Annotated in this window: 52 protein-coding genes (2 of these 52 cut by a window edge); 37 read left to right on the forward strand and 15 right to left on the reverse strand. The window is 39.7% G+C overall.

Annotated features, from left to right (window positions below; genetic code table 11):
• On the reverse strand, positions 1–1974 hold the 5' portion of the coding sequence (locus tag ACFSJE_RS10325; protein WP_379830893.1) for a T9SS type B sorting domain-containing protein. The gene continues 288 nt to the left of window position 1, outside the view; 1974 of the gene's 2262 nt are visible here — the first part of the coding sequence; its start codon is at positions 1972–1974; its stop codon lies beyond the left edge, outside the window.
• A 264-nt stretch (positions 1975–2238) separates the two neighbouring features.
• Here ACFSJE_RS10325 and ACFSJE_RS10330 point away from each other — a divergent pair, with 264 nt between their 5' ends.
• Positions 2239–3924, forward strand: coding sequence for a glutamine--tRNA ligase/YqeY domain fusion protein (locus tag ACFSJE_RS10330; protein ID WP_379830894.1), 1686 nt, complete (start codon positions 2239–2241; stop codon positions 3922–3924).
• A gap of 271 nt (positions 3925–4195) precedes the next feature.
• On the opposite strand, the gene ACFSJE_RS10335 is transcribed toward ACFSJE_RS10330, so the two are convergent.
• The gene (locus ACFSJE_RS10335; RefSeq protein ID WP_379830895.1) at positions 4196–5122 is read right to left on the reverse strand and encodes an SPFH domain-containing protein; all 927 of its coding nucleotides are present in this window, start codon (positions 5120–5122) and stop codon (positions 4196–4198) included.
• Between the two features lie 85 nt (positions 5123–5207).
• On the reverse strand, positions 5208–6710 hold the full coding sequence (gene gltX, locus ACFSJE_RS10340) for a glutamate--tRNA ligase (RefSeq protein ID WP_379830896.1): 1503 nt from the start codon (positions 6708–6710) through the stop codon (positions 5208–5210).
• 163 nt (positions 6711–6873) lie between these two features.
• On the opposite strand from gltX, the gene ACFSJE_RS10345 reads away from it, so the two are divergent.
• The 6 genes from ACFSJE_RS10345 to ACFSJE_RS10370 all read left to right on the forward strand — a co-directional run bounded on the left by ACFSJE_RS10345 (position 6874) and on the right by ACFSJE_RS10370 (position 14764).
• The gene (locus tag ACFSJE_RS10345) at positions 6874–10281 is read left to right on the forward strand and encodes a coiled-coil domain-containing protein (RefSeq protein WP_379830897.1); all 3408 of its coding nucleotides are present in this window, start codon (positions 6874–6876) and stop codon (positions 10279–10281) included.
• Positions 10274–10693 (forward strand): rRNA maturation RNase YbeY, encoded by a 420-nt coding sequence (gene ybeY, locus ACFSJE_RS10350; protein WP_379830898.1) that lies wholly within the window; start codon positions 10274–10276, stop codon positions 10691–10693. The genes ACFSJE_RS10345 and ybeY overlap by 8 nt, the downstream gene beginning before the upstream one ends.
• A gap of 2 nt (positions 10694–10695) precedes the next feature.
• Positions 10696–12564, forward strand: a complete 1869-nt coding sequence (gene mnmG, locus ACFSJE_RS10355; protein ID WP_379830899.1) for a tRNA uridine-5-carboxymethylaminomethyl(34) synthesis enzyme MnmG — start codon at positions 10696–10698, stop codon at positions 12562–12564.
• Positions 12565–12783: 219 nt separating this feature from the next.
• The gene (locus tag ACFSJE_RS10360; RefSeq protein WP_379830900.1) at positions 12784–13209 is read left to right on the forward strand and encodes a hypothetical protein; all 426 of its coding nucleotides are present in this window, start codon (positions 12784–12786) and stop codon (positions 13207–13209) included.
• Positions 13187–14017, forward strand: coding sequence for a class I SAM-dependent methyltransferase (locus tag ACFSJE_RS10365; protein WP_379830901.1), 831 nt, complete (start codon positions 13187–13189; stop codon positions 14015–14017). The genes ACFSJE_RS10360 and ACFSJE_RS10365 overlap by 23 nt, the downstream gene beginning before the upstream one ends.
• Before the next feature lie 240 nt (positions 14018–14257).
• Positions 14258–14764: an OmpH/Skp family outer membrane protein gene (locus ACFSJE_RS10370; RefSeq protein ID WP_379830902.1), complete on the forward strand. Its 507-nt coding sequence runs from the start codon at positions 14258–14260 to the stop codon at positions 14762–14764.
• A 61-nt stretch (positions 14765–14825) separates the two neighbouring features.
• Here ACFSJE_RS10370 and ACFSJE_RS10375 read toward each other — a convergent pair whose 3' ends face one another.
• Both ACFSJE_RS10375 and ACFSJE_RS10380 read right to left on the reverse strand, forming a co-directional pair.
• Positions 14826–15221, reverse strand: a complete 396-nt coding sequence (locus tag ACFSJE_RS10375) for a DoxX family protein (protein WP_379830903.1) — start codon at positions 15219–15221, stop codon at positions 14826–14828.
• A gap of 14 nt (positions 15222–15235) precedes the next feature.
• Positions 15236–16387, reverse strand: a complete 1152-nt coding sequence (locus ACFSJE_RS10380; protein WP_379831555.1) for a DNA polymerase III subunit — start codon at positions 16385–16387, stop codon at positions 15236–15238.
• 132 nt (positions 16388–16519) lie between these two features.
• On the opposite strand from ACFSJE_RS10380, the gene ACFSJE_RS10385 reads away from it, so the two are divergent.
• The 3 genes from ACFSJE_RS10385 to ACFSJE_RS10395 all read left to right on the forward strand — a co-directional run bounded on the left by ACFSJE_RS10385 (position 16520) and on the right by ACFSJE_RS10395 (position 20447).
• Positions 16520–17710 carry a phosphoglycerate kinase gene (locus ACFSJE_RS10385; RefSeq protein WP_379830904.1) on the forward strand — a complete coding sequence of 397 codons (1191 nt, stop codon included), beginning with the start codon at positions 16520–16522 and terminating at the stop codon, positions 17708–17710.
• 118 nt (positions 17711–17828) lie between these two features.
• Positions 17829–19436, forward strand: coding sequence for a LysM peptidoglycan-binding domain-containing protein (locus ACFSJE_RS10390; RefSeq protein WP_379830905.1), 1608 nt, complete (start codon positions 17829–17831; stop codon positions 19434–19436).
• A gap of 12 nt (positions 19437–19448) precedes the next feature.
• On the forward strand, positions 19449–20447 hold the full coding sequence (locus ACFSJE_RS10395) for a DUF4837 family protein (RefSeq protein ID WP_379830906.1): 999 nt from the start codon (positions 19449–19451) through the stop codon (positions 20445–20447).
• A gap of 71 nt (positions 20448–20518) precedes the next feature.
• Here the strand turns inward: ACFSJE_RS10395 and ACFSJE_RS10400 are convergent, their stop codons facing one another.
• The 3 genes from ACFSJE_RS10400 to tatA all read right to left on the reverse strand — a co-directional run bounded on the left by ACFSJE_RS10400 (position 20519) and on the right by tatA (position 23421).
• A complete protein-coding gene (locus tag ACFSJE_RS10400; RefSeq protein ID WP_379830907.1) occupies positions 20519–20689 on the reverse strand; it encodes a DUF6747 family protein in 171 nt (56 codons plus the stop codon).
• Between the two features lie 245 nt (positions 20690–20934).
• Positions 20935–22995: an OmpA family protein gene (locus ACFSJE_RS10405; protein ID WP_379830908.1), complete on the reverse strand. Its 2061-nt coding sequence runs from the start codon at positions 22993–22995 to the stop codon at positions 20935–20937.
• 231 nt (positions 22996–23226) lie between these two features.
• Positions 23227–23421, reverse strand: coding sequence for a twin-arginine translocase TatA/TatE family subunit (gene tatA / locus ACFSJE_RS10410; protein WP_379830909.1), 195 nt, complete (start codon positions 23419–23421; stop codon positions 23227–23229).
• Between the two features lie 167 nt (positions 23422–23588).
• On the opposite strand from tatA, the gene ACFSJE_RS10415 reads away from it, so the two are divergent.
• The 17 genes from ACFSJE_RS10415 (at position 23589) to ACFSJE_RS10495 (ending at position 42090) form a co-directional block, all read left to right on the forward strand.
• Entirely contained in the window at positions 23589–24458 is an 870-nt protein-coding gene (locus ACFSJE_RS10415) for a M23 family metallopeptidase (RefSeq protein ID WP_379830910.1), read from the forward strand.
• Positions 24459–25955 (forward strand): GH3 auxin-responsive promoter family protein, encoded by a 1497-nt coding sequence (locus ACFSJE_RS10420; protein WP_379830911.1) that lies wholly within the window; start codon positions 24459–24461, stop codon positions 25953–25955.
• Positions 25956–26008: 53 nt separating this feature from the next.
• Positions 26009–27697 carry a DUF6909 family protein gene (locus ACFSJE_RS10425; RefSeq protein WP_379830912.1) on the forward strand — a complete coding sequence of 563 codons (1689 nt, stop codon included), beginning with the start codon at positions 26009–26011 and terminating at the stop codon, positions 27695–27697.
• A 4-nt stretch (positions 27698–27701) separates the two neighbouring features.
• A complete protein-coding gene (locus ACFSJE_RS10430; protein ID WP_379830913.1) occupies positions 27702–28751 on the forward strand; it encodes a hypothetical protein in 1050 nt (349 codons plus the stop codon).
• A 68-nt stretch (positions 28752–28819) separates the two neighbouring features.
• Positions 28820–29596 carry a dTDP-4-dehydrorhamnose reductase gene (gene rfbD, locus ACFSJE_RS10435; protein ID WP_379830914.1) on the forward strand — a complete coding sequence of 259 codons (777 nt, stop codon included), beginning with the start codon at positions 28820–28822 and terminating at the stop codon, positions 29594–29596.
• A 60-nt stretch (positions 29597–29656) separates the two neighbouring features.
• Positions 29657–30715 carry a dTDP-glucose 4,6-dehydratase gene (gene rfbB, locus ACFSJE_RS10440; protein WP_379830915.1) on the forward strand — a complete coding sequence of 353 codons (1059 nt, stop codon included), beginning with the start codon at positions 29657–29659 and terminating at the stop codon, positions 30713–30715.
• A 3-nt stretch (positions 30716–30718) separates the two neighbouring features.
• Positions 30719–31588: a glucose-1-phosphate thymidylyltransferase RfbA gene (rfbA, locus tag ACFSJE_RS10445; RefSeq protein ID WP_379830916.1), complete on the forward strand. Its 870-nt coding sequence runs from the start codon at positions 30719–30721 to the stop codon at positions 31586–31588.
• Positions 31588–32139 (forward strand): dTDP-4-dehydrorhamnose 3,5-epimerase, encoded by a 552-nt coding sequence (gene rfbC / locus ACFSJE_RS10450; RefSeq protein WP_379831557.1) that lies wholly within the window; start codon positions 31588–31590, stop codon positions 32137–32139. Before rfbA ends, rfbC begins: the two co-directional genes overlap by 1 nt.
• A gap of 13 nt (positions 32140–32152) precedes the next feature.
• Positions 32153–33235, forward strand: coding sequence for a GDP-mannose 4,6-dehydratase (gmd, locus tag ACFSJE_RS10455; protein ID WP_379830917.1), 1083 nt, complete (start codon positions 32153–32155; stop codon positions 33233–33235).
• Positions 33236–33241: 6 nt separating this feature from the next.
• Entirely contained in the window at positions 33242–34408 is a 1167-nt protein-coding gene (locus ACFSJE_RS10460) for a DegT/DnrJ/EryC1/StrS family aminotransferase (RefSeq protein ID WP_379830918.1), read from the forward strand.
• Positions 34398–35324: a GDP-L-fucose synthase family protein gene (locus ACFSJE_RS10465; protein WP_379830919.1), complete on the forward strand. Its 927-nt coding sequence runs from the start codon at positions 34398–34400 to the stop codon at positions 35322–35324. The genes ACFSJE_RS10460 and ACFSJE_RS10465 overlap by 11 nt, the downstream gene beginning before the upstream one ends.
• Complete coding sequence (locus ACFSJE_RS10470; protein ID WP_379830920.1) at positions 35303–35989, forward strand: DNRLRE domain-containing protein; 687 nt, start codon at positions 35303–35305, stop codon at positions 35987–35989. The genes ACFSJE_RS10465 and ACFSJE_RS10470 overlap by 22 nt, the downstream gene beginning before the upstream one ends.
• Before the next feature lie 49 nt (positions 35990–36038).
• Positions 36039–37232 carry a glycosyltransferase family 4 protein gene (locus tag ACFSJE_RS10475; RefSeq protein WP_379830921.1) on the forward strand — a complete coding sequence of 398 codons (1194 nt, stop codon included), beginning with the start codon at positions 36039–36041 and terminating at the stop codon, positions 37230–37232.
• Entirely contained in the window at positions 37216–38493 is a 1278-nt protein-coding gene (locus tag ACFSJE_RS10480) for a lipopolysaccharide biosynthesis protein (RefSeq protein WP_379830922.1), read from the forward strand. Before ACFSJE_RS10475 ends, ACFSJE_RS10480 begins: the two co-directional genes overlap by 17 nt.
• Positions 38468–39718: a hypothetical protein gene (locus tag ACFSJE_RS10485; protein ID WP_379830923.1), complete on the forward strand. Its 1251-nt coding sequence runs from the start codon at positions 38468–38470 to the stop codon at positions 39716–39718. The genes ACFSJE_RS10480 and ACFSJE_RS10485 overlap by 26 nt, the downstream gene beginning before the upstream one ends.
• Positions 39708–40838, forward strand: coding sequence for a glycosyltransferase family 4 protein (locus tag ACFSJE_RS10490; protein WP_379830924.1), 1131 nt, complete (start codon positions 39708–39710; stop codon positions 40836–40838). Before ACFSJE_RS10485 ends, ACFSJE_RS10490 begins: the two co-directional genes overlap by 11 nt.
• Entirely contained in the window at positions 40789–42090 is a 1302-nt protein-coding gene (locus ACFSJE_RS10495) for an O-antigen ligase family protein (protein WP_379830925.1), read from the forward strand. The genes ACFSJE_RS10490 and ACFSJE_RS10495 overlap by 50 nt, the downstream gene beginning before the upstream one ends.
• On the opposite strand, the gene ACFSJE_RS10500 is transcribed toward ACFSJE_RS10495, so the two are convergent.
• Positions 42065–43309 (reverse strand): DUF2264 domain-containing protein, encoded by a 1245-nt coding sequence (locus tag ACFSJE_RS10500; protein WP_379830926.1) that lies wholly within the window; start codon positions 43307–43309, stop codon positions 42065–42067. The genes ACFSJE_RS10495 and ACFSJE_RS10500 overlap by 26 nt on opposite strands.
• 70 nt (positions 43310–43379) lie before the next feature.
• On the opposite strand from ACFSJE_RS10500, the gene ACFSJE_RS10505 reads away from it, so the two are divergent.
• The 4 genes from ACFSJE_RS10505 (at position 43380) to purD (ending at position 47770) form a co-directional block, all read left to right on the forward strand.
• Positions 43380–44141 (forward strand): glycosyltransferase family 2 protein, encoded by a 762-nt coding sequence (locus ACFSJE_RS10505; protein WP_379830927.1) that lies wholly within the window; start codon positions 43380–43382, stop codon positions 44139–44141.
• Positions 44142–44151: 10 nt separating this feature from the next.
• Positions 44152–45312, forward strand: a complete 1161-nt coding sequence (locus ACFSJE_RS10510) for a glycosyltransferase family 4 protein (protein WP_379830928.1) — start codon at positions 44152–44154, stop codon at positions 45310–45312.
• Positions 45309–46280, forward strand: a complete 972-nt coding sequence (locus ACFSJE_RS10515; RefSeq protein WP_379830929.1) for a UDP-glucuronic acid decarboxylase family protein — start codon at positions 45309–45311, stop codon at positions 46278–46280. The genes ACFSJE_RS10510 and ACFSJE_RS10515 overlap by 4 nt, the downstream gene beginning before the upstream one ends.
• Before the next feature lie 218 nt (positions 46281–46498).
• The gene (purD, locus tag ACFSJE_RS10520; RefSeq protein WP_379830930.1) at positions 46499–47770 is read left to right on the forward strand and encodes a phosphoribosylamine--glycine ligase; all 1272 of its coding nucleotides are present in this window, start codon (positions 46499–46501) and stop codon (positions 47768–47770) included.
• Here the strand turns inward: purD and ACFSJE_RS10525 are convergent.
• The gene (locus tag ACFSJE_RS10525; protein ID WP_379830931.1) at positions 47765–47986 is read right to left on the reverse strand and encodes a DUF6341 family protein; all 222 of its coding nucleotides are present in this window, start codon (positions 47984–47986) and stop codon (positions 47765–47767) included. The genes purD and ACFSJE_RS10525 overlap by 6 nt on opposite strands.
• A gap of 39 nt (positions 47987–48025) precedes the next feature.
• Between ACFSJE_RS10525 and ACFSJE_RS10530 the strand changes: the two genes are divergently transcribed.
• Genes ACFSJE_RS10530 through ACFSJE_RS10540 form a run of 3 tightly spaced genes read left to right on the forward strand, consistent with a single transcriptional unit; the run spans position 48026 to position 50633 of the window.
• Entirely contained in the window at positions 48026–48958 is a 933-nt protein-coding gene (locus tag ACFSJE_RS10530; RefSeq protein WP_379830932.1) for a DUF6427 family protein, read from the forward strand.
• A 36-nt stretch (positions 48959–48994) separates the two neighbouring features.
• The gene (locus ACFSJE_RS10535; protein WP_379830933.1) at positions 48995–49600 is read left to right on the forward strand and encodes a DUF4254 domain-containing protein; all 606 of its coding nucleotides are present in this window, start codon (positions 48995–48997) and stop codon (positions 49598–49600) included.
• Positions 49584–50633 (forward strand): glycosyltransferase family 9 protein, encoded by a 1050-nt coding sequence (locus ACFSJE_RS10540; protein WP_379830934.1) that lies wholly within the window; start codon positions 49584–49586, stop codon positions 50631–50633. Before ACFSJE_RS10535 ends, ACFSJE_RS10540 begins: the two co-directional genes overlap by 17 nt.
• On the opposite strand, the gene ACFSJE_RS10545 is transcribed toward ACFSJE_RS10540, so the two are convergent.
• Positions 50630–51247 (reverse strand): TetR/AcrR family transcriptional regulator, encoded by a 618-nt coding sequence (locus ACFSJE_RS10545; RefSeq protein WP_379830935.1) that lies wholly within the window; start codon positions 51245–51247, stop codon positions 50630–50632. The two genes, ACFSJE_RS10540 and ACFSJE_RS10545, sit on opposite strands and share 4 nt — an antisense overlap.
• Positions 51248–51601: 354 nt before the next feature.
• Between ACFSJE_RS10545 and ACFSJE_RS10550 the strand changes: the two genes are divergently transcribed.
• Positions 51602–52285 carry a DUF4386 domain-containing protein gene (locus ACFSJE_RS10550; protein WP_379830936.1) on the forward strand — a complete coding sequence of 228 codons (684 nt, stop codon included), beginning with the start codon at positions 51602–51604 and terminating at the stop codon, positions 52283–52285.
• Between the two features lie 175 nt (positions 52286–52460).
• Here the strand turns inward: ACFSJE_RS10550 and arsS are convergent, their stop codons facing one another.
• From arsS to ACFSJE_RS10565, 3 genes are all read right to left on the reverse strand, one after another.
• On the reverse strand, positions 52461–53549 hold the full coding sequence (gene arsS / locus ACFSJE_RS10555) for an arsenosugar biosynthesis radical SAM (seleno)protein ArsS (RefSeq protein WP_379830937.1): 1089 nt from the start codon (positions 53547–53549) through the stop codon (positions 52461–52463).
• Positions 53550–53608: 59 nt separating this feature from the next.
• The gene (locus ACFSJE_RS10560) at positions 53609–53944 is read right to left on the reverse strand and encodes an arsenosugar biosynthesis-associated peroxidase-like protein (RefSeq protein ID WP_067029694.1); all 336 of its coding nucleotides are present in this window, start codon (positions 53942–53944) and stop codon (positions 53609–53611) included.
• Between the two features lie 103 nt (positions 53945–54047).
• A complete protein-coding gene (locus ACFSJE_RS10565) occupies positions 54048–54740 on the reverse strand; it encodes a TIGR04282 family arsenosugar biosynthesis glycosyltransferase (protein WP_379830938.1) in 693 nt (230 codons plus the stop codon).
• 355 nt (positions 54741–55095) lie between these two features.
• Between ACFSJE_RS10565 and ACFSJE_RS10570 the strand changes: the two genes are divergently transcribed.
• Entirely contained in the window at positions 55096–55884 is a 789-nt protein-coding gene (locus ACFSJE_RS10570) for a patatin-like phospholipase family protein (protein WP_379830939.1), read from the forward strand.
• On the opposite strand, the gene ACFSJE_RS10575 is transcribed toward ACFSJE_RS10570, so the two are convergent.
• Complete coding sequence (locus tag ACFSJE_RS10575; protein ID WP_379830940.1) at positions 55869–56918, reverse strand: 2Fe-2S iron-sulfur cluster-binding protein; 1050 nt, start codon at positions 56916–56918, stop codon at positions 55869–55871. The genes ACFSJE_RS10570 and ACFSJE_RS10575 overlap by 16 nt on opposite strands.
• Before the next feature lie 118 nt (positions 56919–57036).
• Here ACFSJE_RS10575 and ACFSJE_RS10580 point away from each other — a divergent pair, with 118 nt between their 5' ends.
• Positions 57037–57671, forward strand: partial view of a DUF5687 family protein gene (locus ACFSJE_RS10580; protein WP_379830941.1) — the 5' end (the start) only. It continues 835 nt past the right edge of the window; the window shows 635 of its 1470 coding nt (coding positions 1–635); its start codon is at positions 57037–57039; its stop codon lies off the right edge, out of view.

The raw sequence follows: 57671 nt of genomic DNA on the forward strand, positions 1-57671 counted from the left end.
GCGACTTACAGTACAGCTGCCGAAGTTGGCCACAAGTAGATATTGGCCTTCCTCTTGGAATCCATAAGAATCTTGTGTGCCGATAAGATTGTTGTTGGCGTCGAACCACTCGTAAGAATCTGCACCACTGGCAGTAATGGTTCCCGTTTCGCCTTCTATTATGATAAGGTCTTTGGGTTTGTCCAGTACAAGTAGGGATTCATCAAATGCCCGGATGGTCAACTCGTTGGAGGTTATTGGGCAGTCGCTGGTTCTTATAATTAATTGGTATACACCAATTTCATTTACGGTATAGCTTTCGGATGATGTATCCACAATCTGGCCATCTTTTACCCATTCAAAGGTTTCGTTGGCCAAACTTTGAGAACTGGTCAGCGTGATGGCTTCGCCGCCTTCACAAAGTACAGTTCCATTAGCTGAGATGTTAAGGTTGGAATTAGGTGAAAGCTTAACATTTAAGGTATTGGACACAGCATTGAAGCCGTCCAAGGTTCCATCTAATTTGTATGCTCCGTTCTTTTCATGATTGGAAACAGTAATAGTTTTGGAGGTTTCACCAATAATGGCAGCCCCATCGAGCTTCCATTGGTAAGCAAATGAAGATTCCAAATCGGAAGTCACATCAGTTTTTGCACCAGTATCGCTAACAGCTTTTACGGCCGCTAGACTAATAGTGGCATCCGTATTGTCACAATCGGCATAGGCTCCTATAAATTCAATCACCAATTCAAAGGAATCAGGTGAAACAACAGTGGTGATTTCTGAATTTTTAGGTCCAGAAGAACAACCACCTCCATTTTCGGTGACCTCAGCGTAATATTCTCCAATAGCATTGATTACCAAAGAACTGGTTGTAGCACTGGCGATGGGTGACCCATCTTTGTACCACTGATAGCTTGGTGAGCTGGCGGTTGTACTAACGGAAAGTGTCTTTGTTTGTGAAGGCAATAAAACAATGTTTTCATCATTCTGTCTGGATACTTCAAATGAACCTGCGCCTGTAAGAACCACTGCTGATGAACGTTCTGTACAAGCGGAAGCACCACTAATTTCAACCTCATAACTACCTTCAAATCCGGTAATGCCGGTATTTACTGCAAAAGTTGACCCTTCTAACGTGGGGCCACTAACAACGCTTCCATCTTTATACCAAGTATAGGTTAGACCGATGCCCGTAATGCTGGCCTCCAATGTATAGGGGTCGCCAGGACACAGTTGTACGTTGCTGTCACCGTTAATGGCAATCCCCATACTGGTACCATTGTTGATTTCGATGGTGTTTGAAAGGGTATTGGCCGAACCGGAACAAATGGAACCGTAGTCCAATTCAACATAATACATACCTGGAGTTGAGACAGTTATGCTTTCTGTTTTCTGTGGCAACAAAGTTCCACTTCTGTACCAATTGTACAGATAGGTGCCCGCGTTGGGAATGTTGTGAGGCTTAAGGGTTACAGAGCCTCCGTCACAAATTTGTATTAAACCTCCAGCAGGAATGGTTCCGCTTCCGTTTTGACTTATAAGCAAAGGGAGGTTGTAGTCGATAAAGTACATGGGGTATGCGTCGGATGCAGGGCTGGTTTTCGCTGGACTTGTGCTTCGAACCCTAAATTTGTAGCCTTCACCACGGATGTCATTAGGTAGTGCAAATTCAAATTCGAAATCAAAAACAGTGTTTTTATCTGCCAAACGGGCCAATTCCCTTGGAGAACCGAAGTTTCCATAAGCATCGGAAAGCTCTAAAATGAATTCATTGCTAGGATCCACCAAAGGTGGGCTCCAGGTAAAGTTCACAAAGTACTCGTTGAAGTTGGCAGAAGCGCATGCTGCGGTCCAGGCTGAGTTGCCGGCCAAGTTGGGGTTGTCCGCGGCTATAGGCTTGTTGAGCACCTGGGCCACCATGGTTGAGGTTCCCAAAAGCATCATGGCCATAGCCAGAACGAGAATGCCATAAGTTGAACTACTTTTTTTCATCAGCGTTAGTTTTAAGAGGTTGAGGGCAATAATTGCCCGTTAGTTTGTGCCCCTTAATTTCTTTAGTTCGTAGCAGCGCTGTTCACACGCGACTTTTTCATATAGCATTCCAATAACAAATATGATTTTAATTTCGTCGAAAGGAAAGATATTGTTGTCGACCGCACTAAAAGTGTTGTGAAATGGCTTACTTTGTATACACCAAGAGCTGAATAATAGCTATGAACACTGGATTTTACTACATTTGCGCTTCAAAATTGGGATATGGCGGAAGAAGCTAAATCATTGAACTTTATAGAGCACATCATCGAAGAGGACCTGCGAAATGGGTATGCGATGGACGAATTGCGTTTTCGTTTTCCTCCTGAACCGAACGGGTACCTCCACATTGGCCATGCAAGCTCCATTTGCTTGAATTTTGGCTTGGGATTGCGGTACAATGCCCCGGTTAATCTTCGATTTGATGATACCAACCCTGCGAAAGAGGAGAAGGAGTATGTGGATGCAATCAAAAATGATGTGTCATGGCTTGGTTATGAGTGGGATACGGAATGTTACGCATCGGATTACTTTCAGCAGTTGTATGATTGGGCAGTGGAGCTTATCAAACAAGGAAAGGCGTATGTAGATAGCCAATCTTCAGAGGAAATAGCTAGTCAGAAGGGAACTCCAACGGAACCTGGTACCGAAAGTCCTTATCGAGGTCGTTCTGTGGAAGAAAATTTGCAGCTTTTTGAAGGCATGAAGAATGGGGATTTCAAGGAAGGTGCCCATGTACTTCGGGCCAAGATAAACATGGCCGCACCGAATATGTTGATGCGTGATCCTGTGATGTATCGAATTCTTCACAAGGCGCACCACCGAACAAATACCGATTGGTGTATTTATCCGATGTATGATTGGACCCACGGGGAAAGTGATTATATCGAGCAAGTCTCACATTCCTTGTGCACACTGGAGTTTTTGCCACACCGAGAGCTATATGATTGGTTTTTGGACCAATTGGTATCTAAAGATAAGTTGCGCCCTAAACAGCGCGAATTTGCCCGAAGAAACCTCAGTCATACGGTTGTAAGTAAACGAAAATTACTTCAATTGGTGGAGAGCAAGGTGGTTGAAGGTTGGGATGACCCTAGGATGCCTACCATTTCTGGATTGCGAAGAAGAGGATATACGCCGGAATCCATCAAAAATTTTGCGGATACTATCGGTATCGCCAAACGTGAAAATGTAGTTGATGTTTCTTTGTTGGAATTTCATGTACGCGAACATTTAAATAAGATTGCACCTCGTGTGATGGCTGTTCTAAGTCCTTTAAAATTGGTGATTACCAATTATGAAGAAGGAAAAGAGGAATGGCTTGAGGCTGAAAATAACCCAGAAGATGAAGCAGCTGGTTTTAGAGAAGTACCGTTTTCTCGTGAGTTATATATCGAGCAAGAGGACTTTAGGGAAGAAGCCAATCGTAAATTCTTTCGTTTGAAGCTAGGTGGAGAGGTTCGTTTAAAAAATGGATATATCATTAAAGCTGAAAGTTGTACTAAGGATGCAGCAGGGAATGTTGTTGAGGTTCAATGCACCTATGACCCCAAGAGTAAAAGTGGGTCTGGTACAGAGGAAAGCTTGCGCAAGGTAAAGGGTACGTTACACTGGGTTTCCATTCCGCATGCAATAACTGCGGAGATTCGTTTGTACGATCGGCTTTTTAATGACCCTACTCCAGACGGACATAAGGACAAGGATTTTATGGATTTTATAAATCCTGATTCTTTGGAAAAGGTGACAGGTTATTTGGAACCAAGTTTAAAAGAGGCACAACCTGGAGATCAATTCCAGTTTCAGCGAATGGGTTATTTTAATGTCGACAAAAATTCTACAGCCAAGAACCTCATTTTTAACAGAACGGTTACGCTGAGGGATACGTGGGCAAAATTGGAACAAAAAGACTAGCATAAATTTTCTTTATTGAAAGCCCACATACCATTTGGTTTGTTTATTGAAACAGGCTTGTTTTAAGGCGTTTTAGGAGGTTTTTGTAAAGGTGCAATCCGTTTGCAAGGGAGGTTCTGGGATCATCTGATATATCGCGTTTAATTAAGTATTTGGTATGGCGCTGGGAAATTGGTAAAATCAGGAAGTTTACGTGTAAGAAATATCACCGTTAAATAGAAAAGGGAGCCAATTGACTCCCTTTTTCTCTTCATTGAATACCTCAATTCAATTATTCCTCTTTCTTTTTGTTCTGTTGTTTCATGGCTTCACCAATTTGGTTGCTGGCCGTAAAGGAAGCAACCATGTTGTTTAACATATCACTTCCAGCTTGTGGTGAGTTAGGCAACAAAATCAAATTGGTGTTGGTTTCTTCACCGATGGCTTGTAGCGTATCGTAATGTTGGGTTACTACAATTAAAGCAGATGCTTCTTGGGAATTGATACCCACCTTATTCAACACTTCTACCGATTCTTCCAAACCTCGGGCAATCTCCCTTCGCTGATCGGCAATACCCTGACCTTGCAATCTTTTGCTTTCCGCTTCTGCTTTTGCTTTTTCCACAATTAGGATTCGGGCGGCATCTCCTTCAAATTGGGCGGCAATTTTTTCTCGTTCTGATGCATTGATGCGGTTCATGGCGGCTTTCACTTGAGCATCTGGGTCAATATCGGTCACCAAAGTCTTGATGATGTCATAACCATACTCCAACATGGCATCTTGTAGCTCTGCCTTAACGGCAATGGCAATGTCATCTTTTTTAACGAAAACATCATCTAATTTCATTTTAGGAACTTCGGCACGGACTACATCAAAGACGTAGGAAGTTATCTGATCATGGGGATATTCCAATTTGTAGAAAGCCTCATAAACCTTGTCTTTTATGACAACATACTGTACGGAGACCTTTAGTTTTACAAATACATCATCTTTGGTTTTTGTCTCAACGATGACATCCAATTGTTGAATTTTTAAACTAAGTCTGCCAGAAATTCGGTCAACAATTGGAATTTTCATCTGGAGACCCGAATTACGTATGCTTTGGAATTTACCAAACCGCTCAATGATAACAGCAGTTTGTTGCTTAACAATGAAGAAGAACTTAAATAATATGATAAGCCCTATAAAAAGAATCGGGATTAATAGATAGTTGCCCATAGTGTTTATATTTTATGTTAGAAATGGAAATTACGAAACTCTCCAACATATTAGTAGGCAACCGTTAATTTTTGTTACGCATCCGTCAATTGGGAAGCGAAGAAATGGCTATTTGAATGCGGTGTATGCTTTCTTCTTTTCCGATAAGCTCCAAAATGTCGAACAAATGTGGTCCCTTCATTTCGCCAACAATCACTAATCGAAAGGGAGGCATCACTTTTCCAAAGGAAAGTTCTTTTTTGCCAATCCAATCTTTGATTGTGGTTTCAATGGTGGCAGAAGAAAAATCATCGATTGCTTCCAAAATCGATATGACTTCATTCATGATTTCAGGAGTGTCTTCCTTCCATTGTTTTTTAACGGCCTTTTCATCATAGGAGGTTGGTGTTTCAAAGAAGTAGTTGCCCAACTCCCAAAAGTCAGAAACAAATGATGCTCGTTCCTTAATCAGGGAAACAACCTTAGTAACGTAGTCTTTAGAGGTTTCAATATTTTTTGATGGTAGGTATTGCAGAAATAATTCAGCCAAATCAGCATCACTTTTACGTTGTAACCATTGTTGATTATACCAATTGTTTTTTTCTGGGTCAAAGCGTGCCCCTGATTTGTTTACGCGTTCCAAGGAGAAGGAGTTGATAAGCTCATCCAAAGTGAATATTTCTTGTTCCGTTCCTGGATTCCACCCCAACAATGCCAAGAAGTTTATCACGGACTCAGGGAAAAAGCCTGCTTCGCGGTATCCCTGTGATTGATTCCAAGACAATGGAAAAACTGGGAAACCACCTTTTTCACCGTCACGCTTGCTGAGTTTTCCTTTTCCAACGGGTTTCATAATCAAAGGCAAATGGGCAAATTGTGGAGCTTTCCATTCAAAAGCGTCATATAACAATTGGTGTAGGGCTAAAGAAGGTAGCCACTCCTCACCGCGGATTACATGGGTAATTTGCATGAGGTGATCGTCCACAATATTGGCCAGGTGGTAAGTAGGCATCCCATCGCTTTTAAAGAGCACTTTGTCATCCAGTATGTTGGTGTCAATTTTAATTTCACCACGAATGATGTCGGTCAAAAGTAGTTCCTCATCCTGTGGAGATTTAAAACGTATAACGTAGTCCTCCCCGGCTTCAAGTTTGGCCTTCACCTCTTCAGTGGAGAGTGATAGGGAGTTGGAAAGTTTCAATCGATTATGCCAATTGTAGATAAAAGTCTTCCCTTTTTCTTCATGGTCCTTGCGATGAAAATCCAAACGCTCCGCGGTATCAAAAGCGTAGTAAGCTTTCCCTTTTTCAATGAGTTGAAGGGCATAGTCTTTGTACAAGTTTTTACGCTCGCTTTGTCGGTAAGGCCCAAATTTCCCTTCTTTTCCGGGTCCTTCATCAAAAGGAATTCCGCACCAGTTAAGGGCTTCAATAATGTAGGCCTCGGCACCTTCCACATAGCGGTTTTGGTCTGTATCCTCTATACGAAGTATAAAAGTGCCATTGTGTTTTTTCGCAAACAGATAATTGAAAAGTGCGGTTCGTAGACCGCCAATATGTAAAGGGCCGGTTGGGCTTGGGGCAAATCTTACCCGAACGTTTTCACTCATGATTCATACGCTTGAATGGCAAAGATACATTCCTCGGTATGATTTGAGAAAGGAATTGTGGCGGCATTTTGGTTTGTCGTTAGCCCTGATATAGTAAGGTTTAACAAAAATTTTCGGATGATTTCAGCGGTAACGGGTATCTTGGTGGTAAAAATCATTGATTTTGAGCAGTTATCAGGACGTTTTAGGCAAGTTGGAACGCTTCACAAAGAAGTACTACACCAAGCAATTGATTAAGGGTGCGCTGCTTTTTTTGACCCTGGGATTGTTGTTTTGGCTAGCGGTGATGTCGTTGGAATTTTGGCTATGGTTGAATAACGGATGGCGATTAACATTGTTTCTGATTTTTGTTTCCGTTGAGGTTTTCTTGCTCTACAAGTTGATAGCTGTTCCTATTTTTTATTTGCTAAAGTTTCGAAGGGGAATTGATAATAAAGAGGCTTCGATGATTATTGGCAAACATTTTCCAGAGGTTGACGATAAACTTTTGAATTTGTTGGAACTTTCAGACAATCCCCAGAAATCGGATTTGTTATTGGCAAGTATAGAACAACGTGCGCAACGTTTGGGGCCGGTTCCTTTTACGGAGGCTATCGACTTTAAGGAAAGTTATAAGTACGGGAAGTATGTGTTGATCCCCTTAGGCTTGTTGGCGTTTATTTGGATTTCGGGCAATATCGTTTCCTTCTTTAATTCCTATGAAAGAGTTGTGAATTATGATTTGGCGTATGAAAAGCCCGCACCATTTTCTTTTAGAGTTTTAAATGAGAAGCTTGAGGTTTTGGATAATGAACCGCTCACGATTTCAGTGGCCACAGAGGGTACAATTAAACCGGAAAGAGTGTTCATGGTGGTGAATGGTGAGGAGCTTTTGCTTAAGCAACAGGGGCACAGGTATGTCTATACATTTGAACCGCCAGTTGCGGAAAGTTCGTTCTATCTTACAGCTAATGGATGGAATTCTAGAACATACTCAATTAAAAGTTATAGCACACCTGCGTTAGTGGATTTTCGAATGAAGTTGGATTTTCCGAGGTATCTCAATAGAAGCTCTGAAGTTGTCACAGGTACTGGCAATGCCATAGTTCCTGAAGGCACAAAGGTTGGTTGGACTATTGAGGGGACCAGCGTGGATAGTATTCGATTGAAAACAGCAGATACGAGCTTGGTTTTTGAGCGAAAGGGAAATCAATTTGTGCATTCTACACGACTGTATAATGATTATGGGTATGAGTTGAGTACTTCAAATAATCATGTGGTAGATTTTGAACGGTTGGCATATGGGATTGATGTAGTTAAGGACGCAAGAGCCACCGTGCAGGTTACTCAGGTGATGGATTCTTTGAATCCAAATCAATCATTTTTTACAGGACAAGCGGCGGATGATTATGGGATAAAGGAAATTCGTTTGGTTTGTTATCCCTCGGATGATATGCAGAGTAACCAACGAATTGCTTTGGAGAGGCCCAACACTAATGTGTATCAGTTTTATTATACGTTTCCTTCTGGTCTTCAATTGGAGGAGGGCAGGAACTACAAATTGTTTTTTGAAGTAGTTGATAATGATGGTGTTAGAGGTGGAAAGGTAACCAAAAGTGAGATTTTTGATGCTACGGTATACGACGATAACCAACTGAAAAACAAAGAGTTAGAGTTTCAAAATACCACGCTATCTAGGATGAATCAATCTCTTGAAGAGTATAAGAATCAAAAGGAGGAGCTTTCCAAAATCAATGATCTTCAAAAGGAAGAAAGGGTTTTGACTTTTGAGGATAAAAACCAAATCAAGGATTTCCTTCAAAAGCAAGAACGTCAGGAGCAGTTGATGGAAAAGTTCAGCAACGATCTAAAGAAGAGTTTGGAGAAAGATGATAGTGATAGTGAGGTTAAGAAAATGCTACAAGAGCGTTTGGAGCGTCAAGAATTAGAAGCCAGAAAGAATGAGCAATTATTGAATGAACTAAATGAACTTTCGGATAAGATAAAGAAGGAAGAATTGCAGCAGAAGCTTGAGGAACTGGGTAAGAACCAAGGGAAGAATGCCCGTAATCTAGAACAGCTTTTGGAGTTGACAAAGCGATATTATGTTACGGAAAAGGCTTCTCAATTATCCAAGGAGCTTGAAAAGTTGGCGGAGAGGCAGGAGTTATTGTCGAAGTTGGATATTGGTCAAAAATTGACCAACAAAGAACAGGAAAAGCTCAATGATAGTTTTGAGGATTTGGCCAAGGAATTAGATGAGCTTCTAAAGGACAACAAAGGATTGAAAAAGCCTGTAGCTATGGATGTCTCCAAGCAACAAGCCGATGCGGTAAAAAGTGATCAGAAGGATGCGCTTGAGGAAATCAATAAGCATCAAGGAAATGACCAATCTTCGGATAGTCAACAGCGAACCGAATCTGGAAATAAAATTACTCAAAAGCAGAAATCGGCCGCTCAAAAAATGAATGAAATGAGTCAGGCATTACAACAAGGAGCCATGGGTGGAGGAGGTTCTCAGGAGACAGAAGATGCTGAGATGTTGAGGCAAATTTTGGATAATTTGGTAACCTTTTCTTTTAAGCAGGAGAATCTTTTTGATAAGATTGAGAGTGCTGATGTAGATATAGCCCAGTTCTCCAAAACCGTTCGTGATCAGAATGAATTACGACGACTGTTTGAGCATGTGGATGATAGTTTGTTTGCACTATCCTTACGTAGAGTGGAGCTTTCTGAATTCGTAAATGAACAGATTACCGAAGTATATTATAACATTGATAAATCTTTGGAAAGTATAGCGGAGAATCAGATTTATCAGGGGGCGTCTTATCAACAGTATGTAATCAATGCAACTAACGCCCTCGCTGATTTCTTAGCCAATATTTTGGACAACATGCAACAGAATATGAAAGCAGGTCAGGGAGGTGGTGGCCAAGGTTCAGATTTTCAGCTTCCGGATATTATTAAAGGCCAACAGAGTATTCAGGAAAAGATGGAAGGTTCTGGGCAGAATGGTAAGCAGTCACAAAGTCAGGGGGAAGAACAAGGTGAAGAAAAGGGAGAACAGCAAGGGAATGGCGAGGACCAACAGGGGCAGCAGGATGGCCAACAAGGAAGTCAAGGTAATAATGGTTTACAAGAGGGTACTGAAGGAATCGGTAATGGCCAGGATGAAATGGGACTGAATGAGGTTTATGAAATTTACAAAGAGCAGCAGTTCTTACGCCAACAATTGGAGCAGCAGCTGGAGGACATGATCAATAAGCAAGATGGTGATTTAGCTAAAAAGCTGCTGAGGCAGATGGAGGATTTTGAGAATGATTTACTTGAGAATGGCATTACGGAAAGAACCATGAGTAAAGTCAATACCATACAACATGAGTTAATGAAGTTGGAAAATGCAACCTTAGAACAGGGCAAGAAAAAGGAACGAGAAAGCACTTCAAATAGAAACCAGTTTACTAACCCCATAACTACCAGACCAGACCTGCTTGAAGATTACCAGAACGACGTTGAAATATTAAACAGACAAGCACTACCTTTGCGGCAAAATTACGAGCAGAAGGTTAAGGTTTATTTTAAAAATGATTGAGTTTCATTTTAAGTCTGATTTAGTATTACAAGATGTAACCAATTACTCCGATTGGATTAGTAGAATTTTGGATTCTGAAGGTTATCAATTGGGACAGTTGGATTATGTTTTCTGTACTGATGAATTTCTTTTGGAACTCAACAAAGAGTATTTGAATCACGATACGTTTACTGATATTATCACCTTTGATTATTCAAGTGGAAGTACTATTTCAGGAGATATTTTTATTTCAACGGAACGCGTTTCAGAGAATGCTATGACTTATGGAGCACCCTTCGAAAATGAATTGCTGCGGGTGATGAGCCATGGCGTTTTGCATTTAATGGGCTATGGAGATAAGTCAGATTCTGAAACCAAAGTCATGCGTAATAAGGAGGAGGAAAAGATTAAAATGTTCCACGTGGAACCATAGATATGTTTGAAAAGGAATATGATGTTATTGTAGTTGGAGGTGGGCATGCTGGCGCGGAGGCTACGGCAGCTGCAGCCAACATGGGTTCAAGGACACTGTTGGTTACAATGAACCTACAGACTATTGGACAAATGTCTTGCAATCCTGCTATGGGAGGAATCGCAAAAGGGCAAATTGTTCGTGAGATTGATGCCCTTGGCGGGTATAGTGGAATCATTACGGACAAGTCAGCCATTCAGTTTAAAATGTTGAATAAATCCAAAGGCCCAGCCATGTGGAGTCCGCGTGCACAAAATGACCGTATGAGGTTTGCTGAAGAGTGGCGATTGGCTTTGGAAAGTACTCCAAATGCAGATTTCTATCAGGAAATGGTGTCCGGTCTTTTGGTGGAAGGAGACAGGGTGGTTGGAGTACGAACTTCATTGGGAATTGATATTAGGTCTAAGGCTGTTGTGTTGACAAACGGTACATTTTTGAATGGCCTTATCCACATTGGCGAGAAGCAATTTGGAGGTGGAAGAGCAGGGGAAAAGGCTGCTACTGGAATTACGGAACAGCTAGTTGATTTTGGTTTTGATAGTGGTAGAATGAAGACAGGAACTCCTCCTAGGGTAGATGGTAGATCTCTTGATTATTCTGTTATGATACCTCAGCCTGGTGATACCAAACCTGAAAAGTTTTCGTATTTGGACACACCCGTCTTAACAACCCAACGGGATTGTCATATGACGCATACAAGTGCCTTGGTTCATGATTTGTTGCGTGAAGGTTTTGGTCGTTCGCCCATGTTCAATGGACGGATTAAAAGTATTGGACCTAGGTATTGCCCTTCAATAGAGGATAAGATTAACCGTTTTGCTGATAAGGATTCGCATCAAATTTTTGTAGAACCAGAAGGCTGGCACACTGTTGAAGTTTATGTAAATGGATTTTCCACATCGCTTCCTGAAGATGTTCAATACAAGGCATTGAGATCGGTTAAGGGATTCGAGCATGTTAAGTTCTTTAGGCCTGGGTATGCTATCGAATATGATTATTTTCCACCAACTCAATTGAAGCATACACTGGAAACCAAGCTGATAAATAACTTATATTTCGCGGGTCAGATTAATGGCACTACGGGTTATGAGGAAGCGGCATCTCAAGGATTAATGGCGGGTATAAATGCACATCTAAAGATCAATGAAGAGGAGCCTTTTGTGCTGCGAAGGGATGAAGCTTATATCGGTGTTTTGATAGATGATTTAATTACGAAGGGTACAGAAGAACCCTATCGGATGTTCACTTCCAGAGCTGAGTATCGAACTTTACTTCGTCAAGACAACGCCGATTTCCGTCTTACTCCTAAAGGATATGCCATTGGTTTGGCCAAGGAAGAGCGCATGCGCAAGATGGAGAACAAGCAGGAGAAAGCAGAAAGTTTTGTTTCTTTTTTCAAGAAAACCAGTTTTGATCCAGAAGAAATCAACCCTATTTTGGAGTCCTTGGACTCAGCAACAGTTAAACAATCTGACAAACTGTTTAAGGTATTTTCTCGTCCAAAAGTGACCATGGACCACATGCTCCAATTAAGCTCCGTTTCTGAGTTTGTTGAAGAGAACAATCTGAATTCAGAGGTAATGGAACAGGCGGAAATTGAGGTTAAGTATTCTGGATATATCGAAAAGGAAAAGAATAATGCTGATAAACTACAGCGATTGGAAAGTGTTCGAATCCCAGATAATTTTGATTACTCCAAACTAAAATCGCTTTCCTTTGAAGCTCGGGAAAAGCTAGAGTCCATTCAGCCGGTAACCATATCCCAGGCATCACGAATCAGTGGGGTTTCCCCAGCTGATATTAGTGTTCTTTTGGTGTATTTGGGAAGATAAAGAAGTTGTTTGTTCCACGTGGAACATGAATTGATTTTCCTTTTTTAGGATGCTCTGTGGCTTGATTTTTGATTCAACTTTTTCTTTAGCCAGGCCATCATGAAAAAATCATCGTTCATTGCACTAGGGTTGCTTTTTTTAACTTCCTGCATTCCATTACGAATTGCCCCTAATATCAAAGATTATAAAATCACGAAAGGCAAAAGGTTTAAAAGGGGTTTGCCAAAAAAGACCGTTTTCGTTTTTGAGGACCCAAAGGAGGCCAATGATTTTTACAATTTTGTAAACACAAAGTTTCAACTTCAAGATTATTATGTGGATGTTCAGGTTCCTTTTGAGGTCGACGAAAGAACATATTTCTTTTCTTTTTATGAAGTTGAAATTCCCACAAAGACGCTTAATTTAATTCCTATTGTGTTGGATGGTATGTTATCTGAAGCGGCCAACATGGATCCTGTCTTTGATGAAGTTCATACGTCAAGAAATGGAAACAGGTATATTGCTTTAGAGGTTTTTAATAGCATTGAAAATGATTGTTTAAGTGAAGGCGCTATTTCAAGGGATGTAGTTTTAACCTATCTTCGGCAACTGAAAAGCGAATATTTGGCGACCGATAACTATAATGAAGTTGTATTTAAAAACTAAGGATTACTCTGTTTCTGGCGAAACTTTCGGTTTGTATTGGGATGCCGATTTGGACATGCTGGTTACCAAACCGCAACCTAAGGATTTAGCCCCGTATTATCAAAGTGAGGCTTATATTTCCCATACAGATGCCAAAAGTAGTTTTACAGATAAGCTATATCAGGCCGTAAAGCGTAAAAACCTTAGAAATAAGTTACAACTTGTTGATAATCAAGAAAATAAAACCGAATCACTCCTTGATATTGGTGCTGGAACCGGTGATTTCCTTGCAATGGCTCAAAAATCGGGTTATACCATAGCCGGAGTGGAACCAAATGTAAAGGCGAGGGAATTGGCCATGGCAAAGGGTGTAGAATTAAATTCTAGTTTGAAGGAGTTGGCTAAACAGAAGTTTCAGGTTATTACCCTTTGGCATGTTTTGGAGCATCTTCCCAATCTGGAGGAACAAATAGGAAGTTTCATCTCCTTACTCGAAGATGACGGAACCTTGATTATTGCGGTTCCCAATTTCAAATCTTTTGATGCCAAATATTATAAAGGTCATTGGGCCGGTTTTGATGTACCTCGACATCTTTGGCATTTTTCCAAAACGGCCATCACCAAACTTTTTCAACAACATGAAATGGAAGTGATCTCCATTCGGCCGATGTGGTTCGATGCATTTTATGTCTCCATGCTTTCAGAAAAGTACAAAGGCAATAGACTCTATTTGATCAGTGCATTTTTTGTAGGACTCTGGTCAAATCTTAAAGCAATCTTCACCAAAGAGCATTCTTCCCTCATTTATATACTGAAGCGCAAGAAATAGGCCAATATCTGCTCGCTAATGGGTTTTCTGGATGATATGCGCACATGAGCCTTCCTGAGGAGAGAAATGCGCTCAGAGACTTCTTTCTAAACGCCTGTAAAATAGACGAAATCAATTCCAAGAGCCGAAAACGATAGTTTTTTCCAATGGGCTTTATTTTTCCCTTTTTCAGTTCATAAAAAGATAATGGCCCGCATTCCAAAAGCTTTCCTATTTTTGCGCATCAGTAAAAAGACAAACATGAAAAAATTTATGATAATGGCTGTTGCCCTTACCGCAATGGCATGTCAGCAGAACAAGATTGGATATGTGGACAGTGTTAAGTTGCTGGACGGCTATCAAGAGAAAATAGATGTAGAGGCTCGCTACAAAACAAAGGCAGATGCCATGACCAAAAAGAGGGACAGTATTTCCCAAGCATTCCAAATGGAATTACAGGCATTCCAGACCAAGGCGGAAAAAATGTCACAGCAAAGTGCTCAAGAAGAGTATGGGCAATTGCAGCAGCGCGGACAGTTTATTGGTCAACAATTACAGCAAGAAGAACAACAATTGCAACAGACCGGCCAAGTTGAAATGGATACCTTGGTAAAAAAGGTAAAGAAGGAAATTAGAGCGTATGGAGAGGCCAATGGCTACACCTACATTTTAGGTGGAGGTGATGGTGGCTCCGTATTGTATGGTGATGAAGCACAAAACTTGACTGATGTCATTCTAGAACTATTGAACGAGAAATACAAAAAATAATCTCGAACACATTATAAATGAAGGCCCACTCTATAGAGTGGGTTTTTTGTTTAGAACTGATTTACTGCATCAAGTACACCAAAAACAGGGTTGGAATAAAGTAGATGACTATGGTCTGGGCACCAACATAATCTTTGGCCACACGCTGGCCCAACAGAAGCATCAAAAGAGTAATAGCAGCAAAAACGGCACCGTAAAAGCCGATGTAACTTTTGCCCTCTACAACAAATTGAACAATCCCCACCGCAGAGAGAACCCCGGACATGATTTCCATAACCAACACAATTCCCAGCAATAGCGGAACATTTCCTTTGAACGGAGTTTTGGAAAAATGACCATTGAGCCAGCCCAAGTTGCCTTTCCAATCCAGGACTTTGTCAATACCGCTCTGTAAAAAAGTGATGGTCAAAAAAACTAATAGAAGAATTTCTGCCGCATTGGAAGTTAAGTTTTGCATGGTATTTAAGTTTTTTAAGCCGCTTTGGTATGCAACAGCCGTGTAAGTTTTATGGATAGATCCGTAAAAATGATTTTGGAATTTCCGTTTCGTTCCACGTGAAAAATGGCCTTTTCCAACTCGTCCACAATATCCAAAATGTTGTTTTCATGTACAAAAGGAGCAAACTTGTTCAGGTCAAAACCCTCAACATGAATTTTGGTGTAGACCAGGTCATTGGCTTTATAGTTGAGCAAAAGCGCTTGCCGCATCACGGTGAGGCAATAATTTAAAAACTGCTTTTGTACCTCCCGGCCTGTTTTGGCAACTTCATCACTCCAAAGGATCAACTCTTGGATGGCACCTTTGTTTCCTTTCGCTTTGAAGGCGCTTCGTACCCACTGTACAAACCATCGTTCAAACACCAAATCCTCAGAATCCTTGTTCATCAGGTCCAATGCCTTATTGAAATTTCCATTGGCTTCCTGGGCCATGGTATGCGCTTCACTGGGGCTGACTCCCTTTTTTATAAGTTCATCGGTAATGACTTGCTCGGTCAATGGGGGAAAATGCAATATTTGACATCGGGAACGGATGGTATTGATGATTTGCTCTTCCTCTTCAGCCAACAACAACAAAACTGTTTTGTTAGGTGGTTCCTCAATCAATTTGAGTAGTTTATTCGCTGCAGAAATGTTCATTTTTTCCGCCATCCAAAGAATGAGCACCTTATACCCGCCTTCATAGGATTTTAAGGACAACTTTTTCACCATGTCCTGGGCCTCATCCACCCCAATCTGCCCTTGCTTTTTCTCAATGCCGATATGTCGGTACCAATCAAAAAGATTACCGTAAGGCTGCTCCTTTACAAATTGCCGCCATTCTTCCAGATAGTGGTCACTCACGGCATGCGATTTCACCTTGTCCGAATTGGAAACGGGAAAGGCAAAATGCAGGTCAGGATGCGTCAACGAATTGCATTTTGTGTTGCAGACTACATTTTCTCCTTCATTTTCGCCTCCAGTGTTGCTACACAACAAATATTGGGCGTAAGCCAGTGCCATGGGAAGGATTCCGGAACCTTCGGGCCCAACGAACAATTGGGCATGTGCCACCCTTCCGGAATTGGCGGTGGTCACCAAATGGTTTTTGATATGCTCTAGACCTAAGACATTTTTGAACAGCATAAGCCAAAGATACATTTTTTAGCTTCCCCATCTTTTGACGATTTTTTGGGAAAACAACAAAAATATAACCCGTGTGAGAAGACCAAAACACAGGAAATCTTTACTTTTGAGCTTCTCTTAAAGACACACTACATGAAGACGATTGACGATTACAACTTTGAAGGAAAAAAAGCATTGATCCGTGTTGATTTCAACGTGCCGTTGGATGGCGAGTTCAATGTTACCGACACCAGCAGGATTGAGGCTGCCAAGCCTACCATTCTTAAAGTATTGGAAGATGGGGGTTCTGCTGTTTTAATGAGCCACTTGGGAAGACCCAATGGTAAAGTAAATCCAGATATGTCCCTTTCCCACATTGTTGAAACCGTTTCGGAAATCATTGGAGTGGAAGTGAAATTTGCAGAGGATTGTGTTGGGAAAGTGGCCGATGAAGCGGTTGCAAAATTGGAAGACGGGGAGGTGCTTTTGTTGGAAAACCTTAGGTTCCACGATGAAGAGGAAGCTGGTGATGAAGCGTTTTCCGAAGCATTGGCCAAACACGGCGATATTTATGTGAACGATGCCTTTGGAACGGCCCACCGTGCACATGCCTCAACTACCATTGTGGCTAAGTTTTTCCCCAATAACAAATGCTTTGGATATCTACTGGCCAAAGAAATTGATGCAATCGCCAAGGTGATGCAGACAGGAGAGAAACCAGTCACCGCCATTTTGGGTGGCTCCAAGGTTTCTTCCAAAATCACCATTATTGAAAATATTTTGGATAAGGTTGACAACCTCATCATTGGCGGGGGAATGACCTACACTTTTGTAAAAGCAAAGGGCGGTAAAGTTGGTGATTCCATTTGCGAAGACGATAAGATGGACTTGGCAATGGACATCCTAAAACAAGCCGAAGCCAAAAATGTAAAAGTGTATCTCCCTGTTGACGTTTTGGCCGCCGATGATTTTAATAACAATGCCAACACACAGTACGTAGACGTTGATAAAATCCCCGATGGATGGCAAGGTTTGGACGCGGGGCCAAAGACGTTGGAGAATTTCAAACAGGTGATATTAAATTCCAAGACCATTTTGTGGAACGGTCCCGTGGGTGTTTTTGAAATGGAAAGTTTTGCCAAAGGAACCATCGCCATCGGGAATTATATTGATGAAGCCACCAAAAATGGGGCATTTTCCCTTGTTGGAGGAGGTGATTCCGTGGCCGCAGTGAAACAGTTTGGCTTTGAAGATAAAGTAAGCTATGTATCTACCGGAGGAGGCGCCATGTTGGAAAGCCTTGAAGGTAGAACCCTTCCCGGAATTGCTGCAATATTGGACTAGTTTGTACGTTAAGGATTATTGGGGAATGAGTTAAAATTCAGTCGTTTTTGACCCGAAATTTTAATATTTCAGAAAAAAGCGCCATTTTAGTTCGCCCCAAAAACCAAACCTTGTCCAAATGAACCAAAAATTGAACACAGCGATCTGTGCAGCGCTTCTTTTTTCAGCTTCCATGGTAACTGCCCAAGAGATTGATTCCATTCAATTGGCAGACGTGGACTCTACCCTATTGCAGGTGGATGAAGCACCAGAAATCACTCTTGCCAGCACAAGTATTGATGGTAGGCCAATCGTTTTGGAAGCCAGCAAGAATGGAGAATTTCAACTGTTGGATTTGGAAGAGGCACAAAGGTATGATAGCCTTTGGTTGAAAGAACTTCATAGCAGTGCCCAATTGTTCAGCGACATGTTGTTGGAAATTGAGAATGGACCCGGCACCGATTCCATTATTGTAGTGGATTTGCCCACGGATACCTTGAAGGCTCGTTTGGCTCTAATGAATGAAAAAACACCATTCAACATCAGCTACAATCCATCATTGGAAAGCGTTATTAAATCCTTCTTAACGCGAAAAAGGGATTTAATGCAGCGCATGATGACAGCAAGCCAGTTCTACTTCCCTTTGTTTGAACAAGAATTGGACAACCACGATATTCCGCTTGAGATTAAATATTTGGCCATAATTGAATCCGCATTGAATCCAAGAGCTCGTTCCCGCGTGGGAGCCAAAGGGCTTTGGCAATTCATGTATGCCACGGGAAAAATGTATGGGCTAGACGTAAGCAGCTATGTGGATGAACGACATGACCCCATATTGGCCACAAAAGCAGCCAGCAAGTATCTTTCCAAATTATATGAGATTTTCAATGACTGGGATTTGGCCTTGGCGGCCTACAATTCAGGTCCGGGGAATGTGAACAAGGCTATCCGAAGGTCTGGAGGGTATGAGAACTATTGGAACATTCGTCCCTTTCTTCCACGTGAAACAGCGGGTTATCTTCCGGCATTTTTGGCCACCATGTATATTTTTGAATATGGCGAGGAGCACGGACTTCAATACAAAAAAGCGGACCGTCCTTACTTTGAAACCGATACGGTTCATGTAAAAAACCTCATCACTTTTGATCAAATCTCGAAGTTGGTAGACATCAGTACCGAAGAATTGGAGATGTTGAACCCAGCATACAAACTGAATGTGATTCCTAAAGTGAAAGGAAAGGATTATGCACTTCGTTTGCCCAAATCCAAAATCGGAAAATTTGTGGCGAATGAGGAACAAATCTATGCTTATGTGAAGAAGGAACTGGATTCGTTGGAAAAACCATTGCCTCAAATGATTGCTTCCGAAAGCCAAATACGTTACAAAGTAAAAAGCGGTGATTACTTGGGGAAAATTGCCGAACGCTACGGAGTGGGAGTTAGTCAAATTAAAAGCTGGAATGGGTTGCGAAGCAACAACCTACGAATTGGTCAGCGATTGACCATTTTTCCAAGAAAGCCCTATATCCCTGAAAGCACGGCAGCTAAATCAAGTGCAACAAAATCGGCTTCTGGAACCGTGGCTGGCAACTCCAAAACACATACGGTACAGCCCGGGGATTCGCTTTGGACGATTTCCAAAAAATATCCTGGAGTTTCTATTGAAAATTTACGAGAATGGAACGGTCTTAGTAGTAATAACCTAAAACCGGGCACAAAACTTAAATTGTGCGATTGTTCTTCGTAAATTTAACTCGATATGAAAAAATTTGGAACACTATGTAGCGCCATTTTGGTAATGGTGCTATGGTCCTGTAAAGATTCAGGACCTAAACAACGCTTTCTTCCACCATCCACAGGAGGCGTTAATTCACTTATGGTCGTGATGGATACGGAGCTTTGGAGAAGCGATGTGGGCGACAACATTCGCGAACATTTCGCGGCCCAAGTCTTGGGTCTTCCGCAGCCCGAACCCATTTTTACCATAGTTCAAATACCTCCCAAAGTATTTAAAACCACCACCACTTATTCCAGGTCTATTTTATACGTGGAGCAAGACTCGTCTTCCTTGGCGCATATTAAAACCGATGCGTATGCCAAACCACAGAAAGTGGCGGTTGTTACCGGGCCAACGCATGAAATTCTGAACCGTAATTTGGATTCTTTGGCCCCCAAGGCCATTGAGGCATTTAAACAACTGGAGCTCTCCGAGACCCAAAACCGATTTGAACGCTCATTGAGCAAGGATAAATCGTTGGAGGAGGAATTTGGAATAAGCATGAAGGTTCCTTCACTGTATAAAGTGGGCAAGCGTGACAATAAATTTGTGTGGATGGATATCCAGATTCCGAAAGGTACCATGAACATTATCGCGTATGAAATGCCAGAAAATAGCTTTTCAAACGACTCTACATTTGTAGATGATATTGTTAAAATGCGGGACTCCATCGGAAAGAAATACGTCCCTGGACCATACGAAGACACCTATATGAAAACCGAAATGGCATTTGCACCTTACGTTTTCCCTACCGAAATTGGTGGAAAGAAGGCAGCTGAGGTGCGTGGAATTTGGGATATTCAAGGCTACCCAATGGCAGGCCCATTTTTAACCTATATCATCAATGATGACGAACACCATAGAAAGATGATTCTGGAAGGCTTTACATTTGCCCCGTCAACAGAAAAAAGGGACTACATGTTTGAGCTGGAGGCCATTTTAAGAACGGTGGATTTTAGCCCAACATCAGGATCAGAATAGAAAAACCGTGAACGCGAAGTAAAAAAGCCCGGATTTCCGGGCTTTTTTATTCTTTAAATGCTTTAGGGGGATTAATCAAATGCGAAGCCAGTAGCAATTCTGTAGACAAAGGCATAAAGCACAATGAAAAACATGACAAAGCTAAACCAGGCGAATATTTTAAAATACTTTTCCACTAAAAAGTGGCCTAAGTTGCGAAATCCTTCAATGTAAATTTCTTTAATGAGTAACATTTTCTTCATAAGTCAGATTTTAAGATTTAAAGACAAAGCAAAGATTGGACCTTGAGACAGGGAGTGAAAAACATTAAGATAAAAGGCACGAAAAGAGGGATAAAGGCGTCAAGTGTAGCTTGATTTTCCACAAAGAAGCTGGTTTTATCGATATATGGCAGAGTGCGGTATGGCCGTTTGGCGATGGAAAATATCGACGTAATGCACAAATGGAGATTTTTGGCAATAAAAAAGCCCCGTATCGGGGCTATATTTTATTGGGAAACGATGATAAACTCTGATCGTCGGTTCAATTTATGCTTGTCAGGAGGACATTTATGCCCGTCCACACAGTCGTTTAGCGGTCTTTCTTCCCCATAACCAATTGCACTGGCGATACGAGATGGGTCAATACCCTGCGAAATAATGTAGTCCCGCGTTGATTTTGCGCGCTTGTCAGATAGATATTTGTTGTATACGCTGCTTCCAATGGCATCGGTATGTGATTCAATCCTGATGACCATGTCCTGGTATTCGTTCAGTATCGCCACGAGTTTATCCAATTCCTTCGCCGCTTTGGGTTTGATATCAAATCGGTCAAAATCGAAATAGATGGCATCGGGCTCCAGATTTACAAGTTGCTTCTCCTCATCAATAATTTCTTTGAGGGGTTGTAAGGACTGGTCGGCCTCAACTTTGATGTTATTCTTGGTACGAACACCTGAATCTTTTTCAAAATATCCCTTCTTGGAAACTTTTAGGAGATAATCGGATTGGGATTCAAGACCCTCAAAGCGGTATGAACCATCCGTATCGGTAATCACCTCGGCCAAAAGGAAGCTGTCATTGTTCAAAAGAACAACTTGAGCGCCTTCCAGCAACTCGCCGGTGTTAGCATCTTTAATAGTCCCGGAAATGGTATTTCGGTTTTCGATGGAAGTAAAAGAGTAAATGTCATCATCCCCTTTACCGCCTTTTCTGTTGGATGCAAAGTATCCTTTTTCACCGGAGGCATCAACAATATAGGAGAAATCGTCCCGACTGCTGTTAATGGGTTCCCCTAGATTGTACACGATTCCGAAGAGCTCATTGTCATAATCTGCCCTGTACACATCCAACCCTCCTAAGCCCATAGCCCGGTTGGAAGAGAAATAAAGGGTGTTTTCTGTTATATATGGAAACATTTCCTTTCCACTGGAGTTGATTCCCCTACCCAAGTTTTTTGGTTCGGAGAAGCCGCCATTTTCAAGAATGTCCACAACATAGATGTCCGTTTCGCCGAAACCTCCAGGTTTATCGGATACGAAATACATTTTTGTGCCATCTTGACTTATGCTTGGATGACCAGTGGAGTAATTCTCACTATTGAAAGCAACCTCCACGGCATCGGTCCATTCACCATTCACCAATTTGGATTGATAAATTTTAAGATGGTTGATTCCATTTTTGCCCCGTTTGAGTTTTTTACCATAGTTGTTACGGGTAAAGTAGATGGTTTTTTGGTCAGGAGAAAATGCAACCGAAGCCTCGTGGTATTTGGTGTTGATTTTCCTTGAAAATTTATGGGCACCGTACAAATCGCCACTGTCATCCTTAGTGTTGGCCGTATAAAGATCTAAATACGGTTGGTTGTTCCAACGGTATCGTCTGGTGGTTAAAAATGACGAATCTTGGGCAGATGCAAAAACTACTTCAGAGTCTTTGTGGAACATGGGGGCAAAATCCGAATACTTGGAGTTGATGGCCAAGTTCTTAATTTCCACCATGGCCGTTTTTTTCCAAGTAGGTGCGGCAAGGTTTTCCAATTCATTCAAGGGCTCATTCCGCTTTTGACGGAACAATTTGGTAAGTTCCGCCGCCCGGCGGTATTTACCCGTACCTTTTAATGCGTTGGTGTATTTATAAAAACGATCTTCCGTAATCTGGTCTCCGAAGTTTTCGTAAAGTTCGTGGTACCATTTATAGGATTTCTCTAAGTTTCCACTGTAATAATTGGCGTCACCCGCCTTGGCCAATAGCTCCGATGTGTGCTTTTCTTCACTTTTCTCGAGCACAATATCATAAATACGGGCAGCTTCGGCATACCACATTTTATCAAAGTACTCATCGCCTTTTTGGATGAGCTTTGCGGATACGCCTTTTTTTCGAACGAATTGGGTGAGTTTTCGGTCGCTTAGACCATCAAGATGCTTTACAAAATCGACTTGTGAATCAACAGTATTATCACTGTGGGAGATTGAAGAACCGCTCTCATCATCAAATTGCAATAGCGAAACCTCTTGGGCATTTATCCCAAGGGTCAACAACATTAAAAAAAGCAAGATCGGTTTTTTCATTACCACTCCTTCTGCACAAATAATCAACCGTTGATCATTTGGAGGCTAAGCAAAGAGAGCTTAACGTCAGTTTCAACAGCTAAAATAGAATAAGATACAGGGGATGATAACTTTTTGTTGTGAACGGTGGGATTTATGGCGTGTATGATAAAAAATTGTGGTTCTTCATCGAAAAGCCCTTTAATCATAAGGCTTTCTAGAGGTGTCTACACTGCCAAAAAGTAGGAAAAATCAGGATTTTGACTCGTTGCCGCCTTCCAATTTCTCCTCTTCTTTTGAGGCATCCTTAAACTCTTTGATACCACTACCAAGGCCCCTCATCAACTCAGGAATCTTTTTACCTCCAAAGAGTAAAAGAACAATAACCACGATGAGCACGATTTGCCATGGTCCAATCATACCAAGAAATATATTTTGAGCAATCATAACATCAAAACCTTTTAATGAAAGGTAAAAGTACTAAAAAGAACTTTAAATGACGATGGGATTAACGAAAATTAGCAAATGGGAATGTGTTTCAACCACAATGAATATCTTACGTATTTTAAAAAGCTTAACATCAATATTAAAATGGAAGATTATCTTTGTTGATTATGGCGAAGGACCGAAAAAAAAGAAAAGAGATAAAGCGCAAGTTATTGCATAAGTATCGCTTGGTCATTCTAAATGAAAGCACCTTTGAGGAGAAGATCTCATTCAAGCTGAATCGACTCAACGTTTTTGTGACCGGGACCCTTTTTATTATTGTTTTGATTGGGTTGACCACCTTGATCATTGCGTTTACCCCACTAAGGGAATATATTCCTGGGTATTCTTCAACAAAATTAAAGCGACAAGCCACAGAACTCACCTACAAAACCGATTCTTTGGTTACCGTTTTGAATTATACCAATAGGTATTTGGATAATGTGCGTCTAGTTTTACGGGGTGATATTGAAAACAATCAAGTAAATCGTGATTCCCTTTTTGAACAATACAAACTGGACCCCGCGTCTGTTGACTTAACGCCTATTCGTGAAGATCTTTTATTGCGCGAAGAGGTGGAACTGGAAGACAAATACAATCTATTTGAGCGGAACATTGAAAACATGGGGACGTTGTTGTTTTCCCCGATCAATGGTACAATGGTCCAAGGCTTTGATGCCAAGACCAAGCATTATGCAGTGGATTTGGTCGCGCCAAAGGACACTCCCGTAAAATCCATCGCAGATGGAACCGTACTTTTTGCCGAGTGGACTTCCGAAACCGGTTATGTAATCATTGTTGAACACCAAGAAGGGCTTACTTCTGTTTATAAGCACAATGGGTCGTTGAGCAAGGCCCAGGGAGATTTGGTGAAAGCAGGTGAGGTAATCGCTACCATTGGAAATACAGGTGAACTTTCAACAGGCCCACATTTGCATTTTGAACTTTGGAGAAAGGGCAAACCTGTGGACCCACAGAATTATATCGACTTCAACTAAATGTCTTTAAAATCATTTGCAGCAAAGATTTTTGCCAAGCGGATAGCCCAAAAAAATGAGAAATGGGTTCAAAACCCTGTAGTAACCCAGCAGAAGGTCTTTAGGGAATTGATTGCCGCTGGGGCTCAAACCCAATTTGGGAAAGACCATAACTTTTCCAATATCTCAACACCTCAGGATTTTGCGGACAGAGTGCCAGTTCGGGATTATGAGGAGCTAAAAGGATATGTGCAGAAAATCATTGAAGGCCAGACCGATGTGCTTTGGCCCGGAAGACCCATATATTTTGCGAAAACTTCGGGCACTACATCCGGCGCAAAATATATTCCGATTACCAAATTGTCCATAAAACATCAAGTTGAGGCGTCTCGAAATGCGATTTTAAACTACATCCATGAAACCGGTAATGCTGATTTTGTGGATGGAAAAATGATTTTTCTTCAGGGAAGTCCCATTTTGGAAGAGAAGAATGGCACTAAGCTGGGAAGACTTTCAGGTATATCGGCGCATTACGTGCCCAACTATCTTCAAAAAAACCGGCTGCCAAGCTGGGAAACCAATTGTATTGAGGATTGGGAGACCAAGGTGGACAAAATTGTGGAGGAGACCGAACATGAGAACATGACCGTTATTGCTGGAATTCCATCATGGGTACAAATGTATTTTGAGAAACTCAAGGCCAAATCCGGAAAAAAGGTAGGAGAACTTTTTAAGGAATTTCAATTGTTCATTTATGGAGGGGTCAATTACGAACCCTATAGGGCCAAGTTTGAAAACTTAATCGGCAGAAAAGTGGATAGCATTGAACTTTTCCCTGCCAGCGAAGGATTTTTTGGCTACCAGGATTCGCAAAAGGAGAAAGGCATGTTGTTGCTTTTGAATTCCGGCATTTTCTACGAGTTCATTAAAGCCGATGAATTCTTTTCCGAAAACCCCAAACGACTGACTATTGCAGAGGTGGAATTGGATGTGGATTATGCCATGATCATTTCCACCAATGCAGGGTTATGGGCGTATAATATCGGGGATACTGTTCGGTTTATTTCGAAGGACCCTTATAAGATCATAGTTTCAGGCCGAATTAAGCATTTTATCTCTGCCTTCGGTGAGCATGTCATTGCAAAAGAGGTGGAAGAGGCATTGAAGCTTGCCGTTGAGCAAACAGATGCCGTGGTAAATGAGTTTACCGTAGCACCACAGACCAGCCCCGTTGATGACGAGCTCCCCTATCACGAGTGGTTTATAGAGTTTGAAAAGCAGCCTTCCCAACCATCAAAATTCGCTCAGCTTATTGATATGAGCATGCAAAAACAGAACAGCTATTATTACGATTTAATTGTAGGCAACATTCTTCAGCCCGTAAAAATTAGCGCTATTAAATCTGGTGGTTTTCAAGAATATATGAAAACAATAGGCAAATTGGGAGGCCAAAACAAGGTGCAACGCCTCTCCAATGACCGTAAGGTGGCCGATGGACTCCAGCCTTTCAAAATTTAGATCGCCATTAACGGCTCAACTTTCGTAGGAATTCATGTATTTTTGCTTCAATAATGATGGCAACTGAAGTAAAACAGACCACTAGGGCACAGGAGTCCACTAATGCGATAGAGCGCTTGTACATTACCATGCGCCATCTGCTCAATCGTGGATTTTACAAACCTTCAGGTGTATCAGGGAATGCACTTAGGAGTGCTCTCTTATTGCTTCGGCCGGAAATTTATGGAACGGTAGCAGAGGACAAATCAGAATTGAACGGGTTGATCTATGTGTTGGAACGATTGCCGGAAGGCATAGAGGAATGTCGTTTTATCAACCTGACATCAGACGAAGGCTTTTCCAAATCCCATCTAAAACCCATCATTCCCCCAAAACGGAGACGTAATTGCTACCGAATTGATGATGTTCAGATGAACATTGAGATTACCCGGGGCAGAAGCGATATTTATGACATCCTCACCCACTTGACCTTTTTGTTCATTGAATCGGGAAAAATCTGTAAACGGGTTTTGGTGGAAGACGGCAATTCAACCATTCATGATTGGGACAAGTTGGAACGCTTTGTTCAACAAGCGGAGAAAAAGGAAAGTGAACGGGAAATTGCCCTGATCCACGTCGCGAATATTTTGTCAAGGACCTTTGATGAGGTGGTCAGTATTTATAAAAAGCTCAAAAAGCCCAACGACCCAGACCGGTTTTTAAATGTCATCTATTGGTTGGGTAAACTGGCCATTGAGGAGGAAACCACTGGAAATAAGCGCACCATTACGTTTAGCCCGTTATTGCGGGAACGTTTAGGGCATCATATCCACGGAGAACGGTGGGCAGATATGATCAAGAAGACGCTAACTGACCATAACTTACTGCACAGGCCAATTCATATCATCAGTGCCAATATGCACAGTGTGATGAATTCTTTGTTTGCCAGAAAGGCGTTGGCAAAGGAGTTTCCCAAGGCAGCTTCGCTGGAGATTTTTGAAACGTTGAGCGCCACCATCAACAATAATCTTCATGAAAAGGTGAGGAAGAATGCCGAAAAGAATGGAATGATTTTCTTGGATGATGCATCCGGTGCTAACATTGATGTTCAGATTTTTGATACCGCCAAACTGGGAAAAGATGCTTGTTGCTATGATTTACCTGAAGGAATCCAAGACGAGGAAAAACCCGTTATATTTGTGATGGACTATGCTTTTGGGGAACAGGCTTATGAGACGATTGATGAATTGTTGAAGCCAATCGAAGAAGGAGAGGAAAAACAATTTTTGAATGTGGATTCCGTATCAATCATGGGCAAGGCCGGTATTTTGGAAGGAGGCAAAGGAGATTTAATGATTCCATCCGCCCATATTTTTGAGGGAACGGCAGATAACTATCCTTTCCATAATGAGTTAAGTGCCGCGGATTTTGAAGGTCATGGCCTAAAGGTTTTGGAGGGCACCATGGTCACGGTTTTGGGAACCTCTTTACAGAACAAGGATATTTTGAAGTTCTTTTATGAGTCCACATGGAATGTTATTGGCCTGGAAATGGAAGGAGTGCATTATCAAAAAGCGATTCAGTCTGCATCCAAGATACGGAAGAGCATCAAAAAAGATGTAAAGGTGAGGTATGCGTATTATGCCTCGGACAATCCTTTGGAAACAGGGAGCACGTTGGCTTCTGGTGGACTGGGAACAACGGGGGTAAAGCCCACCTATTTAATTACAGACCGAATTTTAAAACAGATATTCAATTCATAAACATATGGCAGACCAACCGGTAAATCAGAACTCTTCAGACGAAATAGATTTGGGACAGTTGTTCCAGATGATAGGAAGAGGTTTTCAAAAATTCTTCAATTTTATTGGTAGCATTTTTAAGGGAATTTTCCATGTTTTGATGCTCTTTCTTTTGTTCATCCAGAAAAATATAATAATCATAGGGGCGGCATTGATTATTGGCGGAATTGGCGGATTTATCATGGATAGTATTTTCCCAGAAAAGTATATTTCCAAAATGGTGGTTGAGCCTAACTTTAATAGCGTGCAGCAGCTTTATAACAACATAGCCTTTTACAATGATTTGGCAGACGCAAAGGACTCCGTTGCCTTGGCAACTGCACTGAACATTACAGAGCATGAAGCTGCCAGCGTTGAGGAAATATTTGTGGATTCATACTCCGATGAAAATCAAAAAATAAAGCTTTTTGACAAGTTCATAAAAGAGCTGGATACAACCACCATAAAAACCATTGACTTTGAGAACTATTTGAAGAATTTTAATTCCTTGGATGCAAGGTTTCATCAGATTTCGGTTATTAGCACGAACAACAGGGTAGCTAAGAAAATGCAACCTGCCATAATCAACTCTATATCTGTAAACCAATATTTTAAACTACAGAAAGAGATTAATGATGATAACTTGGAACTTCAAGAGGGTATTTACAAACAACAGTTGGTTGAAATCGATTCTTTGCAAAGTTTATACAGAACGGTTATGGTTAAAGAAGCAGATAAACCCATGCAGGGAACAAGCATTAATATGGCCGAAAGTGGGGATTCTAGAAATAGAGAGCTCGCTTTGATACAGGAAAAAGATGTACTTAAAGAAAAGTTGGTGGAACTTAACGAGGAGAAAGCCAATAAGTCAACTATTATTAATGTCATTAGTGATTTTCCAACAAGGGGTGTTGAACAAAAGGGGATTTGGAATAGTTTTAAATTCAAACTTCCTATGCTTTTGTTGGCTCTGGTACTAGGGATTTCGGCCCTGCTTGAACTTAATCGGTTTTTGAAAACCTACAATAAAAAATAAAAGGGGCCCGCAGAAAGGCAAAGTTGTTTTTTCAATTTTAATGTCATTGCCAAACCCAATATTTTTTTATGAAAAGAGTCATTGTTACTGGCGCAGGAGGCCAATTTGGCCAAACTTTGGTTGAAAAAGCTCTTTTTTATGAAAATTTTCATATTGATGCTAAAACGGCTGAGGAACTCAATATTTCCGATGTAGCAAGTATTAATGAAGCATTTAAAAAGGGCAACTACGATTTCTGCATTAACTGCGCCGCCTATACTAACGTAGAACAAGCAGAAAAAACTCCCGACATTGCTTTTAAGGTAAATACAGAAGGGGTTAAAAACTTAGCCTTGGCTTGCAAAGAATATGGGACCACATTAATACAAATCTCAACAGATTATGTTTTTGATGGTGAAAAGGAATCGCCTTATACTGTTGGTGACCCGACAAATCCAATTAATGAATACGGGAAATCTAAATTGAAGGGAGAAGAATATATTCGGCAAATATGGGACAATCATTTTATTATACGAACCTCATGGCTATACAGCAAAAAGTTTGGGCATAATTTTTATCGGACCATTTTGGAAAAAGCAAAAAGAGGTGAAAATATACATGTTACCGATTCACAAAAGGGATGTCCAACCAATGCCGAAAATTTGGCAAAGTACATTTTTGGAGAGGTATTGACAGGAAACATAGAATTTGGCACACACCATTTTACAGATGGGAAACCTATGACTTGGTACGATTTTGCCCGAGAGATATTGGATGAAAATGGATTGAGTGATAAGGTCCACCTTGTATTGGATAGGAATTATCGTACTTTCGCAAAAAGGCCTAAGAATAGCGTTCTTATCTAAAATTTAAGGTTCTGCGATTTGGATATTGGCATGAATAAGGGAGGTATTAACACAGCTTGAATGGAAAATACTCGGAAGAATATTTTAATTACCGGAGGTGCTGGGTTTATAGGCTCCCATGTTGTTAGACGGTTTGTTAACACCTACAAGGAATACCAAATCTACAATCTTGATGCGCTCACCTACGCGGGAAATCTAGAAAACCTTAAAGACATAGAAGATGCTCCGAACTACTCTTTAATAAAAGGAGACATCACCCACAGTGACTTTATAAGCGATTTGTTTTCCAAGAAAAAGTTTGATGGGGTGATTCATCTAGCTGCCGAATCGCACGTTGATCGCTCCATTACTGAACCCCTATCATTTGTAAAGACCAACGTGCTGGGGACTGTAAACCTCTTGAGCGCGTCTTTGGAATTGGCCAACAACAATCAAGACTTCATATTTTACCATATAAGCACAGATGAGGTGTATGGAGCATTGGGGAAAGAGGGACTTTTTTCTGAAACCACTCCGTATAGTCCAAACTCTCCTTATTCTGCCTCCAAAGCAAGTTCGGACCATTTTGTAAGAGCCTATGGGGAAACATACGGATTGCCATACGTAATATCCAATTGCTCCAACAATTATGGCCCGAATCAATTCCCGGAGAAATTGATTCCATTGTTCATCAACAATATCATACATAATAAGCCGTTGCCGGTATATGGCGATGGCAAATATACTCGGGATTGGCTATATGTGAAAGATCATGCCGAAGCCATTGATTTGGTCTTTCATCACGGAAAAAGGGGAGAGACCTACAATATTGGAGGCTTCAATGAGTGGAGGAACATTGATTTGACAAAAGTGCTATGCCGGGTGATGGACAAAAAACTCAACCAATTGGAGGGCACGTCTGAAGAATTGATAACTTTTGTAAAAAATCGTCCAGGACACGATTTGAGATATGCTATTGACGCATCCAAGATTTACAAAGAGTTGGGTTGGAAACCATCCGTAACCTTTGAGGAAGGCCTTGAAAAAACCATTGATTGGTATTTTGACAATTTAGAATGGTTGAGGCATGTTACCTCGGGCGACTATAGAGAATATTATAAAAAACAATATCAGCAGTAGAAAATGAAAGGAATCATTTTGGCAGGAGGAACCGGCAGTAGATTGCACCCACTTACCTTATCGGTGAGCAAGCAATTGATGCCTGTTTATGACAAGCCAATGATTTATTATCCGCTTTCTACTCTAATGTACGCTGGTATTAAGGAAATTCTCATCATTTCAACCCCAAAAGACCTTCCATTATTTAAAGAACTTTTGGGGGATGGTAAAAATTATGGATGCTCATTTTCATATGCGGCACAGGAAAGTCCGAATGGATTGGCTGAGGCATTTATTATTGGGGAGGAGTTTATAGGAAAGGATAAGGTGGCGCTTATTTTGGGCGACAATATTTTCTACGGAACTGGACTTGCTAGTCTAATGCAATCCAATAATGACCCGAACGGAGGAATTATCTATGCATATAGAGTGAACGACCCCCAACGTTATGGTGTAGTTGAGTTTGATGAAGAAGGAAAGGTCATTAGCATTGAGGAAAAGCCTAAAGCACCTAAATCCAATTATGTGGTCCCTGGCATTTATTTTTATGATAGCGACGTTGTTTCCATTGCCAAAAGCATACAACCAAGCCTAAGAGGGGAGTTGGAAATAACGGATGTGAACAAAGAATACCTGAAACGAGGCAAACTTCATGTATCCATTCTGGATCGAGGAACAGCGTGGTTGGACACAGGGACATTCCAAGCCTTGATGCAAGCATCGCAATTTGTAGAAGTACTTGAGGAACGACAGGGTATGATAATCGGTTCTATAGAGGTGGCCGCGTATGAAATGGGCTATGTAAGTAAAAGTCAATTTAAGGAATTGGCCCAACCCCTACTAAAAAGTGGTTATGGCGAGCGCCTTTTGGGTATTTTGAATAAGGAAATATGATAAAGGCAACAGAAACCAACTTAAAAGGGTGTTTTATCATAGAGCCCAAGATATTTGAGGATGAAAGGGGTTATTTCTTTGAAAGTTATAACCACAAGAATTTTTGCGAAGCCATAGGAAGAGAGGTGTCCTTTGTACAGGATAACCAGTCCTTTTCAAAGAAAGGGGTGCTTCGCGGCCTGCATTTTCAAAAAGGGGAATATGCCCAAGCCAAATTGGTGTCGGTGTTACGGGGCAAAATCCAAGATGTTGTGGTAGATTTGCGTAAAGAATCCCCCACTTTTGGCAAGCATTTGTCCATTGTATTAAGCGATGAGGACAAAAAGCAGGTATTTATACCAAGAGGTTTTGCACATGGTTTTTTGACATTGAGCGAGTCCGCCCAAGTGTTTTATAAGTGTGATAATTTCTATAAAAAGGAAGCTGAAAATAGTATATTTTATAATGACCCCATCCTAGGAATTGAATGGAAAATAGAAATGGCTCAATTAAAACTTTCTAAAAAAGACACAGAAGCGTATGGTTTTAATTTGCTCAAACAAAATATGTAGATAAAAATTGAATATGACTAAAAAAGCTTTAATTACTGGAATTACAGGTCAGGATGGTTCGTTTTTGGCAGAATTTCTTTTAGAAAAGGGATATGAGGTTCATGGTATAATTAGGAGAAGCTCATCATTCAACACCGAAAGGATTGAGCATTTATATATTGAAGAGCTGATTCGGGATTTACATGCTAAAAGGAAAATACAATTGTATTATGGCGATATGACCGATTCATCAAACTTAATAAGACTTGTTCAGAAAATTCGTCCAGATGAAATCTATAATCTAGCGGCCCAATCCCATGTAAAAGTCTCCTTCGACTTACCAGAATATACTGCTGAAACGGATGCTGTTGGAACCCTGCGGCTGTTAGAAGCAATAAGAATTTGTGGATTGGAAAAACACACAAGAATCTATCAAGCCTCAACGTCCGAGCTGTATGGAAAAGTGAGGGAAATTCCTCAATCAGAAAGCACCCCGTTTTATCCTAGAAGCCCATATGGTGTAGCAAAAATGTACGCTTTCTGGATAACAAAAAACTACAGGGAGTCGTATGGTATGTTTGCTGTAAACGGAATACTGTTTAATCATGAATCTGAAAGAAGAGGTGAAACATTTGTTACGAGAAAAATAACTCTTGCCGCTGCTCGGATAGCTATTGGCAAACAGGAAAAACTATACTTGGGCAATTTAGATTCTCTAAGAGACTGGGGTTATGCCAAGGATTATGTAGAATGTATGTGGCTAATGCTTCAACATGATGAGCCGGAGGATTTTGTAATTGCTACTGGAAAGCAAATTTCTGTTAAGTATTTCTGCGAATTGGCTTTTAAAGAGGTTGGAATAGAAATTTATTGGGAAGGTTCTGGACTGGACCAAAAGGGCGTGGATAAAAAATCCGGAAAAGTGTTGATTGAAGTTGACAGTAAATATTTTAGACCAGCTGAAGTTGAAACGCTGTTGGGGAATCCAGAAAAGGCAAAAAAAGTATTGGGTTGGAATCCTAACAACACACCAGTTGAAGAATTGGTTAAAATAATGGTTGCACATGACCTTAAATTGGCCAAACGGGAATTCACTATTAAACAAGCATTTGATTAAATACATATGAAATATACATTATCTGACAATACTTGGGATGACAAGGAATATGAGGCTTTGCAATCTGTCATCGAGTCTGGTTTTTTTTCCATGGGTGAAAAAGTAAAGGAGTTTGAAAGCTTTTTTGCAAAAAAGTTCAACACCAAATATGCAGTAATGTCAAACTCGGGCTCTTCAGCCAATTTGTTGGCCATTGCCGCATTAGTATATTCAAAAAGGTTAAAAGAGGGAGACGAGGTAATAGTTCCTGCAGTTTCTTGGAGCACAACATATTTTCCTCTGGCCCAGCACAAGTTAAAACTGAAGTTCGTAGATATTGACCGCAGAACTTTAAATATTGATGTAGAAAGCTTAAAAAAAGCAATATCAAAACAAACAAAGGCCATTTTTGCCGTAAACCTTTTGGGAAACCCCAATGAGTTTGACAAATTATTGGAGTTGTGCCATGAAAACAATCTTATTTTAATTGAAGACAATTGCGAGTCAATGGGTGCAAGTTATAATGGTCGACAATTGGGAACATATGGCTTAATGGGCACCTTCTCCACTTTTTACTCGCACCATATTTGTACAATGGAGGGAGGGGTTACCGTAACTGATGATGAAGACTTGTACCACTTTATGCTTTCAATACGATCTCACGGGTGGACTAGACATCTCCCAAAAGAGAGTAACATCTATGAAAAGAAGGAGGATGAATTTTACGAAAGTTTTAATTTCATTATGCCGGGATATAATCTAAGGCCTTTGGAAATGGAAGGAGTATTGGGCATTGAGCAACTAAAAAAGCTTGACTCAATAATTGCCCAAAGAAGAAAGAACGCGGATTACTTTAAGAATAAAATTGAAGGACTAAAAGGATACTGCACTCAAGCGGAAGTTGGAAGCAGCTCGTGGTTCGGTTTCGCAATTTTACTTACAGATAAAAACATTGGGAAGCGGGAGGAATTATTGAAAGTTTTGACCCACAAGGGAATAGATGTAAGACCAATTGTTGCTGGAAATTTTACCAGGAATAAAGCTATTGAGTTTTTGGATTACGAAATATTTGGCTCCTTGGAAAATGCGGACTATATCCATAATCAAGGATTTTTTGTAGGAAACCATTCAAAGCCAAATTATGATAAAGTTGATTTATTAATTGAAATATTAGAAAGGTTCAATGGATCTTGATTCAAAAATTTATGTTGCCGGACATTCAGGGATGGTAGGTTCAGCAATAGTGAGGGCCTTACAAAATGAAGGCTTTAAAAATGTTTTAGGTAAAAGATCTTCCGAACTGGATTTAAAAAACCAAAGTGAGGTTGAAGACTTTTTTGCCGCGGAACAACCGGATTATGTTTTCTTAGCTGCCGCCAAAGTTGGTGGAATAGGTTCCAATATTGCTTCCCCTGCAGAGTTCTTATACGATAACGTGATGATAAATGCTAATGTCATCAATTCAGCATACAAGGCAAAAGTTAAAAAGTTGTTGTTTTTGGGGAGCTCATGCATTTACCCCAAATTATGCCCTCAACCAATGAAAGAGGAATATCTCTTGGATGGTAAATTGGAACCAACGAATGAAGGCTATGCCTTGGGCAAAATAATGGGACTTAAGCTCTGTGAGTACTATAATAAACAATATGGAGCCGACTTTGTATCAGCTATGCCTCCAAATCTTTATGGAGAGAATGATAATTTTGATCCGGATCATTCCCATGTTATTGCTGCTTTGATTAGGAAATTTCATGAAGCAAAGACCACAAATGCAAAAAATGTTGTTATCTGGGGTACTGGCAAAGCTAGAAGGGAATTTATGTATGTTGATGATGCTGCACGAGCATGTTTGTTTCTAATGTCCAATTATAATGACCCCGCCCACATTAATATCGGTTCTGGTGAAGATATAAGTATTGAGGAACTTGCAGTTAAGGTTCAAGAAATAGTTGGGTTTCAAGGAGAAATTATAAAAGATACCTCAAAACCTGATGGCATGCCAAGAAAACTTATGGATAATTCTAAGATTCACAACCTCGGATGGAGCCATGAAATATCCTTGATGGAAGGATTGGATAAAACATACAAATGGTTTCTAACACAGAAATAGCTCTAAAGTCTAAAACAGACATTACATCTAACTTTTTTAGAAACGTTATAAAAAGTTTAGGCTGCCTTTCAGTTTTCTGTTTGTTTATTAGCTGTAGTTCTTATGAACAAAAGGTTGCGGTTTTAAAACCAAATGGAAAAAGTTCAAAAGATGCTATTATTGCGCGGGCATATCCTTCTCAAAATTATTCTAGGCTTGAACATTTACATTTGATATCTAGGATAAAAAACGATAGTTTAATTGACGATAATCGTATACTCATATACTTTGATTTGGCTGATTTGTCTCTGGTTTCAAAAGTGGACTCAGCTCACATTTATCTTTATTCTAATGGAAGAAAAGATTATGGACAAGTAGATTTTCAAGTTCTTAGAATTGTTGAGCCATGGTCTGATGAAAGGGTAACCTGGAGCAAACAGCCAAAAGTCGACACGGTTGATGTAGTAACAATAAAAAGTGATATGTCAAACCACAAAGACTCCATTAAAATAGATGTGACAAGTTTTACAGATGGGTTTTTTTCAAGAGATTATAGAAACTTTGGATTTCTCATTAGATTTTTAGAGGAAGACCAAACAGGAAAAAGATTGAATTTCTACTCAAGTGATACTGATAAAACCTCAAAAAGACCGGAACTGCAAATTTTTTATCATAGTTATTTTTAAAAAATTCAAAAACAGTTCCATAAAGAATAATTGAAAAAGATATGAACTAATGAAAAAACTTCATTTGGTTTCGGCGATGTATGCATCAAAAGGCCATGGTCAAGAGTATGTTAGAAATTTCTGTTATGAACTTATGGGCCATTACAATATTGTACTTCACTTGGCTACAAATTCCGAAATAGAAGCTCCTGAAGGAATTCAAATAACATATACGGGTGTTGATTATAAAAGAACTGAGGCACAAAACTTTAATAGATACTCTTTTTTCGCATCGTATTTTAGGGCCATTTTCAAGCAACTATTGTCTGCCAAATACTATAGAAAAGTCATAAAATCCGATTTAATCGATAATGGTGACTTGGTTTATATTATGGATTATGATGTGATTCCTTTGAAGATTCTAATTGATGGGCTAAAAAGAAAAGGCACAAGAATATTTTTATGGATACATAGTGCAAAGTTTGAATCTAAAAATGTTTTATATACTGCGTATAAGTCCATCTTTAAAAAAATGTTCAATAGCTTTATTTCTAATGATATTGAAGGAGTAGTGGTCAATGGCGACTTTATCAAAGAAAAAATTGAATTTTATTTGAAAATCCCCAAAGACAAAGTGCACGTCATTCAGTACCCAAGCTCTATACCTTTTAATCCGATAAACAAGGAAGCGGCAAGGAAAAAGCTAGGAATTTCCTCTAAGGACAATGTTGTTATGTCATTTGGAATGCTAAGAAAGGATAAGAACATTGAGTTTTTGATTAAAAGTATTGCACAGGTTGATACAAAGGTGTTACTGGTGATAGTTGGTTCAGAAGCTTCGGTGACAAGAAAGGATATAGAAAACTGGATTGACAAATATAATTTGAAGAGCTACAAATTGGAGATTGATTATATTTCTGAAGAAAGAATGGCTCTTTATTATAGCGCAAGTGATTTATTATTGTTAACCTATAATATCGAGTCGGGATCACAAAGTGGACCTTTATCACTGGCAAGAGAGTTTGAGCTACCCGCTATAGTTTCAAATTCTGGCGAAATAGGCAGATATGTTCAGCACAGTGGTGTTGGATTAGTGGCTGATCTTAACATTAAAGATGATTTTATAAAAAAAATTGATAGATTCTTTAATAGTGAGGATTGCAAAATACAAATAGCATCGAATATTAAAAAAGCAAAAGAAATGTATTCGTGGAAATCAGCTAAAAAGAAATATTTAGAGGTGTTCGATGCTAAAAAAAATTAATAAAAGAATATTTGATGCATCAGATGGAATAGGGAGGGACATCTTTATACTTTCTTTTGGGGTTATTTTGGCCCAACTAATTCCATTTTTACTTCAACCGGTACTTAAAAGAATGTTCAGCCCTGAAGAATTTGGGGCATATGATGTTTTTTTAAAGACGTTTTCAATTATTGTTGCCTTTTCGTGCTTTAAATATGAGAACGCAATTTTGCTTCCAAAAAAAGACTCCGATGCCAAACAATTAGTTTATTTATGCCTTTTTTTGGCGCTCTTTGTTTTTCTAATGTCTCTCATAGCAAGTATTTTTGTTGGATTTTTTGTTGAACTGCCATTATCAAGAACGGCTTTAATTATTCTACCGTTTAGTGTTCTTTTCTATTCTGTTTTTAATGCATTCAACATGTATCTAATTAGAAGAAAGAAATTTACACTTTCTTCTACAAACAAAATATCAAGGAGATTTTTTGAAGGGGCGACCCAATATGTTTCTGGGCTTGCTAAATATTCTAACGGACTTGTTTTCGGTGATTTGCTTGGTAATTTAGCTCAAGCCATATACTCTTTTTGGAAGGTTAAAAAAATTTCGCCGATTGGACTTGTAAGCAAAACAAAGATTAAAGATTTAGCAACAGAATATCGGGAACTTCCAATATATACTTTAGCGCCCAACATATTGAACACTTTTGTTTTGGGATCTTTAACATTTTTAATTCTTATTAAATTTGATATAAGACAAGTAGGGTTTATTGAGTTTACTCAAAAAATTCTTTCTATACCATCTGTTTTTATATCCTTGGCGGTTTCCCAGGTTGTTTTTCAAAGGATTAGCCAAATGGTAATTCGAGGAAAAAAAATACTATCATTACTGATAAGTTTGATTGTTATCCTATCCCTAATGTCCATTGTATTTATAGTCTTAATCGAGAGTTTTGGAGAACAAATTTTTGAATTGATAGGAGGTAAAGAGTGGGGTACATCAGGAAAATATGCAAAAACACTTGTTTACGCATCTTCTTCAATGTTAATATTTTCCCCATTAGGAAAAGTTCTGATAGCACTAAAAAAGTTTAAAATAAATTCGGCATGGGAGCTTGGTAAATTTGTGGCAATAGCCTTTTTGTTTTTTTTAAACTATAAATCTATTGAACAGTACATATTGGTTTATTCTATACTAATAGTCCTATTTTATTTAATTTATGGGGGAATAATTATTTATCAAGCGTACAAATATCAAGTTGAAAACAATAATAAAACACAATAGAAAAAACGTCCTTTTTTTAGAACTAATAGTCTTTTTGCTTATTAGTCTGGTTTATAATATTATTATCAAAGATGTTTTTGATTACATGGGTTTTATTGGTGAGCCCATATTCCATAAATTACTTATTGGAACAGTGGTCTTTCTTGTACTTGTTGTTTTAGGGGCAACAATTAAAGATCCATTCTTTTATGCCGTTTGGCACATCTCTTTTCTCATCTTTATTATTGGTCAAATAGTTTATTATCAATATAGCAACGGATTGATTGGACCGCTTATCGGCAATACTATTTTTTTGTTGGTATTATATGTTTTTTCATTCATAAAACTAAACATTAGAAAGGTCAATGTTAAAGGGAAACCATTGAATATTATTCTTGTTTCCACATTACTGCTGTTCTTTCCCATTTTCATCCGTTATTCTGGTCATGTCAATTTTAATAATTTTCTTTTGCAGGACATTTATGAAAGCCGGCTCTATTTCAGGGAGTTTGATGACAAATATTTTGGCTATTTGCGCGCGCCACTGTCTAGAGTAATATTACCATCTCTTTTAATAATAGGGTTACTTGGAAGAAAAGTTTGGTTAGTTGTTTTAAGCTTGTTTATGATAAGTTTCATCTTTTTGGTTGGTGCACTGAAAAGTATTTTTATTGGGATGATAGCTGCAATTTTATTTTACTTGGGCAAAACTTACCTTGACAAAGTATACATCATGTTATATTTGTTTTTTTTCTTAACCTTTTTTGGCTTGCTTGTTTTTTGGGCAACTGACAACGTTTTTTTGGTTGATTCATTGGTAAGAAGAACATTATTTGTTCCAGCGATGCTTGACAACTATTATTATGAAATCTTTGCGGACAATCAACTTTATTGGAGTCATAACTTTTTAGGAGAGCTTTTTTTCAACTATCCATTTGATAGGCCTCCAAACATGTTCGTTGGAGAGGTTATATTACAAAAAGAGGGAATGAGCGCAAATGTTGGTATTGTTACAGAAGGTTTTTTTTCGCTTGGATATCTTGGAATCTTTTTGGAATCAATGGTTATTGCTTTCATCTTTTTGTTGCTTAAATCTATAAAAATTAAACCTGTGTTTTTTGGACTTGTCTTTGTATATATTTACTATATAAACACGTCCTTTTTAAGTGTGTTGATGTTGACACATGGACTTATCTTCTTTTTGTTTTTTGCATTTTTGTTCTTAAACAAAGACTATGAAGGGTAAACTCTTGCAAATCTCAAATGACTTTGCGGATCAAAAAATTTACGTAAATCTTGTAAGAAACTTGTCTGAGCAAGGTTTTCATCAAATAGTTTATGTTCCCTTAAAATGGAAACATAAAATCGATTGGAACAAAGACTCAACCATTGAAAATGTTGAATATTTTTACTCTTATATTTTAAAGCGCTCCTTACTGTTTCGCCTTAGATATTTTAACAAAATAAATCTGGTAACGAGAGATGTTGAGGAAAAAATAGACTTAAAAAAAGTTTCTTTAGTCCACGCTCATTTTTTGTTTAGTGATGGTGGTGTAGCGTACAAATTGAAAAAAAAATATGGTATCCCTTACGTAGTGAGTGTCAGAGCATCCGATATCTTTACTTTTTTCGGAAAAATGATCCATCTAAGAAGATTTGGAAATAAGATAATGGAAGAAGCAGAAAGAGTTATTTTTATTAATCATTCCTATGTTCACATTTTGGAAGAGAAATACCTCCAAAAGTCCTTCGCGAATGCGATAAAAGGCAAAATTTCCATCATCCCAAACGCAATTGATTCCAAATGGTTCAATGTTCAATTGAAACAAAAGGAAAGAACAAGCCCATTTAAATTGTTATATGTTGGCAGAATAGTTAAAAGGAAGAAATTGGATATCGTATTGAAAGCAGTGGAGCAGCTTAATAATAATTCACATTCGGAATATCACTTAGATGTTGTTGGCGAAGGAGGTTTTATGTTAGAAGCGCAGAAAGCACCACCAGAAAACGTGAAATTTCATGGCAAAATAACAAGCTTTGATGACCTTTTAAAAGTATATTCACAATGCCATGCATTCGTTATGCCATCAATCAAAGAGACTTTTGGCCTTGTATATATTGAGTCACTGAGTCAAGGGCTACCTATAATATACTGTAAAAATGAAGGAGTAGATGGATACTTTGAAAAAGGTGAAGTTGGGATGGCCGTCAATCCAGATTCAACAAAAGAAATTATAGAAGCTGTTCATCATATTGAATTAAATTATCAAGAGCTTTCAAAGAATGCAATCGCAGCTTCACGAAAATTTACATGGGATGAATCAACTGAAAAATATATCTCAATTTATAAGGGCGCTGTTCATTGAATCAGAGGAAGGGAAAATTCTCAGCAGCTTTTGGACATTATTGACTTTGGGCTTGTTTTGTTTGCCTTTAGGGATTTTTCCATCAAATGTTTTTTTGATTGGATCCATTCCCTTGGGAATTATATATTCTATTCAACATTTTAGGGTAAAATGGTCCTTGAAGAATATCGCGATAATGTGCTACCCACTCTTGTTCATCATAATGTTAATCAGCTTAAGCTATTCCTTTGATTTGGATACCGGAGTACGATTGCTAACAAGGTCTATTCCATTATTTTTTTTGCCACTAATTTTTTTAATGGTTCATATAGGTTGGGAACGGGCGGAGAAGCTTGTATTCGCAATGATTATGGGCCTATTGGTTTCTTTTTTAATTAACCTTATAATAGCTGCCAACAATTCGATTTATTTCAATGAGGGAAGACTACTCATTGATACATCTTTAGACGGAGGTCATTCTTTTCTGGAATCATTTAAAAATGGGGGCAATAATTTTTTTGGAGGGGAACTATCGCGCCATGTTCATCCAAGTTATCTGTCCACCTATATTTTAATTTGCGCTTCTTATCTGGTCACCAACAAACATATTCGTAAAGTTAGATGGGTAATATTTGTTTTACTTATCTATTTATTTATGTTGGCTTCTCGAGCGGCTTTTCTGTGTTTAGGAATTCTTCTAATTATTTATTTGTTCAAATCGAAAAGTTCAAATCGATTGTTGAAAAGAGGGTTAGTTGCTATGGCACTTATAATTATATATTTTTTTTTGAATCCAAGGTCTCAAAATTTTTATGATAGAATGGATGGTTTCTTTTCTATGGAAAAATATAATTATACAACTTCTGAACAATCAAGAGCATTGGTTTATTCAACCTCAATTCAACTTATCAGAAAATCGCCAATATTTGGATTTGGTATTGGCGATGCCAACGAAGAGCTTTACATTGAATACGTTGACAAAAATTATCTTACGCTAATTAATAATAAGTACAATGCTCATAATCAATACCTACAAACGTTGATTCAACTTGGGGCAATAGGATTTCTAACATTGATTTTTCCTTTGGCGCTTGGATTAGTTGTCTCTAAAGATTCGTTCATTTTATATGCATTCTTGATATTGACCATTGGTTTGCTTTTCGAATCAATGTTGATACGCTATCATGGAATCATTTTTTATGCCATTTGGGTTCCATTGCTTTTAAGACTTGTAGGTGTTAAAAAACCTAAAATTGAACTTGAAAGTCCTTAGGAAAATCTTTTCCACTCCATGCAAGTTTTGTGGTCCAATCAGTATAAGGCCCTGACCAAAATTCATTGGTTTCTGGTAAACCTAAGGGCACAAAGCTTAAAGTAGTCATATACAAACTCCCTGTGGAAGTATAATAATCGGCAACATTGGGTTGTTTTCCTTTAAACCCTAGATTTAGCCACCCATTTTGGTCGAATATCTCATCCACCAATAGATTTTTTTTCACAGCGGTTAAGGCACATCTTACCTGAGTAGGGGATATTGTTTCCGGAAGTTTTTCCATCAAAGACAACATTGCTAGAGCATGGAATGCCCCTGTTCGGTAAGTAATGGAACGTCCAATTAAAGGGAAAGTTCCTTCGGGAGATATCATTCTTTCCAACGAAACACAATGTCGAATCATTCTTTTTAGTGCTAAATCATAGGTTTCCTGTTGTGCCAAACCGTGTTTAACAAGTATTTGTAGTGTATCTACCAACATGGGGTGCATTGCAAATGAGTTATAATAGTTAAAAGAGAACTTTACGCCATCTTTAAACCAACCGTCTCCAATGTACCATTCCTCAAAACTTTTTAAAGCATGGTCAATCGGTTCTTTTTTAAAATCTTCGCCGACTTCTAAAAGAAAACATTCGGTAAGCGCTCGAAAAATCAACCAATTGTTATTGTGTATTTTTCTAGTCCTAAGGACTTTGAATTTGTTCACCAACCTTCTTTTTGTCTCCTGTGAAAGAGGGGCCCATAATGCTTCGGGAGCTCGCAATAAACCATGGGCAAGATGCCCTGCGTCTATAATAGGCTGTCTTTCCTTTTCAAAGTTTAAAACATCTGGGCTATTTGGGTCAACTCCTTTGGAGATACCTTCTAAAAATAAGTTTTTCAAAATAAGTCTCGTCTTGCCCTCATTCGACTCATCATCTGGAAGGGCCAGCCACGGGGCAACCCCGGCGGTAGACCTACCAACAGCTTCAAGATAAGTAACATTGTTTCTGCCATCATAAATGGAGGGTGAATAGATTGGCATATTTTGTACCAAAGTGCCTTCTGCAAGATTGGAATATACTGGATAAACTATTTTATTCAGTAATGTGGCCCAGTATTTTCTATCTTTCTTTCCAGAGGGGATTTCTAATAATTCTTTCGCACTAAGATTATTTGCGGGTAAAAATGCCCCTAGACCCATAGCTGATAAGTTATTTATGAATTTTCTTCTAAACATGGATATATAATTATTTTGATGGTTTAATTTTGAAAATATGAACTTTATGTAAAAATCAAAAAACACTTGTGTGGTTTCTATTATTACTCCAGTTTTTAATTCACAAAAATATATTTCTGAATGTATAACTTCGGTTATCAACCAAACTTATGATAATTGGGAGCACATTTTGATAGATGATTGCTCCACAGATGGGTCGGATGAGATAATAAAGAATTTTTCCAAAATAGACAAAAGGATTAAATACTATGCTTTAGAAAGGAATGGTGGTGCAGGGGTAGCAAGAAACAAGGCAATTGAACTGGCAAAAGGCAGATATATTGCTTTTTTGGATAGTGATGATTTGTGGACTCCTGACAAATTGGAAAGACAAATAGAATTTATGGTTAAGAACAAATACTCCTTCTCCTACACAGATTATTTTGTCATAACCGATGACAGGGAGCATCCTTTGTTCCGAAGATCCGCTCCCAATAGGGTAAGTTATACCAAAATGCTTCGAAATGACTACATCGGCTGCCTTACAGCGATTTATGATGTATCATATTTTGGAAAAGTATATATGTCTGATATTAGAAAAAGACAGGATTGGGTATTATGGCTAAATCTTTTGAAAAAGACGGATTTTGCTTATTGTTTGAAAATGCCATTGGCGTATTATAGAATAGGTAATCAGTCTTTGAGTAAAAACAAATTCAAATTGTTGAGTCATAATTTTAATGTTTACTATAAAGAACTTGGTTATTCATTTTTCATGTCCTGTTACTTAATGGTTATATTTCTTATGACCTATTTTTACTATAAAATGACATCTAAAAAACTAGTAACTTAAAAAAGATAGTTTGGGATTTCTTGAAACAGCAATTTTAATTTTTATCGGTTCCTTTCTAATGGTATATCTAACCATTCCCAAGATTATTCGTGTTGTGGAATATAAAAGATTAATGGATGACCCCAACCAAAGGAGTTCGCACATAATTAAAACTCCAACCCTTGGCGGGGCTTCTTTCTATTTTACTTTAATTATCGCATTTTTTTTCATTAAAAATTGGCATGAGTTTTCGGAAGATATTTATATCATTCCAGGCCTCACCATTTTATTCATAGTTGGTTTAAAAGATGATTTAGTGGTGCTCTCACCTGGCTCTAAGTTGATAGCACAAGTCTTGGCTATTTCCTTTGTTTTGATAAATGATAGTTTTGGAATTGAGTCCTTGAATGGGTTTTTAAACATTTATGAAATCCCATATTATCTCTATTTGGCAATTGGAGGATTTCTAATGCTAACAATTATCAACTCCTATAATTTAATTGACGGAATTGATGGGTTGGCCTCAATTGTTGGAATTGTTATTATGATTATTTACACAACAATATTCTACTTGTCAAAAGAATACTATTTTGCATTGATTGCTATCACCATGAATGGATGTCTGATGGCTTTTTTTGGATTTAATGTGTCATCTGATAAAAAAATTTTTATGGGCGATACTGGGTCTTTAATAGTTGGTTTTATCATCAGTATTTTGACCTTAAAGTTTTTAGCATTAGAACCGGCGGCCTATGGTGATGGAGAGCTTCCTTTCTTGCTGGAGAATGCTCCGCTTATCGCGATTAGTATTTTGATTGTTCCGCTTTTTGATACTGCAAGGGTCTTTGCTATTAGGATTGCCAACAAGAAAGGACCTTTTTCTCCAGATAGGAATCATGTTCACCATGTACTTATAGATTTTTGGGGTCTTTCTCACAAACAAGCCAGTTTCATAATAGGGTGTTTCAACATTATCTTTGTGGTATTGTTTATAATTTTAGGAAGCAAAGCAAAGAATACAGGAATGGTTATTATGTTAGTTTCTGTAGTGATGTTTTTGGCATACATATTTTTTAAATACAATTACAATTTCACCACATTAAAACAAAAAATTCTTCTTAGGAGGAAAATAGACTCCTTAAAGGGTAAGAAAGAAGAAAGCACTTCTAAAAAGAAAAAACCAAAACATTGAAAAAAACCCTAATTACCGGAGCTGCAGGCTTCCTTGGCTCGCACCTTTGTGATCGCTTCATTGCCGAAGGCCACCATGTTATTGGTATGGATAATTTGGTGACAGGAGACCTAAAGAACATTGAACACCTATTCCATTTGGAGCGCTTCGAGTTTTTCCACCACGATGTTTCCAAATTTGTGCACGTGCCGGGCAGGATGGATTACATTCTTCATTTTGCATCGCCTGCAAGCCCAATAGACTACCTTAAAATTCCCATTGAAACACTAAAAGTAGGTTCATTGGGCACATTGAATCTGTTGGGATTGGCCAAGGACCATAAAGCACGGATTTTAGTGGCATCCACCTCTGAGGTATACGGAGATCCTTTGGTACACCCCCAAAATGAAGAGTACTATGGAAATGTGAGCCCGATTGGCCCTCGAGGGGTCTATGATGAGGCTAAACGCTTTATGGAATCCATCACCATGGCCTACAACAGGCATCATGGATTGGATACACGGATTGTACGGATTTTCAACACGTATGGCTCTAGAATGCGATTAAACGATGGCCGTGTGGTGCCCGCCTTTATGGGCCAAGCACTTCGAGGTGAAGATCTAACCGTTTTTGGTGACGGTTCCCAAACCCGTTCGTTTACCTATATCGATGATCAGATTGAAGGGATTTACCGACTGCTGATGAGCGACTATGTGGAACCTATCAACATCGGAAACCCAGATGAAACCACCATTTTGGAATTTGCCGAGGAAATCATTAAACTCACAGGTACAGATCAGAAGATAGTGTTTAAACCTTTACCGCAAGATGATCCGTTGCAACGTCAACCAGATATCACGCGGGCGAAGGAAATTTTGGATTGGGAGCCCAAAGTATATCGTTCCGAAGGCCTTAAAAAAGCCTATGACTACTTCAAATCCCTTCCACACGATCAATTATGGGAGGCACACAGGGACTTTTTGCCTTAAAAGGCAAACTAATTGGAGTCATTTCGAAATGAAGAATGATGTGACGATTGAGAAATTTACCACAAATAAGTATTCTCGCTTACACTCGTAATGACAACAGCCTCAGTATTAGATTAGTGGACATTCGTAAAATTCGTGTCAAACAGGAATAACCAGATCATTTCCAAATAAGGCTTTAATTCTATTGAATTGGATTATTTTTGCCAAAATTTTGATTCATGAACATTTTGGCCCTGGGTTCTGGCGGACGCGAACATGCCATTGCCCTTAAAATTTCAGAAAGCCCTAAAACAAAAAACCTTTTTGTAGCACCTGGAAACGCAGGAACTTCCGCAATAGCCACCAATGTTGAGGTGGGGGTGAATGATTTTCCGGCTATTAAGCAATTGGTGTTAAAGGAAGCTATTGATTTAGTGGTGGTGGGACCAGAAGACCCATTGGTGAATGGGGTTCATGATTTTTTTCTGAATGATGTTGAGTTGAAAAGTATCCCTGTAATTGGCCCTCAAAAAGCAGCTGCCGCCCTCGAGGGGAGCAAGGAATTTGCCAAGGAGTTCATGATGAGGCATAATATTCCCACGGCAGCTTACGCAAGTTTTACAGCCGATTCACTTAAGGACGGATATGCATTTTTGGAAACCTTGAACCCCCCTTACGTGCTCAAAGCAGATGGTTTAGCTGCCGGGAAAGGTGTTTTGATCCTTCAGGATTTGGAGGAAGCGAAGTCCGAATTGAAATCGATGTTGGTCGATTCCAAATTTGGGAATGCCAGTTCCACTGTGGTCATTGAAGAATTCTTGGATGGGATTGAGTTAAGCTGTTTTGTACTGACTGATGGTACCAACTACAAAGTACTTCCAACCGCAAAAGACTATAAACGAATTGGGGAAGGAGACACTGGACTCAACACAGGGGGTATGGGAGCCATTTCACCTGTTCCATTTGCCGATTCCACCTTTTTGGACAAGATTGAGCGTCAAATCGTAAAACCTACCGTAGACGGCCTTAAAAAGGATAATCTGCCCTATATTGGGTTCATCTTTATCGGCTTGATCAAAGTAGGAGATGAGCCTAAGGTAATCGAATACAACGTTCGTATGGGTGACCCGGAAACAGAAGTGGTAATGCCAAGGTTAAAATCGGATTTGGTCGAGGTGCTTACTGCAATGGCCAATGGAACATTGGATAAAATCAACCTGGAAATTGATGAACGAACAGCCACAACTGTAATGGCAGTTTCTGGCGGATACCCGGAAGCTTATGAAAAAGGAAAAGAAATCACAGGTACAGAAAACGTCCAAGGCTCTTTGGTGTTCCATGCGGGAACAAAACTTTCAGGGGGGAAAGTGGTGACCAATGGAGGTCGGGTAATCGCAGTTACTTCCTTTGGAAAAGACTTTAAGGAAGCATTGCAGAAATCCTATCAAAATATGGAGAAACTCCATTTTGATGGAATGTACTATCGAAAAGATTTAGGCTTCGATTTATAGATAAGAGTGGGAGCTGATGCTCTTATCCTCTTCACCATTGTCATTGAAAATCTTCAATTGCTGCATCCAATAGACCATGGCAATAAAACCAATGACAAAGAAAATCCAGTTTAGGGTGTTGGAAGCCCACCAGCTGTGCATAAAGCGGAAAAAATCGTAGGGGGCAAAAAGGTAGTTTACAAATAAGTCTTCTATACCGTGAAAAAACTTGCTCATCTTGGCTATATTTACTTTGCAAAAGTAGCAAAAGAAAGGATGATTTCAAGCTTTTTCGGAAAAACAAAACCCATTAATTACATTGTCCTGGCCATTTTTTTGTTTCTTTTCTTCGCCATCAACACTTTTTTTGGTTCTGGGACGCATATTTGGGATCAAAGTATTCCGTTGGAATTATTGGCTTTTGCGGTTTTGCTATTGGCCCTTTTCATTATCAATCAAATTGTACGATCAGAAAAAGTAACAGACTTCAATTCGTACGTAATGCTTTTTTTTGTGCTGTTGTTGGTTGCCTTTTCGGAAACCCTCTTCAGCAAGAATGTCATTTTCTCCAATTTTTTTCTCTTACTGGCCTTTTGGCGTTTGTTGGCCGTAAAATCCAATCGGTTTGTAAAGCATAAGATTTTTGATGCATCGATGTTGATTTCAATCGCCAGCCTTTTTTACGATTGGTCACTCGTTTTTTTGGTGCTGGTCTTTGTGGTCATCAATGTATACGACAGAAAAAATTTTAAAAACTGGTTGGTCCCCTTTGTTGGGGTGGCCACCATTTTTATGCTAACGTTTGCCGTTGTCCGCGTAACGGGTCACTCGGGTTTTTTTCAAGAGCATTACCAATTTTCAGCAGGATTCTTGAATACGGACTCACTCATTGAGGTCATCAACATAAAAGCAATCATCTTTATTCTGCTGATGTTTTTGTTGATGGGAATAGTTTTTGTTCGGGTTCGTAAAATAGGTGGAGGAAAGTTGATTCTCTTGCGCATCGTATTCGCAATCTTTGTTTTTGGCGTGGTCATTAGCCTTTTCACCCCGGCGGGTTCTTCCCCACTTTTGATTACATTTTTTCCGGCCGCTGTCTTTTTGGCCAACTACGCCGAAAGCATCAAAAAAACCAAACTGCGGGAACTGGTTTTGGATATCTGCATTGCCCTACCACTTTTGCTTTTTGTGATCCAAGTAAGTCGATAAGTCATAAAGCAATATCTTTGCCCAAAATAGATTTAGATGTTCAGCGAATTTGCCTTCAACATATTTCAAAAAAGTATTGATACCTATCATGTCAAGGATGACGTCTACCAAGATTTTGAGAATCCCTATCCAAAGGATAAAGTGGAGCATTTGCTGTATCGCAAAAATTGGATTGATACCGTTCAGTGGCATTATGAGGACATTATCCGTGACCCAGAAATTGACCCTGTGGCCGCTTTGGACCTGAAACGAAAAATTGATGCCAGCAACCAAGATCGAACCGATTTGGTGGAATATATCGACAGTTATTTTTTGAAGAAATATGATTCGGTCGAGATAAAAGCCAACGCTACCATCAACACAGAAAGTCCTGCTTGGGCCATAGACCGACTCTCTATTTTGGCGCTGAAGATTTACCACATGCAGGAAGAAGTGAACCGTACTGATGCCTCAGCAGAGCACATTAAAAAATGCAGCGACAAGCTTACGGTTCTGTTGGAACAAAAGAAGGACCTTTCCACCGCCATTGACCAATTACTCGCCGATATTGAGGCCGGGAACAAGTACATGAAAGTCTACAAACAGATGAAAATGTACAACGACGAAGAACTCAATCCCGTGCTCCGTGGACAAAAAGGGTAAATCCACCCACATTCTTGTCATTCGCTTATCAGCAATGGGCGATGTGGCCATGACCGTTCCCGTAATTGGCACATTGACCCGCAACTATCCGGAACTTCAACTTACGGTTTTGACCAAAAGGAACTTTATGCCCATTTTCCATGGAATGGAGCGGGTGAAGGTAATCGAGGCCGATGTAAAGAAAAGACACAAAGGGTTAATCGGGTTATGGCGATTGTACCAAGAGCTGAAACCAATGCAGTTTGATGCGGTCGCCGACCTTCATAACGTGTTGCGAAGTAGGGTACTCAAAAAGTATTTTGCATTGGATCGCATTCCATTTGTTCAGATGGATAAAGGGCGCAGCGAAAAGAAAGCGCTTACCCGATCCAAGAACAAAGTGTTCAAGCAACTGAAGACCACACACCAGCGCTACGCCGATGTGTTTGCCCAATTGGGTTTTTCCATTGATTTGAATCAACCTCAGCTACTGGAGCGACATCAGCTTTCCGATAAATTGCTGAATTTGATACACCAAGACACCAAAAAATGGGTGGGTATTGCCCCTTTTGCGGCCCACGAAGGGAAGATGTATCCTTTTTCTTTGATGCAAGCAGTGGTGGAGCAACTCAATAATACCGGAAAGTATAAAATACTGCTTTTTGGAGGTGGACCTCATGAAACAAGTCAGTTGGAAGCATTGTCAAGCGGTTTGGATAATACAATTTGTGTAGCTGGAAAGCTTAATCTATCCGAAGAATTGCAACTGATCTCCAATTTGGATGTAATGTTGTCCATGGACAGTGGCAATTCCCACTTGGCGGCCAATTTTGGCATCCCCGTGGTTACCATTTGGGGGGTTACCCATCCCTATGCCGGCTTTTATCCGTTTCATCAACCGATGGAAAATGCATTGCTGGCAAACAGGGAGCAATATCCGCTGATTCCTACCTCAATTTATGGAAATAAAGTGCCTCAGGGGTACGAATCGGTCGTGGAAACCATTCGGCCTGAACAGGTTGTGGAAAAGCTTAACCAAATTTTGAAAGGCTAGGCCAATACTTCGCTAGCCGAAATAGACCTAAAATATTGCTTTAACTGTTGAATGTACTGGTATTTTAATTGACGGTTAGAGCTATCCGTCATCAAGGATCGCATGCCCAGATACGAAGCGATGATATAGGTGGCAGCACCCTCACAATCCACATGACGGGCGATATGGCCATCCACTTTACCCCGTTTCAGTACGGCAACTAGGTTTACTTCCCAGACACTGATGATATTTTTAAGATACCCACAGATTTCATTATTGCGCTTGTTGAATTCGGTCAAAAAATCGTTCAGCATAAAGCCATAAGCCATTTCATTTTTCTTGCCGGGTTCCAAGGCGTTCTCCAAGCTTTCCACAATCACCGGTAGTGGATTCTCATCCGTATCCAACGGCTCAATTAAAAGCGCGTAGACTTTTTGTACAATAAGGTTCTGTACAATATTGATAAAATAATCTTCTTTGGATTTAAAGTGATGGTAAAAGGCACCTTTGGATAGGGACAATTCCTGTAGGATATCATCCAAACTGGTGTTGTAATAGCCTTTTTCGTTGAAGATTTCGAGACCTTTTCCACACAAGCGGTGCATGGTCTCCCTTCGTTTGAGGGTCATTTCCATAAGATTTGGGTTTAGACTGTTTAGTCTGTGACAAAGATTGGTCGGAAAGGAGGCAACCCAAAGAATACAAGACGTACTTCCCTTAAAAATCGGTAAAGTGTTCAAAAACCGATGAATTGCCAAAATCCCAAAAAACAAACCGACTTAGGGGTCGGTCAATTGACATAACGGATTCGTTAAAAGGAGTGGGTAAGGCGTCAATTGCAGATGGCTTTTTAAGCCAAAAAATTCTAACTTCAAGTATGCAATTAAAAAAACGGATTTTATCAAAATTCAGGCAACCATTTATAGAATATTTACGTCTTTATATTTGGAGTAACCACCTGAATTTAAAACTAACCAAACCCACTAAATATGAATTCAAATCAAAAAACAGGTAGAATTATTGGTGTATTATTATTATTCGTTTTTGTTTCAGGCATTATAATTTTCCAATTTTTACAAGGTTCTGTACTTTTTTCAGACAATTTTCTTATTACCACCTCTGAAAATTCTAACCAAATCATCAGTTCAGTTGCCCTCGGAATCTTTAGCGGAATTGCATCAATAATTATTGCCGCAATGCTATTACCAATTTTTAAAAGATATAGTATAAGTTTAGCGTACTTATACCTTGCGTTTTGCATTCTAAACTTTATTGCCATTATGATTGATAATGTTAGTGTAATATCTATGTTGGAATTGAGTAAAGAATACCTGAAAAATGGAAGCGATAATTCGTTTAAAATTTTAGAGCCCCTTGTTTCCGGAAAACATTGGTGGACACATTATTTTTATCTATTAATTTCTTGCTTTCCAGTTTTTGTTTTGTACTACACATTGTACCTATCTAAACTTGTTCCGAGAATAATTTCTATTTTTGGAATAATTGCAGTAGTTCTTATGTTCATTGAGGAATTATTTTCAATTTTCGGAAACAGTATCAGTATGAATATGCTTCTTCCAATAGGCTTAATTCAATTAATTCTTCCCCTTTGGTTACTATTCAAAGGACTGAATTCACCAATATTGGAAACTGAAATTGAACAACAACATTAAGAACAAAAAACTGCACACAACAATGTATAACCGCAATTACGACGGATTCGACTACGTCCGAATCCACTCGGAATTGCTAACGTCAGTTTTTAACCGAAAAACATTAACTTTAAATCCGTAACTGACGGTTATACGAGCCGATAAGTGAAATCCTCCAAACTTTTATTGTAGAAAATCAAGCCACCGTGCCTTGGCAACTACTTCCGGCCCCTGCCGTACACCCATAACAGTGCTGCGAAATCACAATCTCACGGTCATTCAACAGGTCTTCATTATAATCTTTAATGTGTTTTACCTTGCTGGCCACCTTTAGGTTGAGCATTTGGTTAAAGTCGCAATCGTAGAGCCAACCATCCCAGCTCACCGAAATGGTGTTGGTGCACATCACATTTTCCACCGCTGCAGGGTTATAGGCCTCCACCAGCGCATACATATAATCCTCATAATTATCCGAAGCGATCAAATAGTCCAAAAAGCGGGATATGGGCAGATTGGTAATCGCAAACAGGTTATGGAACTCAATATTGAAATCTTCCTTCAATGCTTTTTTAAAGTCGCGCTCCATGGCCGCTTGGTCACCCGGTAAAAAGGCCCCGGAGGGATTGTAGACCAAATCCAACCGTAGGTTGCTATCGGGCATACCATAGCCGACTGCATTCAAATCTTGCAGTGCTTGAATGGACTTATCAAAAACCCCATCGCCACGTTGCTTGTCGGTTTTGCCCCGAGTGTAGTGCGGCATAGAGGAAACCACATGCACATTGTGCTTTTTAAAGAACTCGGGCAGATCATGGTATTTTTTGTTGGAACGAATAATGGTGAGGTTGGAACGCACAATAAAATCTTGGATGCCCGCTTTGGCCGCTTCTTCCACAAACCATCTGAAATTGGGGTTCATTTCTGGGGCACCACCCGTTAGGTCCAAGGTGTGGGCTCCAGTATTCCGAATGACTTCCAAACACCGCTCCATGGTTTCGCGTGTCATGATTTCCTTTCGGTCCGGACCGGCATCCACATGGCAATGCTCACAGACTTGGTTGCACATATACCCCACATTGATCTGTAGGATTTCCAAGGTTTTGGGCTTTAACGGAAACTGTCCCGTTTTGGCAATCTTATCCTTGAAATAGGGCAACTCACCATCGGCAAACAACGCACCATTCAAAATTTCCAACTGTCGGTTGGTATTGGCGAGTTCATTTTCCCGTGCCTTCAACGACTTTTTTGCCGCTTTCTTAATATCTGATAATATGCTTTGTCCCATTTATGAGTTCTAAAATTGTTTGGAAGCCTTTTTATTCCTAACACCTAAACAGCGCAGCGTTACATGGAAAGCTTATTGTATTTATTCATCATCTGTACCCCATGAACCAGCGTAGCACCACTTTCAATGGCGGCACCGGCATGTACAGCTTCCATCATTTCTTCTTTGGTAATACCTCTTTGGAGTCCATCTTTGGTGTAAGCGTCAATGCAATAGGGGCACTTCACTACGTGGGCCACCGCTAATGCAATCAGTGATTTCTCCCGTGCACTTAGTGCACCTTCTTCGAAAACCTTACCGTAATAATCAAAAAATTTGTTTCCCAGTTCTTCGCTCCATTCGGTGATGGAACCAAATTTCCGTAAATCTGCTGGGTCGTAATATGAGTTTGCCATGTTCTGTTTTTTAGTGGATTATCGACATAGGCCATCAAGGCAATTTCATGTCGGGATTATAAATTAAATAGGAGAGCCAAGTACTAGGACTCAGCAGGAATAATTAGGCAAACGCAACTGGCGAACCCTTATTAAAAGGAATGAAAAGGAATATTTTTTTCTTGGTAGTCTGACCAACTTCAAAAAATGCTATGGTAAGTTCCAGCAATTTTGAAAAAAGAGAGAGCCAACCTTTGACCAAAGTGGTAACATGGTTGGAAAGCCGTTTGATATCGTTAGCGGAATCAATATCCATCAATCGGTCCAAAGAAAAGACCGTACAACCCAAAGACTCAAAATAATGTTGAGTGGCATTGAACAAGCTAGTCACTTGCCACGGTAGCGCTTCAAACGAATCTTGATGAAAGTTGGAACGGTGCAGCCCCAACAAATAAAAGCCTCCATCTACAGCTGGTCCTAAAACTGTTTTACCGAGTTGGAGTTGTTCATAGGCCTCCAGCAGATGTTGGGTCTTCAACTGCGGGCTGTCATTTCCAATAGCGATGATATTGGCAAAACCGGAATCAAATATAGATTGAATGGCATGGGTAAACCGCTCGCCAAACGTTTCACCGCACTGTTCCCGTTCCGTAAAATGAAAATAAGGCAGGCCGGTGTTCTTTACAATCTTTAACGAGTGTTGCGTAAGTGCATCAAAAAGCGAAGTGTCGCCCCCAATTTTTTTGATATGGCTATCCTCGTCCGCGGAGTTTGCGAATACCAAAATGGCGGTATCAAAGTTTGTGTTTGAATGCAATTATTCGATGTTTATCCTAAACATACAACAATTCTTACTATTGATTTTGGTCGAAACACATCAATTTGTATTACAGATTTGGGAGGATAGTTTCAATTTTAACATTCCGACCCACTGGTCGGTTTTGAAAATGAGGCCATTAAGATTCGTGGATAAAAATCACATTCAATTCGATTAAAGGTTGAAAAACGACCTGTTTTCAAAAGCGACAGACCACCCGGTCGGTAAATTTCCATTTCAGAAAACCAAAACAGACCGCCGAAATAATGTTTTTTTAACCGAAATCCCCAGTTTTGACCATGCCAGCCACCACGCAATGCTATACCTTTGTGCATCATTGTTTTACTAGCACAAAATGTTCGAAGGTAAATCCATTGGTTTGGTGCTTTCAGGCGGGGGTGTCCGCGGAATGGCACATATAGGGTTGATAAAAGCACTCAAAGAGCATGGACTTGAGGCCCAAATGGTAGCCGGTTCCAGTGTGGGTGCTTTGGTCGGTGCGTTATATGCCAACGGAAACTCAGTGGAGAGCATGCTGGACTTTTTCCGGAAGACCCCCTTGTTTCAATACAGCTTTTTTGCCATCAACAAACCAGGGTTTATTGATACGGAACGTTATTTCAGCATTTTTAAAGGCTATTTTCCTAAGGATACTTTTGAAAGTTTGGAAAAACCCTTGTATGTAGTCGCTACCGATTTATTGAGTGGGGAGGAAAAAGTGTTCAATCAAGGGGAATTGATTTTGCCTCTTTTGGCATCCGCGGCCCTAACCCCTGTTTTTAGTCCTGTGGAGATTGAAGGTATTCTTTATGCCGATGGAGGAATCATGAACAACTTTCCAAAGGAATATCTGGAGGATAAAGTGGACTTTTTGATTGGAAGCAACGTTTCCATTGCAGCAGAAATCCATAAAAATGACCTACGGAACTCCATTCAATTGGCCGGAAGGGTCACTAGTTTAATGATTTATGCCTCTAGCAAGGAAAAAGTGAACCAATGCCATCTTTTTATTGAGCCCAAAGAACTGGACAAGATTGGTGTGTTGGATAAAAAGGGCATTGAAAATGCCTTTTCCATTGGCTACGAACATGGCAACAGAGCCATTGAACAATTATTGGCCTCCAAAAACTATACGTCGTCGTAGTCCACCTTAAGGGTTGGGGTCAACGGGTGTGCTTGGCAGGTAAGAATTAAGCCTTCGGCAACTTCGCTATCCGTTAAAATCTGGTTTTTGGCCATTTCAGCTTTTCCCTCCTTAATACGGGCAATGCAACTACTGCACACCCCTCCTTGGCACGAATATGGCGCGTCGATGTCCTCGTTGAGCACCGCATCGAGCACTCTTTCCTTTTTGTCCATGACCAAAGTGAAGGTCTCATCGTCCAGAATGATTTCAACCGTGGTCTTACCTTCCAAGTTTTCGGCCATTTCATCTTCCTCATCCGAAGAGGTGAACAATTCAAAATGGATTTTATCAGGAGAAACACCATTATCCTTTAACGTATCCGAAACGGCATGAATCATTTCTTCGGGTCCGCAGAGATAAAATGCATCGAACGGGGTCTCTTTATACTTGTTTTTGACCACAAAATTCACTGTGGAGCGCTCAATTCTTCCAAAAAGAGCCTCGTCTGCGTTGGCCCTACTGTAGACATATTGAACAAAAAACCGTTCGGAATATTTTTCTTTAAGGTGTTGAATTTTATGGAAATACATGGTCTCTTCCGGACTTTGATTTCCAAAAACCAATACAAAAGTGTTTTCTGGATTGCTTTCCAGAACCGTTTCCGCAATGCTCATGATGGGGGTAATACCACTTCCTGCGGCAAAAGCGGCCACATTCTTTTTTTCCGAAGTAGCTTCAAAAGTAAAGCGTCCTTCTGGGTGCATAACTTCCAAAACATCACCAGCTTTCAGATTTTCATTGGCAAAAACCGAAAATGTACCACTCGGCATTTTTTTGATGCCCACAGTTAACTTTCCAGATGAAGGTGCCGAAGAAATAGAATAGGCCCGACGAAGTTCCTTTCCATTCATGGGATATTTAATGGTGATGTACTGGCCAGCCTTAAAGGTATAGGTGCTTGCAAATGCTTCGGGAACCTCAAAAGTTAGTGCTACCGCGTTGGGGGTTAATCTATCTACTGCTGAGATTTTTAACGCATGTGAATCGCTCATGAAAACAATTTTGCTGCAAAACTAAGGATTACCCTTATTTTTTACCTCGATTTTTGTAAAAAGGATGCGTATTGTAACAAATCGCATACCTTGTATACTAACAAAAAAACTACCAACCATGTTAAAACGTTTCCTTGGACTTCAATGGAAATCTTTTTTTAGGGCAGCATCATTCAAGACCGAGATTTGGATTAAAATCTTGATGGGGATTGGTGCACTCTATTTTATTCTTGTTTTTTTGGGGATGGGTTTTGGATCGTATTTTATGATCAAGAAAGCCGGAATCGGTGACCCATTGCGCATCGTGAATCAATACATGATCTACTACTTGGCCTTTGACTTGGTTTTGCGGTACATGCTCCAAAAGATGCCCGTAACCAACATAAAGCCGATGCTGTATTTACCCATCAAAAAGAGCACGGTGGTGAACTACTCCCTTGGAAAGACGGTGATTTCCTTTTTCAACATTATGCATGCCTTTTTCTTTGTGCCCTTCAGTATTGTACTGGTGATTGAAGGCTATTCCTTTGTATCTGTTATTGGATGGCATTTGGCATTTATGGCGCTGATTTATGTGAACAACTTCATCAATGTAATGGTCAATAATAAGGATAGCGTCTTTTATGTTCTTGCAGCACTGTTTTTGATTGCCGGTATTTCTCAATACTACCAATGGTTTGATATCACACAGTACACCCAACCCATTTTTGATTTCTTCTTTGATAAACCTTGGACAGCGATGGTTCCTTGGCT

Origin of the sequence: Flagellimonas iocasae (assembly GCF_042682725.1) — a bacterium.
GTDB lineage: Bacteria > Bacteroidota > Bacteroidia > Flavobacteriales > Flavobacteriaceae > Flagellimonas > Flagellimonas iocasae.

What these genes read in the sequence shown, in the direction of transcription:
- ACFSJE_RS10415 (WP_379830910.1), top strand. Translation starts at nt 23,589, where the DNA reads ATGGCGAAGGACCGAAAAAAAAGAAAAGAGATAAAGCGCAAGTTATTG.
- ACFSJE_RS10375 (WP_379830903.1), bottom strand. Translation starts at nt 15,221, where the DNA reads ATGCAAAACTTAACTTCCAATGCGGCAGAAATTCTTCTATTAGTTTTT.
- rfbA (WP_379830916.1), top strand. Translation starts at nt 30,719, where the DNA reads ATGAAAGGAATCATTTTGGCAGGAGGAACCGGCAGTAGATTGCACCCA.
- ACFSJE_RS10480 (WP_379830922.1), top strand. Translation starts at nt 37,216, where the DNA reads ATGCTAAAAAAAATTAATAAAAGAATATTTGATGCATCAGATGGAATA.
- ACFSJE_RS10575 (WP_379830940.1), bottom strand. Translation starts at nt 56,918, where the DNA reads ATGAGCGATTCACATGCGTTAAAAATCTCAGCAGTAGATAGATTAACC.
- ACFSJE_RS10545 (WP_379830935.1), bottom strand. Translation starts at nt 51,247, where the DNA reads ATGGAAATGACCCTCAAACGAAGGGAGACCATGCACCGCTTGTGTGGA.
- ACFSJE_RS10405 (WP_379830908.1), bottom strand. Translation starts at nt 22,995, where the DNA reads ATGAAAAAACCGATCTTGCTTTTTTTAATGTTGTTGACCCTTGGGATA.
- ACFSJE_RS10365 (WP_379830901.1), top strand. Translation starts at nt 13,187, where the DNA reads ATGAAGTTGTATTTAAAAACTAAGGATTACTCTGTTTCTGGCGAAACT.
- mnmG (WP_379830899.1), top strand. Translation starts at nt 10,696, where the DNA reads ATGTTTGAAAAGGAATATGATGTTATTGTAGTTGGAGGTGGGCATGCT.
- ACFSJE_RS10465 (WP_379830919.1), top strand. Translation starts at nt 34,398, where the DNA reads ATGGATCTTGATTCAAAAATTTATGTTGCCGGACATTCAGGGATGGTA.
- gltX (WP_379830896.1), bottom strand. Translation starts at nt 6,710, where the DNA reads ATGAGTGAAAACGTTCGGGTAAGATTTGCCCCAAGCCCAACCGGCCCT.
- ACFSJE_RS10400 (WP_379830907.1), bottom strand. Translation starts at nt 20,689, where the DNA reads ATGAAGAAAATGTTACTCATTAAAGAAATTTACATTGAAGGATTTCGC.
- ACFSJE_RS10495 (WP_379830925.1), top strand. Translation starts at nt 40,789, where the DNA reads ATGAATCAACTGAAAAATATATCTCAATTTATAAGGGCGCTGTTCATT.
- ACFSJE_RS10530 (WP_379830932.1), top strand. Translation starts at nt 48,026, where the DNA reads ATGATTTCAAGCTTTTTCGGAAAAACAAAACCCATTAATTACATTGTC.
- ACFSJE_RS10420 (WP_379830911.1), top strand. Translation starts at nt 24,459, where the DNA reads ATGTCTTTAAAATCATTTGCAGCAAAGATTTTTGCCAAGCGGATAGCC.
- ACFSJE_RS10470 (WP_379830920.1), top strand. Translation starts at nt 35,303, where the DNA reads ATGGTTTCTAACACAGAAATAGCTCTAAAGTCTAAAACAGACATTACA.
- ACFSJE_RS10535 (WP_379830933.1), top strand. Translation starts at nt 48,995, where the DNA reads ATGTTCAGCGAATTTGCCTTCAACATATTTCAAAAAAGTATTGATACC.
- ACFSJE_RS10525 (WP_379830931.1), bottom strand. Translation starts at nt 47,986, where the DNA reads ATGAGCAAGTTTTTTCACGGTATAGAAGACTTATTTGTAAACTACCTT.
- arsS (WP_379830937.1), bottom strand. Translation starts at nt 53,549, where the DNA reads ATGGGACAAAGCATATTATCAGATATTAAGAAAGCGGCAAAAAAGTCG.
- ACFSJE_RS10500 (WP_379830926.1), bottom strand. Translation starts at nt 43,309, where the DNA reads ATGTTTAGAAGAAAATTCATAAATAACTTATCAGCTATGGGTCTAGGG.
- ACFSJE_RS10490 (WP_379830924.1), top strand. Translation starts at nt 39,708, where the DNA reads ATGAAGGGTAAACTCTTGCAAATCTCAAATGACTTTGCGGATCAAAAA.
- ACFSJE_RS10550 (WP_379830936.1), top strand. Translation starts at nt 51,602, where the DNA reads ATGAATTCAAATCAAAAAACAGGTAGAATTATTGGTGTATTATTATTA.
- ACFSJE_RS10385 (WP_379830904.1), top strand. Translation starts at nt 16,520, where the DNA reads ATGAAGACGATTGACGATTACAACTTTGAAGGAAAAAAAGCATTGATC.
- ACFSJE_RS10370 (WP_379830902.1), top strand. Translation starts at nt 14,258, where the DNA reads ATGAAAAAATTTATGATAATGGCTGTTGCCCTTACCGCAATGGCATGT.
- ACFSJE_RS10460 (WP_379830918.1), top strand. Translation starts at nt 33,242, where the DNA reads ATGAAATATACATTATCTGACAATACTTGGGATGACAAGGAATATGAG.
- tatA (WP_379830909.1), bottom strand. Translation starts at nt 23,421, where the DNA reads ATGATTGCTCAAAATATATTTCTTGGTATGATTGGACCATGGCAAATC.
- ACFSJE_RS10425 (WP_379830912.1), top strand. Translation starts at nt 26,009, where the DNA reads ATGATGGCAACTGAAGTAAAACAGACCACTAGGGCACAGGAGTCCACT.
- ACFSJE_RS10390 (WP_379830905.1), top strand. Translation starts at nt 17,829, where the DNA reads ATGAACCAAAAATTGAACACAGCGATCTGTGCAGCGCTTCTTTTTTCA.
- purD (WP_379830930.1), top strand. Translation starts at nt 46,499, where the DNA reads ATGAACATTTTGGCCCTGGGTTCTGGCGGACGCGAACATGCCATTGCC.
- ACFSJE_RS10475 (WP_379830921.1), top strand. Translation starts at nt 36,039, where the DNA reads ATGAAAAAACTTCATTTGGTTTCGGCGATGTATGCATCAAAAGGCCAT.
- gmd (WP_379830917.1), top strand. Translation starts at nt 32,153, where the DNA reads ATGACTAAAAAAGCTTTAATTACTGGAATTACAGGTCAGGATGGTTCG.
- ACFSJE_RS10380 (WP_379831555.1), bottom strand. Translation starts at nt 16,387, where the DNA reads ATGCTGTTCAAAAATGTCTTAGGTCTAGAGCATATCAAAAACCATTTG.
- ACFSJE_RS10395 (WP_379830906.1), top strand. Translation starts at nt 19,449, where the DNA reads ATGAAAAAATTTGGAACACTATGTAGCGCCATTTTGGTAATGGTGCTA.
- ACFSJE_RS10560 (WP_067029694.1), bottom strand. Translation starts at nt 53,944, where the DNA reads ATGGCAAACTCATATTACGACCCAGCAGATTTACGGAAATTTGGTTCC.
- ACFSJE_RS10330 (WP_379830894.1), top strand. Translation starts at nt 2,239, where the DNA reads ATGGCGGAAGAAGCTAAATCATTGAACTTTATAGAGCACATCATCGAA.
- rfbD (WP_379830914.1), top strand. Translation starts at nt 28,820, where the DNA reads ATGAAAAGAGTCATTGTTACTGGCGCAGGAGGCCAATTTGGCCAAACT.
- ACFSJE_RS10570 (WP_379830939.1), top strand. Translation starts at nt 55,096, where the DNA reads ATGTTCGAAGGTAAATCCATTGGTTTGGTGCTTTCAGGCGGGGGTGTC.
- ACFSJE_RS10335 (WP_379830895.1), bottom strand. Translation starts at nt 5,122, where the DNA reads ATGGGCAACTATCTATTAATCCCGATTCTTTTTATAGGGCTTATCATA.
- ACFSJE_RS10430 (WP_379830913.1), top strand. Translation starts at nt 27,702, where the DNA reads ATGGCAGACCAACCGGTAAATCAGAACTCTTCAGACGAAATAGATTTG.
- rfbB (WP_379830915.1), top strand. Translation starts at nt 29,657, where the DNA reads ATGGAAAATACTCGGAAGAATATTTTAATTACCGGAGGTGCTGGGTTT.
- ybeY (WP_379830898.1), top strand. Translation starts at nt 10,274, where the DNA reads ATGATTGAGTTTCATTTTAAGTCTGATTTAGTATTACAAGATGTAACC.